The organism is Massilia sp. CFBP 13721, assembly GCF_014842025.1.
Lineage (GTDB): Bacteria > Pseudomonadota > Gammaproteobacteria > Burkholderiales > Burkholderiaceae_D > Telluria.
In genome coordinates, this window is record NZ_JACYUY010000008.1 from 107,144 (window position 1) to 163,581 (window position 56,438).

Annotated in this window: 53 protein-coding genes (2 of these 53 running past the window's edge); 35 read left to right on the forward strand and 18 right to left on the reverse strand. The window is 68.0% G+C overall.

Going from position 1 to position 56,438, the window contains the following annotated elements; genetic code table 11:
* From IFT60_RS10195 to IFT60_RS10225, 7 genes are all read left to right on the forward strand, one after another.
* Window positions 1–52, forward strand: the final stretch of a protein-coding gene (locus tag IFT60_RS10195) for a YfdP family phage-associated protein (protein ID WP_192051861.1). Its footprint begins 299 nt before the window's first position; only the last 52 of its 351 coding nucleotides appear in the window; the start codon falls outside the window, past its left edge; the stop codon is at window positions 50–52.
* Window positions 49–873 carry a DUF2303 family protein gene (locus tag IFT60_RS10200; protein ID WP_192051862.1) on the forward strand — a complete coding sequence of 275 codons (825 nt, stop codon included), beginning with the start codon at window positions 49–51 and terminating at the stop codon, window positions 871–873. The genes IFT60_RS10195 and IFT60_RS10200 overlap by 4 nt, the downstream gene beginning before the upstream one ends.
* Before the next feature lie 14 nt (window positions 874–887).
* A complete protein-coding gene (locus tag IFT60_RS10205) occupies window positions 888–1,271 on the forward strand; it encodes a hypothetical protein (protein ID WP_192051863.1) in 384 nt (127 codons plus the stop codon).
* A 13-nt stretch (window positions 1,272–1,284) separates the two neighbouring features.
* Window positions 1,285–1,596 carry a hypothetical protein gene (locus tag IFT60_RS10210; protein WP_192051864.1) on the forward strand — a complete coding sequence of 104 codons (312 nt, stop codon included), beginning with the start codon at window positions 1,285–1,287 and terminating at the stop codon, window positions 1,594–1,596.
* Window positions 1,596–3,485: a DNA cytosine methyltransferase gene (locus tag IFT60_RS10215; RefSeq protein WP_192051865.1), complete on the forward strand. Its 1,890-nt coding sequence runs from the start codon at window positions 1,596–1,598 to the stop codon at window positions 3,483–3,485. Before IFT60_RS10210 ends, IFT60_RS10215 begins: the two co-directional genes overlap by 1 nt.
* A gap of 18 nt (window positions 3,486–3,503) precedes the next feature.
* Window positions 3,504–3,908 carry a hypothetical protein gene (locus IFT60_RS10220; RefSeq protein ID WP_192051866.1) on the forward strand — a complete coding sequence of 135 codons (405 nt, stop codon included), beginning with the start codon at window positions 3,504–3,506 and terminating at the stop codon, window positions 3,906–3,908.
* A 261-nt stretch (window positions 3,909–4,169) separates the two neighbouring features.
* Window positions 4,170–4,445, forward strand: a complete 276-nt coding sequence (locus IFT60_RS10225) for a hypothetical protein (protein WP_192051867.1) — start codon at window positions 4,170–4,172, stop codon at window positions 4,443–4,445.
* Between the two features lie 345 nt (window positions 4,446–4,790).
* Here the strand turns inward: IFT60_RS10225 and IFT60_RS10230 are convergent, their stop codons facing one another.
* The gene (locus IFT60_RS10230) at window positions 4,791–7,103 is read right to left on the reverse strand and encodes a hybrid sensor histidine kinase/response regulator (RefSeq protein WP_192051868.1); all 2,313 of its coding nucleotides are present in this window, start codon (window positions 7,101–7,103) and stop codon (window positions 4,791–4,793) included.
* A 223-nt stretch (window positions 7,104–7,326) separates the two neighbouring features.
* On the opposite strand from IFT60_RS10230, the gene IFT60_RS10235 reads away from it, so the two are divergent.
* From IFT60_RS10235 to IFT60_RS10280, 10 genes are all read left to right on the forward strand, one after another.
* Window positions 7,327–9,294, forward strand: a complete 1,968-nt coding sequence (locus tag IFT60_RS10235; protein WP_192051869.1) for a peptidase U32 family protein — start codon at window positions 7,327–7,329, stop codon at window positions 9,292–9,294.
* Window positions 9,291–10,601, forward strand: a complete 1,311-nt coding sequence (locus IFT60_RS10240) for a DUF1593 domain-containing protein (RefSeq protein WP_192051870.1) — start codon at window positions 9,291–9,293, stop codon at window positions 10,599–10,601. The genes IFT60_RS10235 and IFT60_RS10240 overlap by 4 nt, the downstream gene beginning before the upstream one ends.
* Window positions 10,602–10,795: 194 nt before the next feature.
* Complete coding sequence (locus IFT60_RS10245) at window positions 10,796–11,653, forward strand: urease accessory protein UreD (RefSeq protein WP_192051871.1); 858 nt, start codon at window positions 10,796–10,798, stop codon at window positions 11,651–11,653.
* Between the two features lie 16 nt (window positions 11,654–11,669).
* Window positions 11,670–11,972, forward strand: coding sequence for an urease subunit gamma (locus IFT60_RS10250; protein WP_192051872.1), 303 nt, complete (start codon window positions 11,670–11,672; stop codon window positions 11,970–11,972).
* A gap of 8 nt (window positions 11,973–11,980) precedes the next feature.
* Window positions 11,981–12,304 carry an urease subunit beta gene (locus tag IFT60_RS10255; protein ID WP_192051873.1) on the forward strand — a complete coding sequence of 108 codons (324 nt, stop codon included), beginning with the start codon at window positions 11,981–11,983 and terminating at the stop codon, window positions 12,302–12,304.
* A complete protein-coding gene (gene ureC, locus IFT60_RS10260) occupies window positions 12,305–14,020 on the forward strand; it encodes an urease subunit alpha (protein ID WP_192051874.1) in 1,716 nt (571 codons plus the stop codon). It begins immediately after the preceding gene.
* Window positions 14,021–14,033: 13 nt separating this feature from the next.
* A complete protein-coding gene (ureE, locus tag IFT60_RS10265; RefSeq protein ID WP_192051875.1) occupies window positions 14,034–14,552 on the forward strand; it encodes an urease accessory protein UreE in 519 nt (172 codons plus the stop codon).
* Complete coding sequence (locus IFT60_RS10270; RefSeq protein WP_192051876.1) at window positions 14,549–15,211, forward strand: urease accessory protein UreF; 663 nt, start codon at window positions 14,549–14,551, stop codon at window positions 15,209–15,211. The genes ureE and IFT60_RS10270 overlap by 4 nt, the downstream gene beginning before the upstream one ends.
* A 25-nt stretch (window positions 15,212–15,236) precedes the next feature.
* Complete coding sequence (ureG, locus tag IFT60_RS10275) at window positions 15,237–15,869, forward strand: urease accessory protein UreG (RefSeq protein WP_192051877.1); 633 nt, start codon at window positions 15,237–15,239, stop codon at window positions 15,867–15,869.
* Window positions 15,866–16,390, forward strand: coding sequence for a HupE/UreJ family protein (locus tag IFT60_RS10280; protein ID WP_192051878.1), 525 nt, complete (start codon window positions 15,866–15,868; stop codon window positions 16,388–16,390). The genes ureG and IFT60_RS10280 overlap by 4 nt, the downstream gene beginning before the upstream one ends.
* A gap of 40 nt (window positions 16,391–16,430) precedes the next feature.
* On the opposite strand, the gene IFT60_RS10285 is transcribed toward IFT60_RS10280, so the two are convergent.
* The 3 genes from IFT60_RS10285 to IFT60_RS10295 all read right to left on the reverse strand — a co-directional run bounded on the left by IFT60_RS10285 (window position 16,431) and on the right by IFT60_RS10295 (window position 20,356).
* The gene (locus tag IFT60_RS10285; protein WP_374001121.1) at window positions 16,431–17,780 is read right to left on the reverse strand and encodes an MFS transporter; all 1,350 of its coding nucleotides are present in this window, start codon (window positions 17,778–17,780) and stop codon (window positions 16,431–16,433) included.
* Window positions 17,781–17,817: 37 nt separating this feature from the next.
* Window positions 17,818–18,894, reverse strand: coding sequence for a porin (locus IFT60_RS10290; protein WP_192051879.1), 1,077 nt, complete (start codon window positions 18,892–18,894; stop codon window positions 17,818–17,820).
* A gap of 91 nt (window positions 18,895–18,985) precedes the next feature.
* A complete protein-coding gene (locus IFT60_RS10295) occupies window positions 18,986–20,356 on the reverse strand; it encodes an enolase C-terminal domain-like protein (protein WP_192051880.1) in 1,371 nt (456 codons plus the stop codon).
* A 201-nt stretch (window positions 20,357–20,557) separates the two neighbouring features.
* Here IFT60_RS10295 and IFT60_RS10300 point away from each other — a divergent pair, with 201 nt between their 5' ends.
* Together IFT60_RS10300 and IFT60_RS10305 are read left to right on the forward strand one after the other, a co-directional pair.
* Complete coding sequence (locus IFT60_RS10300; protein ID WP_192051881.1) at window positions 20,558–21,286, forward strand: GntR family transcriptional regulator; 729 nt, start codon at window positions 20,558–20,560, stop codon at window positions 21,284–21,286.
* Between the two features lie 133 nt (window positions 21,287–21,419).
* Window positions 21,420–23,282 carry a phospholipase effector Tle1 domain-containing protein gene (locus IFT60_RS10305; protein ID WP_192051882.1) on the forward strand — a complete coding sequence of 621 codons (1,863 nt, stop codon included), beginning with the start codon at window positions 21,420–21,422 and terminating at the stop codon, window positions 23,280–23,282.
* Window positions 23,283–23,295: 13 nt separating this feature from the next.
* Here IFT60_RS10305 and IFT60_RS10310 read toward each other — a convergent pair whose 3' ends face one another.
* Window positions 23,296–23,493: a hypothetical protein gene (locus IFT60_RS10310; protein ID WP_192051883.1), complete on the reverse strand. Its 198-nt coding sequence runs from the start codon at window positions 23,491–23,493 to the stop codon at window positions 23,296–23,298.
* Between the two features lie 22 nt (window positions 23,494–23,515).
* Complete coding sequence (locus IFT60_RS10315; RefSeq protein ID WP_192051884.1) at window positions 23,516–23,920, reverse strand: hypothetical protein; 405 nt, start codon at window positions 23,918–23,920, stop codon at window positions 23,516–23,518.
* Between the two features lie 110 nt (window positions 23,921–24,030).
* Between IFT60_RS10315 and IFT60_RS10320 the strand changes: the two genes are divergently transcribed.
* Window positions 24,031–24,702, forward strand: coding sequence for an SOS response-associated peptidase (locus IFT60_RS10320; RefSeq protein ID WP_192051885.1), 672 nt, complete (start codon window positions 24,031–24,033; stop codon window positions 24,700–24,702).
* Window positions 24,703–24,736: 34 nt separating this feature from the next.
* On the opposite strand, the gene IFT60_RS10325 is transcribed toward IFT60_RS10320, so the two are convergent.
* Together IFT60_RS10325 and IFT60_RS10330 are read right to left on the reverse strand one after the other, a co-directional pair.
* Window positions 24,737–24,904 carry a hypothetical protein gene (locus IFT60_RS10325; protein ID WP_192051886.1) on the reverse strand — a complete coding sequence of 56 codons (168 nt, stop codon included), beginning with the start codon at window positions 24,902–24,904 and terminating at the stop codon, window positions 24,737–24,739.
* 517 nt (window positions 24,905–25,421) lie between these two features.
* Window positions 25,422–26,636 (reverse strand): right-handed parallel beta-helix repeat-containing protein, encoded by a 1,215-nt coding sequence (locus IFT60_RS10330; protein WP_192051887.1) that lies wholly within the window; start codon window positions 26,634–26,636, stop codon window positions 25,422–25,424.
* 239 nt (window positions 26,637–26,875) lie between these two features.
* Here IFT60_RS10330 and IFT60_RS10335 point away from each other — a divergent pair, with 239 nt between their 5' ends.
* Entirely contained in the window at window positions 26,876–27,235 is a 360-nt protein-coding gene (locus IFT60_RS10335; protein ID WP_229510779.1) for an Lcl C-terminal domain-containing protein, read from the forward strand.
* Between the two features lie 446 nt (window positions 27,236–27,681).
* Here IFT60_RS10335 and IFT60_RS10340 read toward each other — a convergent pair whose 3' ends face one another.
* Window positions 27,682–29,121, reverse strand: a complete 1,440-nt coding sequence (locus tag IFT60_RS10340) for a M20/M25/M40 family metallo-hydrolase (protein ID WP_192051889.1) — start codon at window positions 29,119–29,121, stop codon at window positions 27,682–27,684.
* Window positions 29,122–29,195: 74 nt separating this feature from the next.
* Window positions 29,196–30,332: a metallophosphoesterase gene (locus tag IFT60_RS10345; RefSeq protein WP_192051890.1), complete on the reverse strand. Its 1,137-nt coding sequence runs from the start codon at window positions 30,330–30,332 to the stop codon at window positions 29,196–29,198.
* Window positions 30,333–30,539: 207 nt separating this feature from the next.
* On the opposite strand from IFT60_RS10345, the gene IFT60_RS10350 reads away from it, so the two are divergent.
* The 5 genes from IFT60_RS10350 (at window position 30,540) to IFT60_RS10370 (ending at window position 36,799) form a co-directional block, all read left to right on the forward strand.
* Complete coding sequence (locus tag IFT60_RS10350; RefSeq protein ID WP_192051891.1) at window positions 30,540–31,019, forward strand: PXPV repeat protein; 480 nt, start codon at window positions 30,540–30,542, stop codon at window positions 31,017–31,019.
* A gap of 446 nt (window positions 31,020–31,465) precedes the next feature.
* Window positions 31,466–32,431 (forward strand): protein kinase domain-containing protein, encoded by a 966-nt coding sequence (locus IFT60_RS10355; protein ID WP_192051892.1) that lies wholly within the window; start codon window positions 31,466–31,468, stop codon window positions 32,429–32,431.
* Window positions 32,428–34,809: an FtsW/RodA/SpoVE family cell cycle protein gene (locus IFT60_RS10360; protein WP_192051893.1), complete on the forward strand. Its 2,382-nt coding sequence runs from the start codon at window positions 32,428–32,430 to the stop codon at window positions 34,807–34,809. The genes IFT60_RS10355 and IFT60_RS10360 overlap by 4 nt, the downstream gene beginning before the upstream one ends.
* Window positions 34,779–36,338 carry a hypothetical protein gene (locus tag IFT60_RS10365; RefSeq protein ID WP_192051894.1) on the forward strand — a complete coding sequence of 520 codons (1,560 nt, stop codon included), beginning with the start codon at window positions 34,779–34,781 and terminating at the stop codon, window positions 36,336–36,338. The genes IFT60_RS10360 and IFT60_RS10365 overlap by 31 nt, the downstream gene beginning before the upstream one ends.
* Window positions 36,339–36,340: 2 nt before the next feature.
* Window positions 36,341–36,799, forward strand: a complete 459-nt coding sequence (locus IFT60_RS10370; protein WP_192051895.1) for an SH3 domain-containing protein — start codon at window positions 36,341–36,343, stop codon at window positions 36,797–36,799.
* Window positions 36,800–36,803: 4 nt separating this feature from the next.
* On the opposite strand, the gene IFT60_RS10375 is transcribed toward IFT60_RS10370, so the two are convergent.
* Window positions 36,804–37,262 (reverse strand): GNAT family N-acetyltransferase, encoded by a 459-nt coding sequence (locus IFT60_RS10375; protein WP_192051896.1) that lies wholly within the window; start codon window positions 37,260–37,262, stop codon window positions 36,804–36,806.
* Between the two features lie 81 nt (window positions 37,263–37,343).
* Between IFT60_RS10375 and IFT60_RS10380 the strand changes: the two genes are divergently transcribed.
* From IFT60_RS10380 to IFT60_RS10400, 5 genes are all read left to right on the forward strand, one after another.
* Window positions 37,344–38,318: a PP2C family protein-serine/threonine phosphatase gene (locus IFT60_RS10380; protein ID WP_229510780.1), complete on the forward strand. Its 975-nt coding sequence runs from the start codon at window positions 37,344–37,346 to the stop codon at window positions 38,316–38,318.
* A gap of 116 nt (window positions 38,319–38,434) precedes the next feature.
* Window positions 38,435–39,409: an IS1595 family transposase gene (locus tag IFT60_RS10385; RefSeq protein ID WP_192051897.1), complete on the forward strand. Its 975-nt coding sequence runs from the start codon at window positions 38,435–38,437 to the stop codon at window positions 39,407–39,409.
* Between the two features lie 115 nt (window positions 39,410–39,524).
* Complete coding sequence (locus IFT60_RS10390) at window positions 39,525–40,973, forward strand: FHA domain-containing protein (RefSeq protein ID WP_229510781.1); 1,449 nt, start codon at window positions 39,525–39,527, stop codon at window positions 40,971–40,973.
* A 42-nt stretch (window positions 40,974–41,015) separates the two neighbouring features.
* Window positions 41,016–41,228, forward strand: coding sequence for a BrnT family toxin (locus IFT60_RS10395; RefSeq protein WP_192051898.1), 213 nt, complete (start codon window positions 41,016–41,018; stop codon window positions 41,226–41,228).
* Window positions 41,229–41,464: 236 nt separating this feature from the next.
* Window positions 41,465–41,758 (forward strand): BrnA antitoxin family protein, encoded by a 294-nt coding sequence (locus IFT60_RS10400; protein WP_192051899.1) that lies wholly within the window; start codon window positions 41,465–41,467, stop codon window positions 41,756–41,758.
* 221 nt (window positions 41,759–41,979) lie between these two features.
* On the opposite strand, the gene IFT60_RS10405 is transcribed toward IFT60_RS10400, so the two are convergent.
* From IFT60_RS10405 to IFT60_RS10435, 7 genes are all read right to left on the reverse strand, one after another.
* Entirely contained in the window at window positions 41,980–44,202 is a 2,223-nt protein-coding gene (locus IFT60_RS10405; RefSeq protein ID WP_192051900.1) for an SUMF1/EgtB/PvdO family nonheme iron enzyme, read from the reverse strand.
* 10 nt (window positions 44,203–44,212) lie between these two features.
* A complete protein-coding gene (locus IFT60_RS10410) occupies window positions 44,213–46,423 on the reverse strand; it encodes a hypothetical protein (RefSeq protein ID WP_192051901.1) in 2,211 nt (736 codons plus the stop codon).
* Window positions 46,424–46,481: 58 nt separating this feature from the next.
* Window positions 46,482–47,504 carry a hypothetical protein gene (locus tag IFT60_RS10415; protein ID WP_192051902.1) on the reverse strand — a complete coding sequence of 341 codons (1,023 nt, stop codon included), beginning with the start codon at window positions 47,502–47,504 and terminating at the stop codon, window positions 46,482–46,484.
* Complete coding sequence (locus tag IFT60_RS10420; protein WP_192051903.1) at window positions 47,501–48,559, reverse strand: hypothetical protein; 1,059 nt, start codon at window positions 48,557–48,559, stop codon at window positions 47,501–47,503. Before IFT60_RS10420 ends, IFT60_RS10415 begins: the two co-directional genes overlap by 4 nt.
* A gap of 7 nt (window positions 48,560–48,566) precedes the next feature.
* Window positions 48,567–49,154: a hypothetical protein gene (locus IFT60_RS10425; RefSeq protein ID WP_192051904.1), complete on the reverse strand. Its 588-nt coding sequence runs from the start codon at window positions 49,152–49,154 to the stop codon at window positions 48,567–48,569.
* 19 nt (window positions 49,155–49,173) lie between these two features.
* Entirely contained in the window at window positions 49,174–50,448 is a 1,275-nt protein-coding gene (locus IFT60_RS10430; protein WP_192051905.1) for a hypothetical protein, read from the reverse strand.
* A gap of 269 nt (window positions 50,449–50,717) precedes the next feature.
* Window positions 50,718–53,897, reverse strand: coding sequence for a penicillin-binding transpeptidase domain-containing protein (locus IFT60_RS10435; protein ID WP_192051906.1), 3,180 nt, complete (start codon window positions 53,895–53,897; stop codon window positions 50,718–50,720).
* Window positions 53,898–54,129: 232 nt separating this feature from the next.
* On the opposite strand from IFT60_RS10435, the gene IFT60_RS10440 reads away from it, so the two are divergent.
* The 4 genes from IFT60_RS10440 to IFT60_RS10455 all read left to right on the forward strand — a co-directional run.
* Complete coding sequence (locus tag IFT60_RS10440; protein ID WP_192051907.1) at window positions 54,130–54,369, forward strand: hypothetical protein; 240 nt, start codon at window positions 54,130–54,132, stop codon at window positions 54,367–54,369.
* Window positions 54,370–54,588: 219 nt separating this feature from the next.
* Window positions 54,589–55,149, forward strand: coding sequence for a YXWGXW repeat-containing protein (locus IFT60_RS10445; protein WP_192051908.1), 561 nt, complete (start codon window positions 54,589–54,591; stop codon window positions 55,147–55,149).
* Window positions 55,150–55,480: 331 nt separating this feature from the next.
* Window positions 55,481–56,161 (forward strand): ribonuclease HI family protein, encoded by a 681-nt coding sequence (locus IFT60_RS10450; protein ID WP_192051909.1) that lies wholly within the window; start codon window positions 55,481–55,483, stop codon window positions 56,159–56,161.
* A protein-coding gene (locus IFT60_RS10455; protein ID WP_192051910.1) for an HD domain-containing protein crosses the window boundary here: on the forward strand, window positions 56,142–56,438 show its beginning. The gene runs 381 nt beyond the window's last position; 297 of the gene's 678 nt are visible here — the first part of the coding sequence; its start codon is at window positions 56,142–56,144; the stop codon falls past the right edge of the window. The genes IFT60_RS10450 and IFT60_RS10455 overlap by 20 nt, the downstream gene beginning before the upstream one ends.

Consider the following 56,438-nt stretch of genomic DNA (forward strand, 5'->3'; position numbering starts at 1 on the left):
GCGCGACGCCACCCCATCCCAACCCATCACCTTTAAGGAAGCAACGAAGTGAACGACAACAATAACGGCCTGGCCAAGGCCATCCAAGAGATCGGCGCCCTGGCGAATGCAGCCGCGGCATTCCAGGAAGTCGAAGGCACTACGCACCTGGTGGTCCCCGAAGGCTATAAGCACATCGACCTCACCGGCGCGATCGAGAAGATCGGCGACGGCCCACGCCGCAAGACCGGCACCGTCCACCTGAGCGAGATCGCCAGCTTCAACGTGTTCTGCGCCGACCAGGGCGAGACCGGACAGGTCTACATCTACGCCGACCCGGAAGCGCGCACGCTGACTGCGGTGCTGAACGATCACGTGCACGGCGACGAGGCGGCCGGCTGGCGTGACTACCGCGCCATCTTCAAGGCCGAGCTGAGCCGCGAGTTCGAGACCTGGATGCGCCACAACAAGAAGGTGATGGAACAGGAAGAGTTCGCCATCTTCCTCGAAGACAACATTGCCGACGTGGTCGAGCCGTCTGGCGAAACGCTGCTGCAGGTCGCGCTGACGCTGCAGGCTAAGACCGAGGTCAACTTCAGCAGCCAACGCCGCCTCGACAACGGCCAGGTGCAGTTCACCTACAGCGAAACGATCGACGCGCGCGCCACCGGCGGCTCGATCGAGATCCCGCGCGAGTTTGCGATCGGCGCCCGCCTCTTCAAGAACGGCGACGGCTACAAGGTGCGTGCGCGCCTGAAGTACCGCCTCGGCGCCGGCAAGGTCAAGTTCTGGTACGAGCTGGACCGCGCCGAGAACGTCATCGAGGACGCCTTCCAGGCATACGTCAACCAGGCACGCGAGAACGGCTTCACCGTCCTCTTCGGCAAACCATAACGAAAGACCCTGCCATGCACAAACGAGCATTCCAGAAGGGCGCGCGCATCCCGATGACCGCCGAGACCTACAGCCGCCTGGCGCTCCAGCTGCGCATGGCAGGCGAAGCGCTGATCACCCACCCTACCCCTGACACCTACAACCAGCTGACGAAGATGCTGGCCACGCTGGTGCGCGCGAAGATGGACAGCCCGGCCATCGACGACGCGAACAAGGCCCTGTCGGACATTTGCGATCGCTTCGAAGAGGAAGGCCGCATCTACGTCACCGACGACGAAGCCGTGCGCATTCGCCAGGCGGTCGCGCGCCTGGACAGCCAACTGCCGAACGTGGCAGTCAACCACTTCCGCCAGGCCGTGGTCGAGGTCGAAGTCTTTTGCGCCAGCGTCGGCGCCTGAACGGGAGCAGCCCATGAATGCACGCATTCCAACCACCCAGCCGGCCGCCCAGGAGCGCGAGGGCGTCGTGTTTGTCCTGCTGCCGCTGGACGAGCAGACCCGCATCATCCTCGGCCGCCCGAACTTCGCCTGCGTCCAGACGGCGCAGCGCATGCGCGAGCTGGGGCACAAGATCGAACGGCGCTCTGCCGACGAGCAGGCGGCCGTGCTTCACCTGCACCTGACCATGTACCAGAAGCACGGCGCCGCATGGCTCGAGCACACGCTCAAGTACCTAGAACAGGGCCAGCCGGTGGCCGCTGCTACTGAAGAGGCCGCGGCGTAATGAAGCGCGACGCCTTCACCTTCGACCTCGGCTTCGGCCCCGAACGCATCGCCGACAACTTCGCTGGCGGCGGCGGCGCCAGCGAGGCAATCCGCCAGGCATTCGGTCGCGATCCGGACATCGCCATCAACCACGATGGCGAGGCCCTGGCCATGCACGCCGCGAACCACCCGACCACGCGCCACCTCACCGAGGACGTCTTCCTGGTGGATCCGCTGCGCGAGCTCGGCGACGGCCCGCTCGGCGCGGTCTGGTTTTCCCCGACGTGCACTCACTTCTCGAAGGCGAAAGGCTTCAATATCCTCGACCAGAAGACGCGCGGCCTGGCGTGGGTCACGTACAAATGGGGCGTGCTGTTGGCGCCGCGCCTGATGTTCCTTGAGAACGTGGAAGAATTCCAGGGCTGGGGACCGCTGGACGATCACGGCCGGCCGATCAAGGCTCTGAAGGGCCGCACGTTCGAGGCGTTCGTGCTGGGCCTGACCACGGGCCTGCCGAAGGACCACCCCGACCTGCCGGAGATCGTCAAGACGCTGGGCCCGGACTTCCCGGTCGAGCGCATCATCGCCGGGCTGGGTTACAAGGTCGAGTGGCGCGTTCTGCGTGCATGCGACTTTGGCGCCGGCACCATCCGCAAGCGACTGTTCATGGTCATGCGCCGAGACGGCATCGCGATCCGCTGGCCAGAGCCGACGCATGGCGACCCGAACTCGCTGGGCGTCAAGTCGGGCAAGCTGCTGCCGTTCGTGACCGCCGCCGACTGCATCGACTGGTCGATCCCTTGCCGCTCGATCTTCGATCGCAAGAAGCCGCTGGCGGAAGCGACGCTGCGCCGTGTCGGGCGCGGGTTCGAGCGCTACGTCAAGAACGCGGCGCGGCCATATATCGTGGGCGCCGGAGGGCCAGCATACGCCGGCAAGCCAGCGACCATCGACAAGCCAATCGGTACGCTGACGACGGAGAATCATCGGTCAGTTGTTGTCCCGCACGTCACCAAGTTTTATGGCGGCAGTACTGGCCACGCTTGCGACGAACCACTGGCGACGATCACGTCCGGTGCCGGAGCCGCCCGGCCAGCTGGGGCCGCTCACAGTCTCGGGCTGGTCACGGCCTCGCTGGTCCAGTACTACAAGAGCGGTAGCCAGAACGTGCCGGCGGACCGGCCGATGCCTACCATCGTGACGAAGGACCGCGTCGGCGTTACCTGCGCCTACCTGGCGAAGCACTACAAGGGCGTGATCGGCGCCAGTGTCGAGCAGCCTACTCCGACCGTGACAACATCGGACCACACCTCGCTCATCACCGCGCACTTGGTGGGCATCGACAACCAGAGCAACGGCGCCCGCGACACATGGGACGTCGCCCAGCCGCTGAACACGATCGTGACCGAGAATCGCCATGCGGTCGTGACCAGCAACCTGGTGAAGCTGCGCGGCACCAGCACCGCAGCTGCCGTCGATGCGCCGCTGGGCGCCATCACAGCCGGCGGCCAGCATCACGCCGAGATGCGCACCACGCTCGCCCACCCTGGCCATACCGCTGCGCGACGTGAGTTGATCCGCGCTTTCCTTCGTGCGTACTGCCCGAGCCTGAAGGATGCCGAGTTCCCTGAACTGGTGACGATCGATGGCGTGGTCTATGAGGTGGTCGACATCGGCCTGCGCATGCTGGTGCCGCGCGAGCTGGCCAACGCGCAGGGCTTCCCGCGCAGCTACATCCTGGACCCGTTCTTCACGAAGATCTGCAAGCGCGGCCGCACCGTCACCCGGCGCCTCTCCGGCAGCGCGCAGGTGCGCATGATCGGCAACAGCGTGGCGCCGCCGCCGGCCGTCGCCGTCATCCGGGCCAACATCGCATACGAAGCCGAGCTGACGCGCTTGGCTGCCTGATACCACGAAAGACTGGAGATGAACGACATGACCCAACCAGGCGCCGAGAGCGTCCCTTTAATCGACGTCGACGTCCGCGCGCTGCTGTCGGAGATGACCACGTTTGGCGGCACGCTCGTCAGCGGCGATTATCTAGCCACTCGTGCTGCTGCATTGCTCGGAGTCCGAGCTACGCACTATCCGGTGCCGCGGTTCGCCGACTTGGACGCGGACACGATCGACCAGGCGATGGACCAGCAGCAAAACTCCGGTGCGTTGGACATGGCAGCGACACTGCAGGAGCGTGAGCACTTCGAGGCACAAATGCGCACCGAAGGCGTCGAGAACTTCATGCGGCGTCCGAGCGGCCGCTACGACAACATGGTGCTCGAGTGGCACTGGCTGGGATGGCGCGGCCGTGCGCGCGCAGGAGAAGCACCGTGAGCAGCCGAATCAGCAGCTGGGACCAGCGGCGTCTGGCGGCAGCATGCCTCAATCCGGGCGCGACGATGGGCCGGCACGCCGGCATCCAGCGTGAAAGTCCGGTGGGCGCCTACTCGCCGATGCGCAACTGCCAAGGCCCATGCCGCCGGCGCCGCTCGCATACGCAGTTTACCGGCGCGAACACGATGTGTAACCAGTGCGTGCTGCGAACGCCCAAAGCGTCAGAACCAGAATATAAGCGTGTTAAAGATGAGGAACGAAATGATGCATAACGACAGCGAACTGATCACACGGCTGGCCGCCGCACTGGCGCCAATGCTGCGGCCGCCCATCCCTGTCGAGATCGACCTTTGGGACATCGCCACGATCGCAGCCTTCCTGAAGCGCAGCGAGGCGGTCGTGCGCGAGCGCATGGCCTGCCTGCCTGACTTCCCCAAGGCGATTCGGCTACCGTCGACGAAGGCCGCGCGCGGCCAGGCCCTCTACCGCGCACGCGAGGTCATCGCGTGGGCCGCCGGGTACCAGGACAGGAACTGAATCAAGGCCGCTGCGAAGCGGCCTTTTCATTTAATTTATACCGTTCCTGTACAATGGACGAGTACGCACAGCGATGCTGAGATAGCGAAAAATGACTACGCATAATTTACGCATCGAACCTACAACCTACTGATTATAAACATGTTCTGTTTCCGGCTCGGGGCACCAACAGATATGCGCAGCGCCCCATTGGGCTACATGCAAGCCTTCCTGGACGGCCAAACCTGCTCATCGGTGAAGATGATGTGCAGTTCGTTCATCCATCCCTTCCAGTCATTCCAACGTCCGCCCCGCCTGGTTGCGGACCTGCCCGATACGCCTGATCACAACCCGAGCAGTCCTGAACTACGCCGTCTTGAAGTCCGCCAGGATGCCCAGCAGCTGTTTGATATCCACGGGCTTGACGAGGTGATGGTCAAATCCCGCAGCCCTGGTTTGCTCGCGATCCTTGTCCTGGCCATAGCCAGTCACGGCAATCAGCAAGGCATCGGCCGTTTCAGGAGAAGCACGCAGCCGCTTTGCGAGTTCGATGCCGTCCATCTCCGGCAAACCGATATCGAGGATGCACACCGGTGGCGCCTCCTGCCTGGCCCGTTCGAGTGCCCTGCGGGAGGAATGTTCGACCGTCACCTGATGGCCCGATGCGTCGAGCAGCATGGCGATCATCGATGCCGCATCGACGTTGTCGTCGACAACCAGGATCCGCAAGGGAGCAGTCTCCTGTACCGCCGCGCGATCGGTATGCGGCCGGTCGGGTTCGTCCCTGCTTTGCGCCCGGCGCGGGAGATAAACCGAGAACGTGCTTCCCTTACCCAGGCCGGGGCTGCGACAGCTGGCTCGGCCGCCGTGCAGTTCGGTCAGGCTCTTCACAAGCGCCAGGCCCAGGCCCAGGCCGCCTGACGAACGGTCGGGCGTGCGTTCGGCCTGCGCAAACAGGTCGAATGCGCGCGACGCCAGTCCGGGCTCCATGCCGATGCCATTGTCCTCGACCTCGATCGCGACATGGGCGGGGTGCACATCGACCCTCAATACAATGCTGCCGCCCTCGGGGGTGTACTTCGCGGCGTTGTTGAGGATGTTCGCAACGACCTGGACCAGGCGTTTCTTGTCGCCGCTGACCGTTGTCGTATCCGGCGGCAGGTGCAAGGCAAGACGATGTCGCCTCGACTGGATCAAGGGGGTGAGCTGCTCGACCGCATCCGCGACGACATGGCGAATGTCCAATGGCGCCAGTTCCAGGTCGACCAGCCCGCGCGTGAGCCGCGACACGTCGAGCAGGTCATCGACCAGGGCGGTCATATGGCGTACTTGCCGGCCGATGACCTGGCTGGTTTGGCGCACGCGTTGTTCATCCAGCGTCATGATCTGCAGGAGTTCCGCTGCCGCACCGATGGGCGCCAGCGGGTTGCGCAGTTCATGGGCAAGCATTGCCAGGAATTCGTCCTTCGCACGCGCGGCGGCATTCAGTTCGACGTTCAGTCTTTCGACATGGCTGCGCGACTCCACCTCGGTCGTGATATCGACTGCGATGACCATCAGCCCGGATACCTCCCCTGCCAGGGTGCGCAGGGGCGACAGGTTATAGGTGAAGTAGCGATCGTCCAGCGCCCCGCCATTGCGGTGTATCTGCACGAGCGTCGGCTCGGAGACGAAGGGCTCGCCGCTTCGAAACACCTCCTTGAATTTTTCGTGCACGGGTGAGCCCAGCAGTTCAGGGTAAACCTCGACAAAGGGTTTGTTGACCATCTTCTCCGCAGGCCGCCCGCTGACCGCCGCATACATCGAATTGACCAGGCGATAAACGAGGTTTTCCCCAAGCATGACAGCCGCACCCACCGGCGCGTCGAGCAACAACCTGTCGCGTTCAGCTTCCGTCATGCGACGGCGTGCTTCGCTCTCGATGCGCTGTTGGGCGGTCGCTATCAGCAGGCAAAACTGTTCACTGAAGATGCGATAGCGATCGTCCAGGGCGACTTCGGGAGATGGAATGAAGTCGATTGCCAGCCCAACGTCGATCCCGACATCGCGCGCCTTGGCGCGCACGTGGTGTGGCATCGGCCCTGCGACTGCGGCGGCATCGCGCTTCATCAGCTTGACGTCATGCAGATCGATGCGATTGCGTACGGCTGCACGCGCGCAAGCCGCCGCCAGCTGGTCGAACGTGGTTGCTTCAGCCAGATCGTTGCGTAGCACATCAAGCGTTTGCTGGCGGCGCGCCAGGAGGACTTGCTCGGTGATCTCGTTTGACAGTACCAGCACGCCCTGGACGATGTTGGCGTCGTCGCGAATGGGCGTCAACGAGTAGGTCCAATACGCTTCCTCGAGTTTGCCCTCGCGTTCGATGCTGAACGCAAATTCATCATACGTCCTGGATGTGGCGGTATGGAGAACGTCGTCCACGAACGGTTCGATCTTCGCCCACCCATGCTTCCAGGTGTCGGCAGCGGGCCGGCCGAGCGCGCTGCTCCCGCGCTTGCCGCACACACGGGGCGCATACGCATCGTTGTAAATCTGGAGGCGGTCCGGGCCCCACCATACGACCATGGGCTCGGCCGAATCGAGCATCAGGTCGACAATCACGCGCAGCCTGACGGGCCACCCCGTGGCTGGTCCGAGCGGCGTGGCTTCCCAGTCGAATTCCAGGATCGATTCACGCATTGACTCGGCAGGCACACCTGCGCCTTCGGACGTTGACCGTGACTGTGGCATTGGGGAAGACGTTGGCATGGTCGGACTTTTCTCTGGCGCGGATGCAGCATTGTACCGATCAATGCGTCGATCCTTGCGCCACCAGGCCGCAGCAGAAATCAGAGCAGGCCTACCGAGACAAGCCAGGATAGCAAAGCTATAATTCCCCGTCTCCGTCGACGAGGAACGCGCCATGTCTCTGCTTGACCACCAGCTCGAATTGCTGTCGCCCGCCAAAACCGCCGAGATCGGCCGCGAGGCGATCCTGCATGGCGCCGACGCCGTGTACATCGGCGGCCCCGCCTTCGGCGCGCGCCACAATGCCAGCAATTCGCTGGAAGACATCGCCGCCCTGGCGCAGTTCGCGCACCGCTACCGCGCGCGCATCTTCGTGACGATGAACACGATCATGCACGACGCCGAACTCGACCTGGCGCGCCAGCAGGTCTGGCAGCTGTACGAGGCCGGCGTCGATGCGCTGATCGTGCAGGACATGGGACTGCTGGAACTCGACCTGCCGCCGATCCAGCTGCACGCCAGCACCCAGTGCGACATCCGCAGCGTCGAGAAAGCGAAGTTCCTCGGCGACGCCGGCTTTTCCCAGCTGGTGCTGGCGCGCGAGCTGACGGTCGAGCAGATCCGCGCCATCCGCGCGCAAGTCGATACGCCGCTCGAATACTTCATCCATGGCGCGCTGTGCGTGGCGTTTTCCGGTCAGTGCTACATCTCGCATGCGGACACGGGGCGCAGCGCCAACCGCGGCGACTGTTCGCAGGCTTGCCGCCTGCCGTACACGCTGACCGACGCCAAGGGCGGCGTCGTCGCCTACGACAAGCACCTGCTGTCGATGAAGGACAACGACCAGAGCCGCAACCTGGAAGCGCTGATCGATGCCGGCATCCGTTCGTTCAAGATCGAGGGCCGCTACAAGGACATGGGCTATGTGAAGAACATCACGGCCCACTACCGCCTGCTGCTCGACGAGATCCTGGAACGGCGTCCCGGCTTTGTACGCGCCGCCAGCGGGCACACGCAGATCTTCTTCACGCCCGACGTCGACAAGAACTTCAATCGCGGCCATACCGACTATTTCGCCCAGGGCCGCCAGGAAGACATCGGCGCCTTCGATTCGCCCAAGTACCTGGGCGTGGAAGTCGGCGCCATTACCAAGGTTGGCCTCGACCACGTCGACATCATGACCGATACGGCGCTGGCCAACGGCGACGGCTTGAACTACATGAACAAGCGCAGCAGCGTCGGCATCGGCGTCAACACCGTGCAGAAGCTGGGCGAGAGCGACGAGGGCCAGCGCTGGCGCGTGTTTCCAAACGAGCCGGTCAGCGCCCTGCCCGGCCTGAAGCCCGGCACCCGCGTCCACCGCAACCGCGACCACGGCTGGGAAGCGGCGCTGGCCAAGCGCTCGGCCGAGCGCAAGGTGGCGCTACACCTGAGCCTGGCGGAGACCGACGGCGGCCTGGCGCTGACCCTGCGCGACGAGGACGGCATCGAGACGGTGACGACCGCGCGGCTGGCCCTGCAGGGCGCGCACAACGCCGAGCAGGCCGACGCGGCGCTGCGCACCAGCCTGACCAAACTGGGCAACACGATGTTCGAGGCCGATGGCATCGCCGTGAACCTGTCGCAGCCGTGGTTCGTGCCGGCCGCCGCCATCAACGGCTTGCGCCGCGACGCCGTGGCGGCGCACGAGGCGGCGAGATTGGCCGCATGGGAGCGGCCAGAACGCAAGGCACCGCTTGAACCGCCCGCCGTCTATCCGGCCACCCAGCTGTCCTACCTGGCCAACGTCTACAACGACAAGGCGCGCGCCTTTTACCGCAAGCACGGCGTGGGCCTGATCGACGCGGCTTACGAAGCGCACCAGGAACCAGGCGAGGTGTCGCTGATGATCACCAAGCACTGCCTGCGCTTCTCGTTCAACCTGTGCCCGAAACAGGCCAAGGGCGTGCAGGGCGTGCAAGGCCAGGTGCGCGCCGAACCGATGACCTTGACCTCGGGCGAGGACACCTACACGCTGCGCTTCGACTGCAAGCCGTGCGAGATGCACGTGGTCGGGGCGATGAAGCCTGGCATCCTGCGCGCGCCGCCGCCGTCGGCCGTGCCCTACAGCCCGCTCACCTTTCACCGCCGGCGGCCGGCGTGAAGGGACTGAACAGACGCCGTCTCCTCGCCTCGTTCCTCGCTGCCGCGCTACTACCGGCATGCGCGCTGCTCCCTGCGGCCGCGGCGGGACCCGTCAAGCCGCGCGTCATCGTCTCGACCGACATCGGCGGCACCGACTTCGACGATTTCCAATCGCTGGTGCACCTGCTCGTGTATGCCGACGCGATCGACCTGGAAGGCTTGATCGCCTCGCCCTGGGGTGAAGGCCGCGACCGCAAACGCCATCTGCTGGCCATCATCGACGCCTACGAGAAGGATTACCCGAACCTCAAGACCTGGTCGCGCGACTATCCCACGCCCGCCACCCTGCGCAGCATCTCGAAGCAAGGTGGCCTCGACCTCGCACCGCCGCCCGGCTGGAGCCAGCCGACCGAAGGCTCGAACTGGATCATCGCCAATGCACGCCGCGACGATCCGCGTCCGCTGTGGGTCTTGCTGTGGGGCGGCTTCGAAGACCTGGCGCAGGCGCTGCACGACGCCCCCGACATCAAGCCGAAGCTGCGCGTCTACATGATCGGCGGCCCGAACAAGAAATGGTCGAACGCGGCCTACGATTACCTGGCGCGCGAGCACGCCGACCTCTGGATCATCGAAAACAATGCGACTTACCGCGGCTGGTTTGCCGGTGGCCAGCAGTCGGGCGACCTGGGGAATACGGCCTTTGTCGCGCGCCACGTCAAGGGTGTCGGGGCACTGGGCGACTACTTCGCCGGCATCGCGCCCCAGGTGAAAATGGGCGACACGCCTGCCCTCGCCTATGTGCTGGGTGCGAACCCGGAAGTCCCCGGGGCCACCGTGGGATGGGGCGGACAGTTTGTGCGGGCCTGGGACCGTCCGCATTCCGTGTTCACCGCGCCGCCTTCCCAGGACACCATCGTCGAGACCTTCGCCATCATGGAACTGGTCTACCGGCCGGTCGGCACGGCGCCGGCCGCGCCGCATGCCAGCCTCGTCATCGACAAGCAGCGCTTCCCCGGCTTCGCGCAGCCCGACGGTTCCTGGCGCTTCCTGTTCTCGCCCAAGGAAGACAAGGCCTGGACCTACCGGATCGCCAGCAACCACCCGGGACTCGACGGCCAGGCCGGCGCCTTCACCTCGCGCATGGCGCGCCCGGAGCTGGCGACACAACCGTCGAGCAGGTATCCGAACTGGTGGACCGACGATCCCGATCCGGCGCTGCGCGAAGGCCCGCACCAGGGCGCGAAGACGATCAGCCGCTGGCGCGAACAGTTCCTGCGCGACTTCGCGGCGCGCCTGCGCCGGACGCAAGCGCCTGCTCCTCGATGAGGGACGACGCCGGATAGTTTTGGGGGCGCCGACAACGGTGCACCCGGATCGCGCGCCGCACCAATATCGATCGCGGGCGACGCCATCGGCCAGGTTCGCCCAAACCCGGTGCGCGCATCCGCCCATCGCCGGTGCGCAGCCCCTGCAAGCCGCACATGCCCAGTCGTGGCACGGAACGTGCTGTGTACCTGGTCATGCGAGATGAAGCGACCGCCACTACACACTCCCCTGCCGGCTGGCTGGCCAGGCTGGAACTGGACGTCGTCTTCGAAGGCGGCGCCAGCATCGTCGGGCGCAACCGCCACCAGGGTCCGCTGCGCGTGCAAAAGCCGCTCTACCCGGAAGGCGCGCAGACCGTCCATGCGATCGTGGTGCACCCGCCGGGCGGCATCCGCGCCGGCGACCGGCTCGAGATCGCCGTCAGCGTCGGACCAGGGGCGCACGCATTCCTGACCTCGCCGGGCGCGACCAAATGGTATCGCAGCGATGACGAAGATAATGGCGACGGCGCCGCCTGCCAGTCGGTACAGTTGGCGGCCGGCGACGGCGCCGCGCTCGAGTGGATGCCGCAAGAGACCATCTACTTCAACGGCGCGCGCGCCGTGCAGCGCCATACCGTGCACCTCGGCGCCGCGGCGCGCTATATCGGCTGCGAGGTGATGTGCTTCGCGCGCCAGGCCAGCGGCGAGCGCTTCGAGCGTGGCCGCTTGCGTCTTCACTCCGAGATCTGGTGCGCCGGCCAGCTGCTGTGGTACGAACAGGCGTGCATCGATGCCGGCTCGGAGGCCCTCGATGGCCCGTTCGGACTCGATGGCGCGAGCGTGTGCGCCACCCTGACCGCCGTCGGGCCACCCCTTTCCGCCGCCCTGCAGGCGCAGGTGCGCGCGCTCGATCCGGCGCTCGGCGCCAGCCAGCTCAAGTCGGTCTTCATCGCGCGCCTGCTGTGCGGCGACAGCGAACATGCGCGCGCCGTGATGACGCGCGCGTGGCAACTGCTGCGCCCGCACCTGCTGGGCCGCCCCGCCATCCTGCCCCGCATCTGGGCCACCTGACCTTGCCCGCACCGCCATGGACCTGACACCACGAGAAAAAGACAAGCTGCTGATCTTCACCGCCGCACTGCTGGCCGAACGCCGCCGCGCGCGCGGGTTGAAGCTGAACTATCCAGAAGCGGTGGCGCTGATCTCGGCCGCCATCATGGAAGGCGCGCGCGACGGCCGCAGCGTCGCCGAGCTGATGTACGAAGGCACACAGGTGCTGGCGCGCGCCGACGTGATGGCGGGCGTGGCGGAGATGATCCCGGATATCCAGGTCGAAGCGACCTTCCCGGACGGCAGCAAGCTGGTCACCGTCCATCACCCGATCGTTTGAGGCCCTCCATGACTCCTGGCGAATACATCCTGCGCGAGGACGACATCGTCCTGAATGCCGGCCGCCCGACGTGCACGCTGCGCGTGGCCAACGGCGGCGACCGCCCGGTGCAGGTCGGCTCGCACTTCCACTTCGCCGAGGTCAACGCGGCGCTGCGCTTCGACCGCGCCGCCGCCCTGGGCATGCGCCTGGACATCGCCGCCGGCACGGCGGTGCGCTTCGAACCCGGCCAGCACCGCACCGTGCAACTGGTGGCGCTGGCCGGCGCGCGCGCAGTATATGGCTTCAACGGCCAGGTGATGGGCGCCCTGCCGCCGCTGGAGGACAACTGAATGGCCACCATCAGCCGCCGCGCTTATGCCGAGATGTATGGCCCGACAACCGGCGACCGCATCCGCCTGGCCGACACCGAACTGTTCATCGAGATCGAACACGACCATGCCGCCGCCCACTACGGCGAAGAGGTGAAATTCGGCGGCGGCAAGGTGATCCGCGACGGCATGGGCCAGTCGCAGCGGCTGCACGCCGAGGTCATGGATACCGTCATCACGAATGCCGTCATCGTCGACCACTCGGGCATCGTCAAAGCCGACATCGGCCTCAAGGATGGGCGCATCGCCGCCATCGGCAAGGCCGGCAATCCCGACATCCAGCCCGGCGTGACGATGACGATCGGCGCGGCGACGGAAATCATCGCCGGCGAAGGCAATATCGTCACCGCGGGCGGCGTCGACACCCACATCCATTTCATCTGCCCGCAACAGATCGAGGAAGCGCTGACCAGCGGGGTCACCACCATGATCGGCGGCGGCACCGGACCGGCCGTGGGCACGGCGGCCACCACCTGCACGCCGGGGCCCTGGCATATCCATTCGATGCTGATGGCGGCCGAGGCCTTCCCGATGAACCTGGGCTTCCTCGGCAAGGGCAATGCGAGCCTGCCGGGTCCTCTCGAAGAACAGATCCGGGCCGGCGTGGTGGGCCTCAAATTGCACGAAGACTGGGGCAGCACGCCGCAGGCGATCGACAACTGCCTGGCGGTGGCCGAGCGCTTCGACGTGCAGGTGGCCCTGCACTCGGACACGCTCAACGAAGCCGGCTTTCTGCAAACCACGCTGGGCGCGTTCAAGGGCCGCACCATCCACACCTTCCATACCGAAGGCGCGGGCGGCGGCCATGCGCCCGACATCATCGCGGCGGTCGGCGAGAGCAATGTCCTGCCCTCGTCGACCAACCCGACCCGCCCCTACACCGTCAACACGCTCGACGAGCACCTCGACATGCTGATGGTCTGCCACCACCTCGACGCCGCCATCGCCGAGGACGTCGCATTCGCCGAATCGCGCATCCGCCGCGAGACCATCGCCGCCGAAGACATCCTGCACGACCTGGGCGCGATCTCGATGATGTCGTCGGATTCGCAGGCGATGGGCCGCGTCGGCGAAGTCATCATGCGCACCTGGCAGACGGCGCACAAGATGAAGGTGCAGCGCGGCCACCTGCTTGAGCCGAATAAGCCCGCCGCCAGCCACGACAACTTCCGCGTCAAACGCTACATCGCGAAATACACGATCAATCCGGCCATCACCCACGGCATCGCCCACGTGGTGGGCTCGATCGAAGTCGGCAAGCTGGCCGACCTGGTGGTCTGGAAGCCGGCCTTTTTCGGCGCCAAGCCGTCGATGATCCTCAAATCCGGCATGATCGCGATGGCGCAGATGGGCGACCCCAACGCCTCGATCCCGACGCCGCAGCCGGTACATTACCGGCCCATGTTCGGCGCCTTTGGCGGCGCCCTGAAAAAATCCGTCACCTTCGTCTCGCAGGCCGCCTTCGACGACGGCATCGCGGCGCGCCTGCAACTGGCCAAAACCGTGCTGCCGATCCGGGCCACACGCACGCTCTCGAAGACCGACATGATCCATAACGGCGCCACGCCGACGATGCAGGTCGACCCGGAAACCTACGAGGTGCGCGCCGACGGCCAGCTGCTGACCTGCGAACCGGCCACCGAGCTGCCGCTGGCGCAGCGCTACTTCCTGTTTTAGTGAGGACAAACCGATGATCACCCTGCACACCCGTGTCGATGCGGCCGACCATGTCACCGACGAGGTAGTACTGGCCTACGACCAGCGCGAACGCTGCCGGCTGCGGCTGACCCTCGCCTCGGGCGCGACGGCGGCATTGTTCCTGCCGCGCGGCTCGACCCTGCGCGACGGCGACCTGCTCACCGGTCCCGAAGGCGCGGTGGTGCGCGTGCGCGCGGCGCTGGAGGCGACCTACCGCATCGGCGCGCACGATCCGCAGGCGCTGGTGCGCTGCGCTTTCCACCTCGGCAACCGCCACGGCCAGGTGCAGATCGGCGCCGACCACCTGCGCATCCGCGCCGATCCGGTATTGCGCGACATGCTCACGGGCCTGGGCGCCACCGTGACCGAAGAACAGGCGCCGTTTCATCCGGAACCGGGGGCGTATGGTGGCGGCCATGGCCACAGCCACGGGGATGCGCCGCGTCACCTGCTCGCTCCCGTGCCGCTGCGCCAGAAGATCCACCGCCCCGGCGACGTGGAGCGTGCGTGAAGGCGACCGCCTTGCTGCACCTGCTGCAGCTGGCCAGCCCCGCGCTGCCGGTCGGCGCCTACAGCTATTCGCAGGGGCTGGAAACGGCGATCGAAGCGGGCCGCGTGCGCTGCCCCGCTACGGCCGAACGCTACCTGGTGCGCCAGCTGGGCGACGTGCAGGCGCCATGGGACGGCGCCGTGTTCTGGCGCCTGCTGGCCGCTTGCGCCGCTGGCGACAATGCGGCGTTCGCGCAGTGGAATGCGCGTTACCTGGCCTCGCGCGACAGCGCCGAGCTGCGTGCGGAAACGGTGCAGATGGGCTTTTCGCTGACCCGGCTGCTGCTTGAGCTGGACCTGGTTCCACCCGCCGCACCAAGCGACATCTGCTTCCCTGCCGCGCTGGCGCAGGCGGTGCACGCACTGCGGGTGCCGCACGAGGAAGCGCTGCTGGCGCTGCTGTTCTCGTGGGCCGAGAACCAGGTGCTGGTGTGCGTGAAGTCGATCCCGCTCGGCCAGGTGGCCGGACAGCGCCTGCTGCTGGCGCTGCGCCCCGCCATTGAAGCGGCGGCCGTGCAGGCGCGCGCGCTGCCTGATGACGAACTATCGAGCTGGGCGCCGGGATTGGCCCGGCTGTCCATGGCCCACGAAGTCCAGAGCGGCCGGCTGTACCGGTCGTGAATAAGGTGAAAAGAAAGGAACCAGCATGCAATCGAATCCCTTACGCGTCGGCATAGGCGGCCCGGTCGGGTCGGGCAAGACGGCGCTGTGCGAACAGCTGTGCCGGGCGATGCGCGACGACCACGACATGGCCGTCATCACCAACGACATCTATACGCGCGAAGACATGGAGATCCTGCTGCGCGCCGGCGCGCTGGCGCCCGAGCGCCTGATGGGGGTCGAGACCGGCGGCTGTCCGCACACGGCGATCCGCGAAGACGCTTCGATCAACCTCGAAGCCATCGCCCGCCTGCAAGCCGACTTTCCCGCGCTCGAACTGATCCTGGTCGAGTCGGGCGGCGACAACCTGGCGGCGACCTTCAGCCCGGAACTGTCCGATCTCACCCTGTACGTGATCGACGTGGCGGGCGGCGAAAAGATTCCGCGCAAGGGCGGTCCCGGCATCACGCGCTCGGACCTCCTGATCATCAATAAGACCGACCTGGCGCCGCACGTGGGCGCCAACCTCGACGTCATGGCCGCCGACGCGCGCCGCCAGCGCGGCGAGCGGCCCTTCGTCTTTACCAATTTGCGCACCGGCGCCGGCGTGGACGAGGTGATCGCCTTTATCCGCGAACAGGGGCTGCTGGACGCCGCCAGAGAGGAGCACGCAGCATGAAGCACTGGACCACCCTGATACTGTTGATGTCCGCCGGCGGCGCCTGGGCGCATCCCGGCCACGCCGACGGCGGCTTTGCGAATGGCTTGCTGCACCCCTTGCTCGGGCTGGACCACTGGCTGGCGATGCTGGGGCTGGGCCTGTGGAGCCGCGCCGCCGCTGTCCCACGCCGGGCGCTGGCGACGGTCGGCATCGCACTGGCGGTGGGTGCTTTTGCGCCCTTGACGCTGCCCGCGGTGGAGCCGCTGCTGGCGGCCAGCGTGCTGGTTGCCGGCCTGATGGGTCTCGGCGCCGGGCGCCTGCCTGCGGCTGTGGGCCTGGCCCTGGCAGCCGCCTTCAGCCTGGTGCACGGCAATGCGCATGGTCACGAAATGGCCGGCGTTAGCGCTGCGGCCGGCGCGATCTGCATGAGCATGGGCCTGATGGGCCTGGGCTGGCTGGCGGGTCGCCAACCCGCCCTGCGGCGGGTGGCGCCGGCACTGGTCGCGCTGGCCGGCGCCGGCATGCTGGCGATCGGTTAAGAGGAAGCGGTGTGCCCCTGCGTGGCGCACACCGCGTGGTTCAGCTGGCAACCGGCGCCAGCGTCCCCGGCTTGTCCTTCTTCGGCCGCGTACGGGCGAACAGGACCAGCAGAGCACCCAGCAGCGAGGCGCTGGCCAGGCCGTACAGGCCGCCCTGGATCGAACCGGTACGCTGCTCCAGCATGCCGAAGGCGGTCGGGGCGACGAAACCGCCCAGGTTGCCCAGCGAGTTGATCAGCGCGATCACGCCGGCGGCGATGCGCGCGTCGAGGTAGGACTGCGGGATCGGCCAGAACAACGAGGACGCCGCCTTGAAGCCGATCGCGGCGAAGCAGACCGAGACGAAGCCATACACCGGGTTGCCGGTCGAGGCCGAGGCGAACATGCCGACGCCGGCGACGACGAAGGCGGACGCCGCCCAGGCCTGCTGGTGCTTGTAGCGCTGCGCCAGCGCGGCGAAGATGTACATGGCGACGATCGAGATAATCCACGGCACCGAATTGAACAGGCCGACCTGGAATTCGCTGAACTGCCCCATCTTCTTGATCATGGTCGGCAGCCAGAAGGTGGCGCCGTAGATGGTCAGCGAGATCATGAAGTAGATCAGGCAGAACAGCACGATCTGCGGGTCGCGCAGCAGGCGCATGCTGCCGCCCTTGGCGCCACTTGTCCCCAGCTCGGCTTCACGCTCCTTCTGCTCGGCGGCGATTTCATCCGTCAGCGCGTCGCGTTCCGCATGGGTCAGCCACTTGGCGTCGCGCGGATCGGAGTCGAGCAGGAACCAGACCACGCCGCACAGCAGCACCGAGAACATGCCCTCGATGATGAACATCCACTGCCAGCCGTGCAGGCCCATGCCGCTCAGCTGCAGCAGGCCGCCGGTGATCGGGCCGGACAGGATCGACGCCGCGGCCGAACCGCTGAGGAAGATCGCCATTGCACGGCCCCGCTCGGCGCGCGGCAGCCAGCGCGTGAAATAGTAGACCACGCCGGGGAAGAAGCCGGCTTCGGCCACGCCCAGCAGGAAGCGCAGCGCGTAGAACGAGTTTTCGCCCTGGACGAAGGCCATGGCGGTGGCCGCCAGGCCCCAGGTGAACATGATGCGGGTCAGCCAGGCCTTGGCGCCGAAGCGCTGCAGCATCAGGTTGGACGGCACCTCGAACAAGGCATAGCCGATGAAGAACAGGCCGGCGCCAAAGCCAAAGGCGGCCGGCCCGATACCGAGGTCGGCCTCCAGGTGCGGCCGCACAAAACCGATGTTCACCCGGTCGATGTAGTTCGCGATGAACATGATGACGAACAGCGGCAGGATGCGCCATTTGACCTTGCTGACCGCCTGCGCCAGCAAGGGATTGAGCGCGCGCTCGGGGGTTGCGTGTGTCTTCTGCACGATCTTCTCCTAACTCTCTATATTATTTACGCAGCCATTAAAACGTATGGCGCATGCACAGATTGACGGCGCGGTCGCCGCTGCCGCCGTCGCTGGCGTTGCCGAGCGTGTAGCTCGCGCCATTCTCGTTGCGCATGCGCGCGTAGACCAGGTACACGTCCGTGCGGCGCGACAGATTGTAGCGATAGCCCAGAGCGACCTGATCGGCGTCCTGGTTGGCTTGCTCCTTGTCGTTCTTGTGGATCCACGAAGCCAGCAGCGTGTGCGCGCCCAGCGGAACGGTCACCCCAAGCAGGGCGTCGGTGCTGTCGCGCGTGACCGCGGCGGCCGTCGGCGCGACCGCATAGCCGTACGGATTGTTGGCATTGCGCAGCGTCGAGCTGAGCGGGCCCTTGTTGACGCCATACGCCAGCGAGAACTTGGCCATCTGCGCCGTGTACGTCGCGGCCAGCAGCGTGTTGCGTGCGCTCGCCAGCGTGGTGGTGGCGGTGTCGTTGCTCTTGTTATGGTAAGCGAGGCGCAGCGCCAGCGGACCGGCGCCGTAGGCCACGACCAGCCCGCGCGAACGTCCGGCCGACAGGTTGCCCGCCACTTCACCGGCGGCATAAGCCAGTTCGGTGCTGAAGCCGTTCCAGGCCGGGCTGGCGTACTTGACGCTGTTGTCCATGCGGCCGCCGTTCGAGACCGCGTTGATCAGGTTCTTCTCGTCGGCCGAGGTGCCGCTGCTGAACGGGTCGGCGAACACCGCCGCGAGGTAATGCGGCGCGTACTGGCGCCCGAAGGTGACAGTGCCGAGCGCGCGGCTGGACAGGCCCACAAAGGCCTGGCGCCCGAACAGCACGCCGCCCTGCCCCGAGTTACCGGTATCAAGCCCGATACCGCTCTCGAGCAGGAACAGGGCGCTGTTGCCGCCGCCCAAGTCTTCGGTGCCCTTGAAACCGAGGCGCGAACCGGAAGCGATGCCGCCGGTGACCTTGGTGGTCGCGCCGGCCTTGTTGCCGCCTTCGAAAGACAGGCCGGCGTCGGCCACGCCATACATCGTCACGCTCGATTGGGCCCAGGCGGATTGGGCGAACAGGGTCAGCGCAGCGGCTGCCAGGTGTTTCGTGTGCAAAGGTGTCTCCTTGATGTCGCAGTACGGGTGATGCAGTGCGAGGGTGCGGGCGGCATGCCCATCCCTCGTCTGATATAGGTGCTACGCTGGCTCAGCGGCCCATGGCCGGGCGCTTCGGATCGTAGGTCCAGCCGGGCACCAGGTAACGCATCGCCATGGCGTCGTCGCGGGCGCCGCCAGCGACGCGCTTGTACAGTTCGTTGGCCGCCATGATGCGGTCCATGTCCGGCTCGATGCCCAGGCCCGGACGGTCCGGCACCGCCACCTGGCCGCCGACGATCTGCAGCGGCTCTTTCGTCAGGCGCTCCTCGCCTTCCTGCCAGATCCAGTGGGTGTCGATGGCGGTGATGGCGCCCGGCGCCGCCGCCGCGCAATGGGTGAACATCGCCAGCGAGACGTCGAAGTGGTTGTTCGAATGCGAACCCCAGGTCAGGCCCCAGTCGTGGCACAGCTGCGCCAGGCGCACCGAACCCTGCATGGTCCAGAAGTGCGGGTCGGCCAGCGGGATGTCGACCGCGCCGAGCAGGTGCGAATGGGCCATCTGGCGCCAGTCGGTGGCGACCATGTTGGTGGCCGTGCGGATGCCGGTGGCGCGCTTGAACTCGGCCATGATCTCGCGGCCCGAGTAACCGTTCTCGGGACCGCACGGGTCTTCGGCATAAGCCAGGATGTCGCCCTTACCGCGGCAGGCGGCGATGGCTTCGTCCAGGGTCCAGGCGCCGTTCGGGTCGAGCGTCGCGCGCGCATCCGGGAAGCGCGCCTTGATCGCCGCCACCGCCGCCACCTCTTCTTCCGGACGCATCACGCCGCCCTTGAGCTTGAAGTCGCGGAAGCCGTACTTGTCGACGCTGGCCGCGGCCAGATCGGCGATCGCCTCGGGCGTCAGCGCCTCCTCGTGGCGCATGCCGTACCAGCCCGACTTGCCCGCGCCCGAGAGATACGGCAGGTCGGTGCGCGCACGATCGCCGATGTAGAACAGGTAGGCGAGCATCGGCACGTGGCTGCGCTGCTGGCCGGCGCCGAGCAGCTCGCACAGCGGCACGCCCAGGTGCTGGCCGAGCAGGTCGAGCAGCGCGGCTTCGACCGCGGTGACCACGTTTTCCAGGCGCAGGTTGATTTCGTGCGGCTGCTTGAGCACTGCTTCCTCGGCGGCATTGGTCACCTGGTGATTGGCCTTGCCGGCGATCGCCTCGCGCATCGCGTTCAGGGTGCGGTTGTAGCGCCCGATCTCGGTGCCGGTCACGAGCGGCACCGCGCGCTGCAGGGTGCTCAGGATGCCGGCCGAGCCGGGCACCTCGCCCATGCCGGTGTTGCCGGCGCTGTCCTTCAGCAACACCAGGATGCGGGTGAAGTACGGCGCATGGGCGCCGCACAGGTTGAGCAGCATGCTGTCGTGGCCCGCGACGGGGATGACCTGCATGTCGACGATGGTGGGAGTGTTTGATGGGCGCATAAAGGTCATGTAAAGTGACTGGGATCCTAGGTAACGGACCCGAGTGTAAATGAACTTTTGCAATTGCGCTATTGAATTTAGTTTGTTCAGAAACAGGGACGCACTTCTTCCCTGCCTCAGGTCGAACCTGCCGACGCGGCGCTTCACCTGTCTTCAGCGGCTGATCACCATGCTAGAATCGGCACCCACCTTTAGTGAGTTTTTCACAACATGAATCTCGACAGCCTGTCCGCCTCGTTCCGTCTCGACCGCTCGCGCAGTGCGGCTTCCCAGGTGTACGAGCACCTGCGCGAGTTGATCGTGACGCTGGCGCTGGCACCGGGCACGCCGCTGTCGCGCACGCAGGTGGCCGAAGCGCTCGACCTGTCGCCGATGCCTGTGCGCGACGCCCTGTCGCGGCTGGAGAAGGAGGGACTGGTGGAGATTTTCCCGCAACACCTGACCCGCGTGCGCGCCATCGACGTGGATGCGGCGCGCCAGATGCACGTGCTGCGCCTGTCGGTCGAGCTGGAAATCGTGAATGGCCTGGCCACGGCGGCCAATCCGGAGATCGTGAAATTGCTGCAGGCCGCGCTGACCAAGCAGCGCGCCTGCCTGGCGGCGGACGATCTCGGCGGCTTCATCCTGTTCGACCAGGAGTTCCACCGCACCATGTACAAGGCCGCCCAGCTGATGAGCGTCTGGCACATGATCCGCGGCGCCAGCGGCAACCTCGACCGTCTGCGGCGCCTGCACGTGCCGATGAACGGCAAGGCCCAGGCCGTGCTGGAAGAGCATGCCGGGATCGTGACGGCGATCGGCGCGGGCGACCCGGCCGCCGCCCAGGCCTGGGTACGGCGCCATTTATCCGGCACCCTGGCCGAGCTGGATAGCCTGCGCGCACGCTATCCGGATTACATGTTGCCGATGTCGGACTTTGGCGAGCGTGCTTTGGCTTGAGGGGCTGGCTTGAGGCACGGCCTGGGGACCTCGGCTCGCCTATTGAGAAAACAACACCGCCGACTGTGCCGCTTTAGTCTCCACCGATTCAGGCGTAGAGTGACCCAAGCCATACTCTCAGCGCGGGGGTCACATGAATACCAGCGACAGCGCGGCAGCCGGGTCCGACACGGCGCCGCCGCGCCAGATCGTCGTCTGCTGCGACGGCACCAACAACACGCTGACCGGCGGCGCCCATGACACCAACGTCCTGAAAGTCATCGGCCAGCTGGCGCCGGAGGCGCACAACCAGCTCGTCTATTACGACCCGGGCGTGGGCTCGCCCGACCAGTTGCCGCCGCTGGGCGCCTGGAACGAACTGGTGCGGCGCAAGGAACGCATCGCGGGCCTGGCGCAGGGCAAGGGCATCTACGAGAACATCGCCGAGGCGTATTCCTTCCTGGTCGAACACTACGAGCCGGGCGACCAGATCTACATTTTCGGCTTTTCGCGCGGCGCCTTCACGGCGCGCTGCGTGGCCGGCATGGTCAACCTGTTCGGCATCGTCAGGGCCGACAGCAAGCCGCTGATCCTGACGCTGATCCGCGTCTACTTCTCCACCCCAAGCGAAGGCGGCAAGGAACAGGGCCGCTCCTGGGGCGCCATCCGCGCCAGGCAGGCCGAGGAGAATCGCCTGGCGAACCAGGCGCTGGCGCGCGCGACCGGGATGGCGTCCGGGAACGTGAGCGACAGCGCGCTTGCCACCTATTTCGCGCGCAAGAAAAACCGCAAGAGCACGCAGCGCGAAGTCGCGCAGCAGGTCCGCGCGGACTTCACCTCGGAGCATGGCAGGACCGCGGCGATCCACTTCATCGGCGTCTGGGACACGGTCGAATCGGTCGGCATCCCACTGCTGTCGCGGCGCAAGATCACGCGCGACGGCACGACGCGCACGAAAAACGGCTTCCGCCACATCCGCCATGCGCTGTCGCTCGACGAACAGCGCTTCAGTTTCGAACCGCGCCTGTATTGGGATGAGGACTATACGATCGAGGCGGACGATCCGGCGCAGGCGCGTTCGCTGCGCCAGCGCTGGTTCCCGGGTGTGCACAGCGATGTCGGCGGCGGCTACGACATCCACGAATCGGGGCTGTCGGACGAGGCATTTCGCTGGATGATGAACGAGGCCGTTGCGCGCGGCCTGCGCGTCGACCCGGGGGCGCAGGCCGCGCCGTCGAAGCGATACATCGCCCACGATACCGGTTACGACACGCCCTGGTGGGGTCTTGCCGGCCTCAGGGTGCGCACCAACGTCACCCACGTCGAGGGCGGCAGGAAGCGCAGGACCCGGGTCATCCTCGACGAGGCGGCGCGCGACCCGCAGGCGCGGATCTACTCGGTCTGGAAAAGCGGCGCCGTACTGAAAAGCGCGCGCTTGCGCTGGGCCCTGGCCTGCGCCTGCCTGTTGTACCTGCTGTGCGGCTGGTTTGGCCACCGGGCGCTTGGAGGCGGCGACGGCGCCGGCCTGTTCGAGCGAATCCGCCAGGGAGCGGACGGCTTCGACGCCTGGCAACGCGGCTTTTTCCCGGCTTGCGCGGCCAGTTGGCCGCCGCGCTGTCCGCCGTCGCTGGCGTCACCCGAGTACGCGACCTGGGCCAGCATCGCCGATTTCGCTTTCATTGCCGCATACGGCTGGCTGCTCGGCCTGTGTGCGACCTGGGCGTTCAGGCAGATGGCGGCGTCCAGGCGCCCGCAGGACGAGGTAGCGCCGGTCTTCATGCTGGGCATGGCGCCGCTGGTGGCCGTCGCCGCCGACATCCTGGAAAACCTGCTCACCCTGCTGACGCTGTGGGCCATGTCATGGAACCCCGACTGGCCGGCAGCCGTATCGGGCGGGCTGCTGCTGGTCGCCAACCTGGTCAAATGGGCGGGCTTCACAGGTAGCCTGTTGCTCATCGCCTGCGGCATCTTTGCCAGCACCAGCATGCGTCCCGCGCCGGCGCCGTCGCGCACCTGAGCAAGCCCCCGTGCTAGCTGCCCTGGTAGATCAGCACCGCGACCGCTGCCGCACCGACGGCCAGCAAGCCGAACAGGAAATAGCGCATCGCCGTGGCAAGGCCGGTGACCGCCTTGTCGGCATCCTTGCTGAGCATGCCGCGCTTGCGGCCGGAATTCATCAGCATCGCAATGAAGATGAAGCTGAAGAACAGGAGGAGGACGAATTTCATGGCGCGGGCTGTCAGGTAAACATCAGGTGCGGGCCAGCACCAGGCTGAGGGCAACGATGGCCAGTACGCCGGCGCCGGCGGCGGTAAAGCCGACCAGGGTCAGGCGCTCGCGCGCGGCCTGCAGTTTCGCCACCAGTTGCGCGTTCTGGTCGGCCAGTTCCGCGATCAGCTTCGATGCTTCGCGTACCTGCCCCTGCAGCTGCGAAATCGCGATGTCCTGGCGCTCGACCTGGGTCGCGATTAGCGCAATGCCATCGTCGAGCGGCATGTGCGCCACCGTTTCGTCGAATTCCGTATCCGGCATCGTCACGCCCTTGCGCCCGACGGTATCCCACAGCCGGCGCGCGCTGTTCGCCACTTGCGGCGCCGCCGCGAGGACCTCGCTCCACGGCACGGACTTCAATACTCTCAACCAGGCTCCCGCCATATGCTCTCTCCTTTACTTGTCGTTTGTACAGCATAGCATTTCCGGCGCCCTGCCTTGACCAGCCAGTGGGACCCAATCGTGCGGCCTGCATTTTGCAGTACCATGGTTCCATGTGTGGACGATTTGACCAAAGCCAAACGGCACGATACTACGCGAGCGTCTTCGGCTGGGCCGACGCCGTGTACGACAGCGAATCGACGCCGGCCTATAACGTGCCGCCCGGGACGTATCGCCCCGTCATGCACATCCAGGACGGCGAGCGCCGCATTGACGACGTATTCTGGAGTTACCGCGCTAAATGGGCGGAAGGCAAACTGCCGATTTCCATCAACGCCCGCCTCGACAAGCTGACCAACCGCTACTGGAGCCGGCTATTGAAGAACGGCCGCGCCATCGTACCCGCTGACGGCTGGTACGAGTGGACCGGCGAAAAAGGGAAAAAGCAGCCCTGGCACATCCACCGCAAGGACCGTGCACCCCTGTACATGCTGGCGCTGGCGAATTTCGGCACCTTTACCGAGAACCGCGCCGAAGCCGGCTTCGTGCTCGTCACCGACGATGCCGCCGAAGGCATGCTCGACATCCACGACCGGCGCCCGGTCGTGCTCGAGGCCGCGGATGCCGCAGTCTGGCTCGACCCCGCCATCAATCCCGAGCAGGCGCTCGAACTGGCGCGCCAGGCGGCGCTGCCCCCGGACGCGTTCGAGTGGTTCAAGGTCACGCCGCAAGTGAACCGCGCGAATGCCGACAGCCCGGAGATGGCGCTGCCGATGCAGGAATAGCGCAGCGGGAATAGCTCAGAACAAGCACCTGCGCTTATTCGAGGATCGACAGCAGCGCCACCAGACCCAACGACATGGCGATCAGCACGCCGGCGCGGCTGCGCAGGCGCTGGCCGCGTTCGACGACGCGCTTGGCGATCTTGCGGCTCGGACGGACGCCGTTGTTGCCCACGTCGGGCTTCGACTCATGTTGCGTGTTCATCTCTACGATATCCATTTGGTAAATCCTGAAAGCTGGAAAATGCAGGACAGTGAAGCTGCACTGCGTGGCACTGGATCGGGAGGCTCGGGTACGACGCGCGGCGTCGGCCGAGCTCAGGCAAGCGGGGCGGGAAACCCTGGGCTTTCGCGACGCGCGCTTGGACGGGCAGAAAGAAATGCGGCGCAGGCAGGCGCCGTGCCATTGAAGGACGTGAAACCGGACGACTCGTGATGCGCGGTGCGTAACATTCCAGGGACCGTGTTCAACTGCTATCGAGAATGCTGGCTCCTGCCGGGCGTCTTGTGGACGCCGCTCCCGACTCGCAACATAAAAATTTATTCTACACCAAGCTTTCTACTGTTCAGTACGTATTTGCAATGAGTGTTTGCGTTAAATCAACGCAGCTAAGTTTGATCTAAGTTTTGCCGTGCGAATCGTTGCGCACATGACCCAAATGCAAAAAACCCCGCGCGCCTTGCGGCTGCGCGGGGTTGTTCAAGCCGGAGCCTGAAGGGTGTCAGTGCTGGTATGCACCGATATCGAAACCGGTCGATGCGTTACGCGCCTTGCCATCGATGTCGGTCGGGTGGGCATAGGTCGCGATACCGCGGCCGATTACCGGCGAGCTCGCGCTCGGCTTGAAGTTCGGCATTGCGGCGGTGCGCGAGTAGCCGGCCAGCAGCGGGTCCGAGCTGATGGTCGCAGTGTGCTTCAGGCCATTGCGCAGCTGCCAGTCGTAGGTCGTGTTCTTGAACACCAGGTTGTTCTTGTAGGTGTTGCCGGTGCCGGTCTTGCCCTGCTCGGAAATGCCGTACTTGTTGTCGTACACGATGTTGTTGTGCACGGCGACGTTGTTGGCGCCGGCGCTGGTGAAGTAGAAATCGCCGCCACCGACGATGATGCCGAACACCGACGAGCTCACCGTGTTGTTGGTGATTTTCACGTTGGTGGCGTCGTGCCAGAGGTGAATCGCCGCCGAACCGACGCGGTAGACCACGTTGTTCTTGATCGAGCCCGAGGTCGACACGTAGATGCCCTGGACGTAGGTGCAGCCGGCAGGGCCGATGTCGTGCACGGTGTTGCCGATGACGTCGGTCATGACGCCCTTATAGTAGCTGTCGACACCGATGGCCGAACCGCCGGCGCTGCTGCAGGCGATCGTGTTGGCGGTGTGGTGCACGTGGTTGCCTTCGATGACGTTGTACGAACCGCCGGTGTAGATGCCCAGCGTCCACTTGGTGCCCTTCTGGATCCTGGTGCCGTCGACTTCGAAACCGATGATGCTGACGTAGTTGCCGCGGTTGTCCCAGGCGGTCTTGTTGGCCGAGTTCGCAGGCGGGACGATCTTGGCGCCCCACTTGGTGGTCGAGACCCAATAGATGCGGCCGGCGGCGGTGCCATTGCCGGTCGTCTTGAAGCCACCTTCGTAGGTGCCGGGAGCGACGAACACAGTCGTGTTTGCCTTGACGGCAGCTTTTGCTGCGCGTGCCAGCGTCTTGAATGGTGCTGCTTTCGTGCCGGCGGCGGTGTCGGAACCGTTTGGCGCCACGTAGTAATTGTTGGCGGTTGTCGGCAGCGTGGCAGCGGACATGGTGCCCGGGGTAGCGCTCAGGCTGTCGTAACCCGACAGGGCAACCGAAGCAGACGTTTGTGCGCTGGCGCCGGCAGCGGCAAAGGAAGCGATCAAGAGGATGGCGGCGGTACGGACTGCGTTCGTGGCTTGCATTTTCATTGAGAAATTTCCTGAAATAAAAAGTGAATACGTAACCTTTGAGGGCAGGAAACTTCCTTAGTTCAACTTTTCCGCAAATAAATTTTTTTGGAGTATCAAACAGTTAAAACAGTTATTCCTCGCGAAATCGAACAGAACCATGATCCATGTCGTGTTTGGGGCGGCAACTAAAGCGACGAGGTGCCGGTCGAATCTGTATCAACAGATACCGACGCGCGAGGACACCGATGGGCATCTATATGCAACTACGAGACACGCTGAAGGAAGGCGAACACTACGCCGGCATCATCCTGGGCAAGGGCGGCGACCCCGACCACCACCTGATCCTGCTGCCGGGAGACGCGGCCGACGTCGGCTGGCCCGGCGCCCTCGAATGGACGGCCGCGCAAGGCGGCGAGCTACCGAACCGGCGCGAACTGTCGCTGCTGTTCGCGAACTTGCGCGAGCAGTTCGAGCGCGAGTGGTACTGGTCGTCCGAACCGCACGAAACGCGTTCACAACTGGTCTGGGGCGAAAACTTCGCCAGCGGCATCCAGACCGTGTACGGGCGGCCTTTCCGCGGGCACGCGCGGGCGGTCAGGCGTGTGTTGATCGAATAAGGGAGGCGCGGCGCAGGCCGTACTGCCTGAGCGCACGATGCGAGACGTGCCGGGGAACGGTCCGCCGTCGGACCGCGCCCGGCTGGGTTTGGCGGATGCGGTCCAGACCGCCAACGCCGACTGCGATCCTGATTGGGATCCTGATTGGGAACCTGTTGGCAGCCTGGCTGCGAACTTGGGTGCGAACCTGCTCATGCTCTGACTGTCCGGCTGCCGGGATGGCAACCGGCAGCGGACCGTGGCGCCGTCAGGACGCGCGTCGGGCACACTCACGCTGACGCGCAGGCGCTTCAGCGGGCAGCGTCCCGGTGAACCGCCGTTCCAACAGGCCGCTGCTCCAGCAGGCTGCTGCTCCAGCAGGCCGCCACCTCGACGGGCGGGCATCTCAGCGAACCGCTGCCCCAGCAGGTCGACCCTTCAACAGGCCGCCTTGGCAGGTCGACACTTCAGCGCGCAGGCACGACGGCGCGCCCGATCGGCTCGTCGACGTTCGCCAGGAACCAGGCCGTGGCCGCCATCAGCGCCACGTGGCGGCGCAGGTTGTCGGGATCGACCTTGTCGAGCGTGTCGGCTGCCGTGTGGTGGTAGTCGAAATAGGTCGAGGTGTCGATCAGCGGCGCAAAGCTGGGCACGCCGGCGCGCTCCAGGCCCGACAGGTCGCCGGTGGAAAGTGCATCCTGGCGCTGGAAGACGCCGGCGCCGATCGGCTGCAAGGCTGCCTGCAGCGGCGCGAACAGGCGCGACGAGGTCGCCGGCACGCTCGCGCGCAGGCCGAATGGACGCCCTGCCCCGTTGTCGCTTTCGATGGCGCCGACGTGCTTCGCCGCGTCCGCCGTGTTCGCTTCGAGGTAGGTACGCGCACCGCGGGTGCCGTTCTCTTCGTTCATCCAGGCGATCATGCGAATCGTGCGGCGCGGGCGGTAGTCGAGCTTCTTCAGGGTGTCGAACACGGCCATGGCGCTGGCCACGCCCGCGGCGTCGTCGTAGGCGCCGGTGGCCAGGTCCCAGGAATCGAGGTGGCCGGAGACGATCACGACTTCGTCCGCCTTGTCGGTACCCGGCAGGTCGGCGATCACGTTATGGCTGTCGGCGTCGGGTAGGATCTGCGGCGTGAGCAGCAGGCGCATGGTGAGTGGGCCGCGCTTCGCCAGGCGCGTCATCAGCATCGCATCCTCGACCGTGACGGCCGCGGCCGGGATGCGCGCGCCATCCTGGAAGTTGGTGTTGCCGGTATGCGGCAGGCGGTAGGCCGCGCCGCCCACCGAGCGCACCAGCGCCGCGGCGGCGCCAAGCTCGGCCGCCATGCGCGGGCCGTTGCTGCGGTAGTTCGAGCCATGACCATAGGCCGGCCCGGCCAGGCCGCGGTTCGCCATGTCCTGATCAAACGGCACGTCGAACAGCACGATGCGCCCCTTGACGTCGGCCGCGCGCGCTTTCAGTTCGTCGAAGCTGGCCACCACCACGACTTGCGCCGTGAGGCCGTCGGCGGGGGTCGCGCCCGAATTGCCCAGCGCGGTCAGTACCACGCGCTGGCTGATGCCGGCCGGACGGCCGCGGTACTCGACCAGCTCGCCGGTCTCCTGCCCGCGTACCCAATGCGGCACTTTCACCGGCTGCAGCGTCACCCTGGCGCCGAGCTTGCGCATGGCCTCGGCGACCTGGGTCACGGCCGCCGCCGCGCCGGGCGAACCCGACAGGCGCGGGCCGATCAGGTCGGTCATGTCCGCCATCCGTTCCCAGGCATAATCGCTACCCAGCGCGGTATCGCGGATCTTCGCCAGTGCTGCCGGATCGTTGCCGGGACTGGCGGCATAAACCGCTGTGGCGGACGCGGCGAACAGGGCTGCGGCAAGGAGGCCGAGGACGGGATGGCGGGGACGGTTCATGCGGTCGATCCTTCGATGGGAGAGGATCGGAACAATAGCGCATCCGGCAACTTTTTGCTGTCTTTACAAGTCCATCACGCCGGCACCAGCCGCACCAGCGTAATTTCCGAAGGTGCGCCGAAGCGCTTTGGCGGCCCCCAGTAACCGGTACCGCGGCTGGTATACACCCACAACCGGCGCACCCGGTGCAGGCCGGCGACGAAAGGCTGCTGCAGCGGTACGAACAGGTTCCACGGGAAGAACTGGCCGCCATGCGTGTGGCCCGACAGTTGCAGGTCGAAGCCGGCCTCGGCGGCGGCGGTCGCGCTGCGCGGCTGGTGCGCCAGCAGGATCTTCACCGCCAGGTCGCGCGGTGCGCCGGCGGCGGCCTGTTGCGGGTCGCTGCGGTGGGCCGGGTTGAAATGGTGGGCCGAATAATCGGCCACGCCAGCGATCATCAGCGCCGCGCCGCCGCGCTGGCGCACCACGTGCTGGTTCAGCAGCACGGTCAGGCCCAGGCGCCGCAACTCGACGATCCACTCCTCGGCGCCCGAGTAATATTCGTGATTGCCGGTCACGAAAAAAGCGCCATCCGGTGCCGATAGGCGCGCCAGCGGCTGGGTATGCAGCGCCAGGCGCCCCACGCTGCCGTCGACCAGGTCGCCGGTCACCGCGATCGCATCGGCGCCCAGCGCATTGACGCGGTTGACGATGGCGTTCAGGTAGGGACGCTTGATGGTCGGGCCGACGTGGATATCGGAAATCTGCGCGATCGAATAGCCGTGCAAGGCCTGCGGCAAGCCGTCGATCGGCACCTCCACCCGCACCACGCGCGCCACGCGGCGGGCGTTGACGAAACCGATGGCCGTCACGGCCAGGGCCAGCAGCGGCACCGCCAGCGCACTGTAGTAATGCAGTGCATCGGTGCCGAAGCCGCCGACCGTCGCCAGCAGCAGCACGAGATCGCGCAGGAAGGTGACAACCAGCAGCGAGGAGAACAGGCCCATCGCCAGCAGGCCGAGCCAGGCCAGCTGTTCCGACCAGCGCCGTCGCCGCAGCGAGGACGACAGCAGCCCGACCGGCACCAGTAGCGTCGACAGCGCCAGGGAGGCGCTCCCGGCCAGCATGCCGATCCAGCCGAGGCCGAGGTCGGGCATCAGGCGCAGGCCGATGTACAGGTGCAGGAGGACCAGCAGGGCGAGGATGACGAACAGGTTGCGGCGTGCGGACATGGTGGCTTGAAAAAATCGGGTAACCCGGGAAAGATGGGGCGGCCGGCGCCGTCTGCAAGGCTTGTCAAAAGAATGTTACGAGTGCCGACCAGATGTAAGAATCTGTATTAGGTGGTGAAGGCCGCGGCAAGCCGGTCTATAGTTCATTCCATGCCCCGGCGTCACAGCGATCATGTCGATCCTCGTTGCGGCAACAAAGGAAAAGCCATGTTGAACAAAAAATGCTTTGGTGCGGTGATCCTGGCCGCTGTCGCCGTCTCGCCCTCGGCATTCGCTGGCGACCGCGGCACCAATACCGCGGTCGGCGCGGTGCTCGGCGCAGCCATCGGCGCCAGTGCGGGTGGCGGTGGTGGCGCCATCGTCGGCGGTGTCCTCGGCGCCGCGGTCGGCAACTCGATCGGTGGCTATGACGGCCGCCGCCACTACGACAACCGCGGCTATGCCTCGGTCGGTTACTACCAGCCGGCCCCGGTCTACGTCCAGCCGCGTCCGGTGTACTATGAGCAGCCGCGTTACTACCGCGAACCGGCGGTCGTGTATGTCGCACCGCGCGGCGGCCGCCATCACGGCTATGACCGGGGTTACGACCGCGGCTATGACCGTGGTCACCGCGACCATGACCGTGGCTGGGACCGCGATGGCCGCGGCCATGACGGCTACCGCGACCGAGACGGCTACCGCCGCTGATCCGGCCCGGCTAAACACGAACCGCGTCCCCAGGGGCGCGGTTTTTTTTGTTGGCGCAGCGTCCCTTGGGGGATAGTGCCGTTCAGCCAACTCCAAGCCCGGTCACGCACGCTAAGTCGCGCGATACGTAGGGTGGACTCCTGAGTCCACGGCCCTTTTTATACATATCGAGATGCGCTACGTAGTCTGGGAGCGCACACGTACAGGTTTCCCCCAGTGTCGAGGTATGCAAGGGCACGTACCGCGTGGACTCGAGAGTCCACCCTACAATCATCGAAACTCAGCCAGTGTGGCCAGCTCAGCGCCTGAGGAGACGGTTCGAACAGGTTAACTGAACGTCGTTACCCCTGGAGGCGCGGCTTTTTCGCGTTTTACCCTCCCCCTTTTCCGCCTCCCCCCGCTAGCTGTGCACAGCGGCAGCATCGCCGCATTCATTCGGGGGAAGCATGCTGCACAGCGGCGACATCGTCACCTTGGGCCGGGGCCACTACCGCTTGCGCGAGCAGTTGGCCGGCTCCAGCTACGGCCTGGTCTGGCGTGCCGAACGCGACGGCTTCGGCCCGGTGGCGCTCAAACTCGTCAACCGCGCGCAGATGGCGCGCGCCGAACCGGCGCTGCGTGCGCGCTGGAGCGAATGCGCGGCACGCGAAATCGCTTTCCTGTCCAGCCTTGCCCCCTGGGATGCGCGCCACGTCGTGCGCCTGCTCGACCATGGCTTGCACGAGGGCTTGCCGGCGCTGGCGCTCGAACTGCACGACGGCGACCTCGCAGCGCACCTGGCGGCGCGAAATGCGGCCGGGCGCCGGATCGGCCTGGTGCAGGCGCTGGCCTGGACCGGCCAGGTGAATGCGGCGCTGGCCACGGTGCACCGGCACGGCTGGCGCTACCTCGATCTGAAACCCGCCAACCTGCTGGTGGATGGCGGCGGCAGCTTGCGGCTGGCCGACTTCGGCACCAACCGCAGCCTGCACGACAGCGGCGCGCACTCCTATGCGGGCACCGCCAGCTGGCAGGCGCCAGAGCAATTCTTCCCTACGTTGCCGGATACACCAGTCGGCTACGTCACCGACGCCCGCGCCGACTATTTTTCGCTGGGCGCCCTGCTGTACTACCTCGTCACCGACGGCGCGACACTGCGCTATTGCAGCGCCTGCGGCGATGCCTTCCGCGCTTATGGCAGCACCAATGGCTGCGCCGATGCCACTTTGCGCTTCACCCTGCCGCCAATCCTGGCGGACGACGAAGCGGCGCACTTTCTCGCCTGCGCCGACGGCGACACAGGGGTCGCGGCCGCCTTGACGCTGCTGCGCGCGCTGCTGGCGCGCCGCCCGCAAGACCGCCCGCCGCATGCGCTGGCGATCAGCCGCCTGCTCGCCGCCGCCCAGGGCGGTCCTGTGCGGTGCGCCGCATGATGCGCGCGTTCGGCATGAAAGCCCTGGCCGCAGCCGCGCTGGGGCTGCTGTGCGTGCTGCAGGTGCTGGCGCTGCTGCGCACGCCGCCGGCCTGGCTGCCGGCCAAGATCGAGGTCAGGCTGGCGCCCGGCGCCGAACTGGTGCTGGGCCGCGCCGAACTGGCCGCGCCCCAGGCCGGCAAGCGCCATCTGCGCCTGCGCCGCGATGCGAATGGCGCCTGGTTCGCGTCCAGCAGCGATGGCGTGCAGGCCATCGGTGTCGAACGGAGCACCGAGCGTACCCGGAGCGGCAGCCGCGTGGTGCGGGCCGGCCAGCACGTCCAGCTCGGCGCCGTGCACTACCGCTTCACGACAGCGAGCGCCGGCCTGCTCGCGTTCAGCGACGGCGCGCACAGCTGGGATTACGACGGCGCGCTGGTGCGGCGCGACGGCGAAGCGCTGGCGGCCTGTCCCGGCAGCGGACCGGGCGCGCGCCTGCTCGGCCTGTGGAACCGCTGGGCGCCGCGCGCGCTCACGGTGGCGCGGCCCTTGCGCTTCGGCGGCAACCTCTCCTGCGGTACCCAGGTCGGCAACGCCGGCGCCATGCCGGGCAGCGCCCAGCTCGGGTTCGAGGATGGCTTGCCGGTATTGACGGGCGCCAGCGGCGTCGAGCGGGCGCCGCTGCTGGCCTTTGATGACGGTCCGCCACATGACCTGGCCCTGGCCGAGCAGGCACTGGCCGGCGTGGACGCGCTCACGGTCGGGCGCACGCGCCTGCTGGCCGAAGTGGAGAGCGACACGCTGCGCCTGCAGCCGACCCGGCGCGTCGCCTTGTTCCAGGAGGCGCGCACCGAACTCCCACCCGGCGTGCGCTGGCACTGGCAGCGGCGCGACGCCTGGGCCTGGCCGCCTGCCGTCGCCTGGTGCCTGGCCGGCGGCGCGGCGTTCGGGCTGCTGGGCGCCGTGCTGGCAGGCCGCACGCGCTGGCGCAAGGACTTGGCGGGCGCCGCACACTTGGGTTCCAGCATTGCACTCGCCGTCGCCGGCCTCGGCCTGCTGCTAGCGCAGCGCGGCGGCAGTGCACCCGGCGTCGGCCCGTCGCTGCTGCTGTGCTGGGCCGCGCTGTGGTGCGCGCTGGCCGGACGGCGTACGGGTGCGGTGCTCACGCTCGGCGTCCTGCTGCTGGCGGCCGGCCTGTTGCTGCAACTGGAACTGGGCATCGGCGCGCCCGACACGTCCTGGCTGCGCCACTTCCAGAAGACGGCGGCCGCCACCAGCTTCGGCCTCGGGCTGGCCGGCGTCGCCACCGCCCTGCTGGCGCGTGCCCAGGCGCCGGGCCAGGCCCGGGTCGAGCTGCTCCTGCTGCTGCTGGCCGGCGCGGCGCTCGCCGCGCTGCTGCTGCAAGTCGGCTGGGGCAACGAGACCGGCGTGTTCGACCTGCAGCCGGTGGAATTCGCCAAGTTGGCGTTGACGATCCTCACCGCCCACTGCATCGCACTCGGCCTGGGCCGCGGTGCGGCAGGAAACGATGCACGCGGCGGGGCATTCGTGCGCTGGCTGCGCCTGGCCGCGCCCGCCCTGCTGTTCATGGTGCTGCTGGCGGTGGCGCTGGTGCAGGTCGACGATTACTCGCCGCTGATCCTGCTGCTGGTCTGGGGCGCGGCCATGCTGCTGGCCTGGTCGTGCGCGGCGCGCAAGGCCGGTCCGGCGCTGGCGGTGGCGGCAGGCGCCTGCCTCTGCCTGCTGGCGCTTGCCCTGCTGCGCGGCGCGGCGCCGGGCAATGTCGCCGCATGGAGTTTTTATGGCGAGCGCTTCGGCGTCTGGCTCGACCCGGGCGCGCACCCGCACACCGGCCAGCAACTGCTGCTGGGCGCGCAGGCGATCGCCGGCGGCGGCTGGTCCGGCGCCGACGGCGTGTTCGGCCTGGCCGCGCTCGGGCACGGTGCGCCCGACGCCCTTGCCATTCCAGCGGTGCAGGACGATTTCGCGCCTTCGTTCCTGCTGCAGCGCCATGGCCTGGCCGCCGGCCTGCTGCTCTGGACGCTGCAGGCGCTGTTCCTGGGCGCGCTGCTGCGGGCCGCCTGGCGTGCCTGGCAGGGCGGCGCCGCCGCGCGCGACTATCGCCATGCCTGGCTCGGACGCTTTCGCTGCTTTGCGCTGTGCGGCGGCGCCGCCTTCGTGTTCGGCCACTTCCTGCTGTCGTGGGGCACCAACCTCGCCTTCTTTCCGATCATGGGCCAGCCGATGAGTTTCCTGTCCGCCGGCGGCTCGCACCTGCTGTTTTTCATCTTCCCCCTGCTAGCGTTTGGAACTGCAGGCGCCCCTACAGGTGCACCTGCGGGCGCCCACATATTCGAGGAGAGTTCATCATGCCGGTCTACGTCCAACACGAAACCCTGAACCGCGTCGGCGACGTGTTCAATGCCGAAGCCCTGTGGCAGGCGCCGGGCCTGGCCCTGTTGAATCGCCGCCCCTACCTGCGCGACCTGCTGGAACGGGCGCCGCGCGAACAGCGCGGGCGCGCCGCCACGCGCTGCTTCGCGCACGTGACCCTGGTGCTGCCGCAGGACGAGGTCGACGACGACCGCCACCTGACCCGCGGCGCGCGCGTACGCGACCTGGCGCAGACGCTGCAAGCCCTGCACCAGAAGGATTTCGGCGACCTGCTCGGGCCTGAGGATGTGCGCTACCACGTGCTTGGATCAAGCGAGTTGGCGCCCGGCCAGGTCGAGGTGAAATTCGGCCACGCCGTCTACCTGCCCGCGCCCAACGAACAGGTGCTGTACACGGTGAGCGTGTCGCGCGACAGCGCCATCTGGCAACCGGTGTGCCCGATTTATCCGAACGGGCGCCTGACGGTGCTCGGGTTTGATGCCGCCCGCGCCACCCACGCGGTGCCGGGCTGGCCGTTCGCACAGGATGCCAGCATCCTCCTCATCAACGACGGGCCGGACGCGCCGATCGAGGTGCAGGTACGGCCGAAAGACGCCTTCGATTGCAGCTTCGATGCCGCCAGCGGCTACTACACGATCCGCGCGCGCGCCGCCGACGTGAGCGGCATGCCGCCGCGCCTGCTCTTGAAGGTGGCGCCGAGCCAGCCCAAGGCGGCCATGCCGGCGGTGCCGGTGAGTGCGCCGCCCTCGGTCCGCGCTCCCGCTGTCTGGAAGGCCCGCGCGCGCGCCCTCGACGATGCCGAGCTTACCGCGGTGCCGGTGCTGCACCGCGCCGCCGCTGCGCCCACCGCCCCCGTCAACCAGGATGCGACCTATGCGCCCGTGATGCGCCAGCGCGTCAGCCTGGCCGCGCTGGCCCTGCCGCGCCTGTCGCGCTACCGCGACACCGGCGCCGCCGCGATCGAGTTCGGCATCGGGCGCGACTTGATGGTCGGTCCGCTGCAAGCCGATTCGCTGCTCGGCTTCGCCCTCGACGCGCTCGACGCCGTCTATGCCGTCACGCCGGACGGCCGCCAGCGCGTCGCCGTGCCGAACCGCTTCGCCCCCAGCGACGGCGTCGACGTGCGCCTGCTGGCGCCGGCGCCGGAAATGGCCGAGCGCTACAGCGCCATCGTCTGCCTGCCGCAGGCGCAGGGCGTGCCGGTGGTGGGCGGCACGCGCCAGGTGTTCGGCCGTGCCGCGCCGGCGCTGGCCAAGCTGCGCGTGCTCGACTGCGCCGGCTGCCTGCGCGGCGCCGATGGAGCGCAGGCCGGCGGCGCCGACCGCCTCGGACTGTCGAGGAATGCCTTTGCTTTCGAAGCCGGTCCCGAGGGCTACCGCATCGTGCGCGAGTCGCCGACCCAGGCGCTGTACCACCTCGACGAGCGCCTGTCTTTCGTCGCCGCGATCGATAGCGCCACCGGCGAGGCGCCGTATGTGGTGCCGCTCGGACACCACATCGTGGCCGGCCACTACGTGCTGCGCGTCGAGGCATAACGATGACACCGCTCGCCCTTGCCCTCGCCTGCGGCGCCGTCGGGCTGCTGGCGACCCTGGTGCTGGCGGCGCGCTGCACGCCCGGTGCATGGTGGCAGCGCCCGAACGCCAGGGCGCTGGCGGTGCTGGTGCTCGGGACAGGCTTGATCGGCGGCGCGCTGTGGCAGTGGCTGGCGCCGCCAGCGCCGGTTCCGATCGCGGCCCTGGCCGTCGTGCACACAGCGCATGCGGACATCCCACGCGCCGGGCGCAGCTATGTCGTCGCCGACGCGCTCAACCTGCGCGCCGAGCGCGGGGTCGGCGCGCGCCGCATGCTGGTGCTGCCAGCCGGCGCGCAGGTGCGGGCGACAGGTTTACATGAGGGCGACTGGTGGCAGGTCAGCGCCGAGGCCGGCGGCCAACGCGTCGAAGGATGGGCCAGCAGCCTGTGGCTGCGCCGCGCCGACGAACGCCGACCGTAATGCTTCAGGCAGGCGTATAGCGCATCGGGTTGAAGTACAGGCCCTTGACGCACTGGGTCGGCGCGGTGCGTTCGAAACCGAAGGCTTCGTACACGGGCAGGGCGTAGTTCGACGCGTTCACCGTAAACGTGCCCGTCGCGCCGCGCTCGAGCGCGGCGGCGCGCGCCACGTCCCACAGCCGCCGCGCCAGTCCCTGGCCATGCCAGCGCTTGTCGATGAACAGGTGGAAGACGTGGCTGTTGTCGCGAATCGCGATGAAGCCGGCGAGCTCGCCTGCAGCATCCGCCACATGGTAGACGTAGCCCGCCGCGAGATATCCGCGGATGCCTTCCTCGTCGTTCTCGCGCAGGAAAGTGCAGGCGCCTTCGCGGCTCGATTCGTGGACGATGAATTCGCTGGCGCTGGCGCGCAGCAGGCGCGCACAGGCGGCCAGGTCGGAGGCTTCAAAGGGACGAATCAGCATGTCGTGCGCGGCTTTGGCAAAACCATAACTTACCATACGATATGCACCTGAAACCGGCGGCAGGTAACGATGAATGAGATAATGAATGCATGCGGGACCAACATGCTGGCAGCGGCGATGGACGCACCCCTGTTTGAGCTGGCGGCGGGCAGCAAGATCGGCGTCGGGCCGGCGCGGCGTGCGGAAAACCAGGACAACCTGCTGGTGATCGACGGCGCCGGCCGCGCCAGCTACCTGGCGGGCGGCCAGCCGGCGTGCAGCCAGGTCGCCGGCTGGCCGCCGGGGCACCTGCGCCTGGCCGTGATGGACGGCATGGGCGGCCATGGTCACGGGCGCGAAGCGGCCGAATCGGTGGCGGCCGGCCTGCTGGCGATTCCCGCCTGCGCCGACCTGGACAGCCTGTCGCGCCACCTGGACGGCCTGCACCGCAGGCTGCAATGCAGCTTCGACGGCCTGCACGAAGCCGGTCCCCGGCCCGGCACCACGCTCACCATGCTCGAGATCGCACCAAGCGGCGCGCCGCTGTTGTGGCATGCCGGCGACTCGCGCCTGTACGACATCACCGCGCAGGCGGTTGTACCCCTCACCGTCGACCACGTGCCGGCCACCGTGCTGGCCATGGCCGGCTTGCTGGGCGAGGAGTCCTGGTGGCGCCAGGTGCATGGCAGCCACACGCCGCAGATCGCCCAGGCCTTCATCCTCGGTAACACCCTGTTCGATCCGTCGCACCTCGACGACGGCCTGGTCGCGCTCGACGCCGCCACGCTGCCACCCTGGCTGCGCGCCCTGCCCGACCGCCGCGTCCTGCACTTGCGCCCGGGTGCAATTTACCTGCTTGCCACCGACGGCTTCTGGTCTTGCAGCGATCCGGCCGAGTTCGTGGCGCGCTGGCCGCGCCTCTTCGCGGGCAAGGACGCGCCCGCCTGCCTCGACGCCCTGTTCGGCGAGATCGCCGAACGGCCGCCGGTCGGGCTGCAGCCGGACAACCTGAGCGCGATCGTGCTGCGTGTTCGTGCGCCCGGCCACGACGAAACCGCCCTGCCGCAAGGCGCTTGATGCTGGGTGGACAGGCTGGCAAAACGTTAGGCGCTGTCACCGTTCGCTATGGATGAGGATGGAACTGCTGAGCTTTTTTACGGTCGAACCCGTATCGCCATCGATATGGATCTGCCATGAAAGCGCCAGGGTTCAAGAAGTGGTTGGCGGCATTACCGACACTGAATCAACCGCAGCGGATACGGGTGCTCGCGGCCTTGCGGCCGGCGGCCGGATTGCATCAGCTGCTTGCGCTGATCGAACAAGTGCGCGGCCCCGGGCGCCGCTGCCCGCATTGCTGCTGTTCCGGCTGGCACCGTCATGGCCACGCGAACGGCCTGCAGCGCTATCGCTGCCGCCAGTGCCGGCGCACTTACAACGACCTCACCGGCACGCCGCTGGCTCGGCTGAGGTTGCGCGCCAAATGGCTGGATTACCTCGATGCGCTGCGCGTGTCGTGCCCTGTACGCGCAGCGGCAGAGCAAATCAAGGTGCACCGGAATACCGCATTCAGATGGCGCCATCGCTTTCTCGACAGGGCCAAGGACAACCGGCCCGCGTGCCTGCACGGCATCGCCGAGGCCGACGAAATGTTTCTCCTCGAGTCGCAGAAGGGATCGCGCAAGCTCGATCGGGCGCCGCGCAAGCGTGGCGGCGTGGCGGCAAAGCGCGGCATCTCGCGCGAGCTCGACTGCATTCTGGTGGCGCGCGACCGCAGCGGCCAGACAATTGACGCCGTCACCGGGCGCGGCGCCTTGAACAAGGCGCAACTCGAGCGCCATTTGCTGCCCTGCCTCGACCGGCAAGTGCTGCTGGTTACCGACGCGCATGCGGCCTATCGCGCGTTCGCGCGTGCGCACGGCATTGCGCACCAGGCCGTCAACCTGCGCGCCGGCCAACGTACCCGCCGCGAGCCCACGGGCGCCATCCATGTGCAGAACGTGAATGCCTATCACCACCGCTTTCGCGAATGGCTGGCGCGGTTTCATGGGGTCGCGTCGCATTATCTTCCGAATTACCTGGGCTGGCGCCGGGCACTTGATGGCGGAAAGGTCACTTGTGCCGATCAATTGCTGCGCCTGGCGATCGGATCCATCAATAGCGAACGGTGACAGCGCCAAACGTTACAATAGGAAATAGTGCGTTAAATCAACTCCAGCCAGACCCTGCCGCGCGCCACGGCTGGGCGAATCCGCGTAAGCTTCCCCGCTCCACCAGGCCCCTCCCATGAACCGTTGCCGCCATCCCGATCATCCGCATTGCACCGTCTGGGTAATGCCTGGCGAGCATGCTTGCGCGCACGGTCATGCGCAGCCTGAAGAGTCGCTGTCGATGGCTGATCCGGAGGCGCCGGACGTGTCCGTCATCCTTCCCATGCCGATCGCTCCAGTTGCCGCCCTGCGTCCGCACCTGCACGTGAGCGGCTTCGATCCGCGCGCGGCCGGCGGGCGCCAGGTGCTGAAGCTGGCGCTGCGCGGCATGCCGTCCGACTGCGCCGCGCAGGTGACCCTGCTGGCCAGCTCGCGCCTGCGCCTGGAAAACGGCGAGCGCCACAGCTTCTGCCGCACCGTGCGCGGCGACTGGCTGCCGGTCTTCCTCGAGTTTTCCTCGCGCGGGCTGGAACACGGCCAGTACCGCATCGAACTCGAGCTGCACAGCCGCGCCGATGCACACGCCGCCGCCCACAGCTGGATCGCGACCCTGCTGATCCTGGCCCCGCGCGCCGACGCCAGCCTGCACGAGATCCACCAGACCTTCCTCGCCACCCACAAGAACGTGCGCGTGCATGCCGACGACGCCTCGATTGCGCGCGTGGGTGCGCGCGTGGATGGCGGCGGCCGCGTCGACATCGATGTCCATGCCAGCAATGCCGGTATCGCCCACCTCGACCTGGCTGCCGGGGTTGGCGGCGGCAAGGTCGACCTCGGTTTTTCCAGCATCGCCTGGGAGGAAGACCTGCTCGAAATCGATGTCCCCGCCGCCCCCCCCGTCCACCCTTGCCCGGCGACCGCGGCTTGCCTGGCAAGGGACGGGGCGGCCGACCCGCACGGTGCACGCTATTTGCGCCTGTTCGCCCTCGACGAATGCGTGCTCGGGCGCGGCGAAGCAGGCGTCGTCGATGCCGATATCCAGCTGATGCACCACGGCGTGGCGGGCCCGGAGCCGGAAGGCCTGACGCGGCGCATCTCCAGCCGCCACGCGCTCATCCGGCGCGCACGTGGCGGCTTCGAGATCGAGGACGTGTCGCGTTACGGTTTGCTGGTCGACGGCGCCTGGCCCGGCAAGCATGCCCCGGTCGCGCTGCGCCCCGGCATGCGCATTGAACTGACGGCCAGCATTCCCGGCGTGGCGGTGCTGGAAGTGGTGGCGGTGCTGCCGAACGGGATCCTGCTGCAACGGCTCGACGCCGGCATGCAGCACGAAGCCTTTTACCTGATGGAGCCGGAGCGCGGCCTGGGCGCCGCCGCCCGGCTGGCGGCGCTGGGCCTGCCGCTGCTGTTCCACCGCGACGGCGGCTTCTGGCACCTGGACCCGGCCAGCGGCGCGGAAACGCCGCTGACGCCGGACATGGCCCTACAGGCGCTGGCACACTGGCCACAGGGGGCGCGCTTCGCTGACCGGGCGTATCCGGAGCGGCGCGACGCGACGCCGGCTCACGAGCGCGACGCGGCCTGAAGCCTATCCCGGTAGAAGAATTAATGTAGATACGAAAATACATTGACAAAGCTGTTTTTCGTATCTACGATTATTCATATGGGAATCGCATTCGACACCTTCAAAGACGCTGCGAACCTGGAAAAGCATTGCATATCCCTGGCCGCAGCCGAAGCGATTGAATGGGAAGACGCTCTGACGTGGCAAGACGAACGACACAATGATGGGGAAGCGCGCATGTGCGCCATTGCCTACATCGGTGACCGCCTCTATTAAGAGCCTATCTCAATAGCCCGGAGTCGCTGCAAGCGCGCCTGACAAGCGGGTGCTGCGTTGCTCGTCGGTTGCATGGCCCGCCATGCGCCCTCCTCACGCCTTGCCCGCGCTTGCCATGCATCGCTCGCCGCTTCCCCCGGTCTACTGAAATAGGCTCTAAGTGGTGTATGTGGACCGTGATGACGTACGTCGCATCATCAGCCTGCGCAAAGCCAACTTGAGAGAGGTAAAACGATATGCCGAAACTTAAAGCGGGAACGATTCTCCCTACCGTTGAAGAAGATGTTGCAATCACCAAGGCCGCCATGCAAGACCTGGACGCGACTCCCTATTCCGACGAGGAGTGGGCCAAGGCCGCACCGACGCGTGGCCCTGGCAGGCCTGCAGGCAGTGGCACTAAAGTGGCGACAAACCTTCGTCTCGACCGCGACCTGGTAGACGCGTTCAAAGCGACTGGGAGTGGATGGCAAACCCGGCTCAACGACGCATTACGCGAATGGGCCAGGGATCACCACTTGGTTGCTGGCTGAATCCGGCCAGGTTTGTGGCTAGTGCCTGAACGACAGCAAGAAAAACACCAGCGCGCAGCCGGCCAGCAGGGCTCCCTGCAAGCCGAATACGATGGCCGGGATGCGCAGCTCTTCGGGAATTTTCATGGCACGCCTCCTGTGGGCGATAAAAAATCCGTGACTGCGATCAGCCTACGCCAGGCGCGCGCCGGCTTCCACACGCTACGACCGGGAAATCGACTTCAGGAAAGGTCAAGCTCGGCCGCATCTTCGGGCAGTTCACGCACCACGCGAAAGCCGACGATGTCGTTCGACATCACCGCCGAAAAGCCATTCCGCAGCGCCGCGCGCAGGTAGCGCGGGTTGTACAGCCAGGAGCCGCCGCGCAGGATGCGGCGTGCGCGCTCGCCGCCGCTCTCCCAGGCGCTGCCGTCGACGGGCGCGCCTTCGTAACTGTCGTGCATCACGTCCTGCACCCATTCCCAGACATTGCCGTGCATGTCGTGCAGCCCCCACGGGTTGGGCGCGAACTGGTCGACCGGCGTGGTGCCGCGCCGGTACTCGCCGCGCGGGCCGCCATTCCAGGTGAAATTGCCGTCGTAATTGGCGAGCGTGGTGTCGATCGCGTCGCCGAAGCTGAACGCCGTTCTGGTGCCGGCGCGGCAGGCGTATTCCCATTCGGCTTCGCTCGGCAGGCGGTAGCGCTGGCCGGTGCGCTCGCCCAGCCAGGCCAGGTAGGCCTGGGCATCGTGCCAGGAGACGCCGACCACCGGGTGCTTCTCCGTTTGCGCGAAGCCGGGCGCGGCCCAGTCGACGTCCCCTTGCGGCTGCCAACCGCTGGCTTCGGCAAAGGCGCGCCATTCGCCGACGGTGACCGGATAGCGGCCGATGGCGAACGGCCGCGCGATGCCGACCCAGTGCTGCGGCGTCTCGCGCGCCAGCCAGTTTTTCTGGGCGCCGGACGCCATCGCGATCTTGCGCTCATGGTCCGGGGAGCCCATCTGGAAGCGGCCGGCGCGCAGCACGACCAATTCGGGGCCGGCGCCTGCGCCGTCGATAAAACGGTCGCGCAGCAGCGTAGGCGGTTCCGCGGGCACGGGCGCTGCCGCCTGCACGGGGGCCGCTTGCTGCGCTTTCGCGCGCTCCTGCTCGGCCAGGTAGGCGGCGGCCGCCTTGAGCTGCAGCGCCTTGCGCTGGGCTTCTTCCTGGGCCTGGCGCGCCCTGGCCGCTTCTTCGTCGCGGCGCGCGGCCAGCTGCTCGCGCAGGGTTTCGCGCCGCGCGCGGCGTGCTACCTCGGCCTCGGCGCGCTCGCGTTTTTGCTGTTCGCGCAGCTGCTGGCGCGCGGCCAGGGCGGCGGCGGCACTGCGCGCTTGTGCGGCTTCCGCAGCTTGTTGTGCGGCCGGATCGGTCACGGCTGGTGCGGGATCAGGGGCTGGTGCGGCTGGCGGCAAGGCCACTTCCTCGGCCGCAGCCGGCGTTTCGACGGGCGCCTCGACCGTCGCACCGAGCCGGTCCAGCAGCTGCGACACGCTCTCCGGCCGCCCCGCCGGATCCTGCGCCATGCCCTCCCGCAGCGCCTGCCACTGGTCGTCGCGCAGCCCGTCGGGACGCGCCGGCGTGCCAACGGCGGGCGTGGCGCTGCCGGAGACCATTTGCTGCACCATCGTCGCCACCGCGTACACGTCGAGTGCGCGCGAAGGCACCAGGTCCGGCGCGCCTGCCTCCGGCGCGCGGTAGCCCGGCGTGCCCGACAGCGCCGGCGCATCGAGCGCGCTGCGCCCGCCCGCGCGCGCACGGGCGGCGATGCCGAAGTCGAGCAGCTTGACCTCGCCGCGCGCGGTGACGAACACATTGCCGGGCTTGATGTCGCGGTGCACCAGCCGGTGCCGCTCCCAGGCATAGTCGAGCGCCTCGGCGACCGGACGCAGCAGGTCAAGCGTGCGCGCCAGCGGCAGCGCCCCTTCACGCGCCAGCAGGCTTTCCAGGTCTTCGCCCTCGAGGCATTCCATGATCACGAAATAGCTGGCCGTCGCCGGGTCCTGCGCCCAGTCATACACGCGCACGATGTGTTCGTGCGCCAGGCGCCGCGCGCGCGTGGCTTCCTGCACCAGCAGCTTGGCGTGGCCGGCGCTTTCGGTCAGCTCGGGCGACAGGATCTTCAGCGCGACCTGGGCGCTGTGGCCCAGTTCGGCGTGGGTGGCCAGGTCGGTCGCCTGCCAGACCTGTCCCATGCCGCCGAGCGCGATCAGGCGTTCGAGGCGGTAACGCCGGTTGGCCGGGCCGACCTGCTGGCCTGCCATCAGTCCCAGCTCGGTGCCGCGCGCAGGCGCCGTCACAACGGGCGTCACTGGCGCGTGGGCGGCGTCGAGGATGGCGTTCTTGCGCCGGTCGAATTCCTCGCGGCTGAGCAGCCCGTCCTCGTGCAGCGCGCGCAGCTCGCGGATCTTGTCGATGGCGGTTTGCATGCGGGTGGCGTCAGCCCAGCGGCGCGCCACAGGCGCCGCAGAAGCGGTCGTCGCCGCGCACCGGATGGCCGTGCGGGCAAGCGCGCGGGACCGACACTGCGGCGGTGACGGCCGCACCGACGCTGCCCGCCACTTGCGCCTGGGCGCCGAGCGCCGCCTTGTTGACGTCGTTCTGCAGCGCCAGCAAATCGAGCTGGTGGCGCCGGTCCTTGTCGACTTCGACTTCGCGCCGCAACCGTTCGCGCTCCAGCGTTTCCTGGGCCAAGCGCGCGGCGTCGCTGGCGCTCATGGCGCCGCCGGCGGCCACCACCTGCGCCAGTGCGCTCAACTGGCCGGCGTCCATGGCCGCGTGCACGCGGGTCTTCAAATAATCGGCCAGCACCGCCGCATTCGGCGCGCCGGCCACGGCGAGTTTGGTGGTGTCGTCCAACCCATCGAGCGCTTCGGCGCGCGCGATCTCGAGGCGCGCCAGCGCCAGGCCGTGCTCGAACTGGGCGGCGCGTTCGGCGCGTTCGGCGCCCAGGCGCCGCAATTCCTGTTGCCAGCCCGCTTCCTGCTCGGCGCGGCGCTGCTGGTGGCGCCGTTCTTCGGCCAGCAGTTCGACTTCCTTCGCCGCGCGCGCCTGGCGGTGCTCGGCTTCGATCGTGCGCAGCAGCTTTTCGTGCTGGGCGATGGCCTCCTGCTGGCCGCCGTCGCGGCGCAACGCGGCGATCTTTTGCTGCACGGCTTCCGCTTCGAGGTCGGCGCCGAGCGCTTGCTGGCGCGCGCGCGCCTGGCCTTGCAGCTCGAGCCATTCTTCCTCGCGCTCGGCTGCACGGCGGCGCGCGGCATTCGCCAGCACGACGAGCGCGAACTGCGCCTCGTGTTCCTCGGCGTCGAGGTCTTGCGCACGGCGTGTGGCGGCTTCTTCGCCGGCGCGCAGGCGCGCCAGTTCGGCGCGCTGGCGCGAGGCGTCCTCGATTTCCCTGGCTTGCTCGACCTTGTTGCGGATCTGCTGGGTCAGCAGTTGCTGCGCGAAGCGTTGCCGCGCCAGCGTGCGCGCCTGCAGCGCTTCCTGCTGCGCGACTTCGAGCGCGGCGCGCATGCGGATCGCGGCAAGGGCTTGCAGGTGCGCCCACTCGGCCTGTTCGCCGGCACGCTGACCGCGCTTTTGGGCCAGGTCGTGTTCGAGTTCGGCCAGGATCTCGCCGGCGCCGCGTGCGATCGCTTCGCGCCGGCTCCGTGCTTCGGTTACGCGCGCATACAGGTCGATCTCGCGCGCGCGCACCGCTTGCGCACGCTCGCCATTGACCAGGCTCAGTTCGGCGCGATCGAGGGTTTCGTTCTGCTGCAGCTCGAGGCGGCGCAGGCGCTGGCGCGCGGCCCCCTCTTCGCGCGCGATACGGTGCCAGGCCTGTTCGTCATAGAGTTCTTCGAGCTGGCGCGCATGCGTCATCTGCACGCGGCGCTCGTCGGCCGCCAGCCACAGCGTGCCAATGCGCGCGCGGTTGGCGTCGAACTTGTCGTGGCGCAGGGCCAAGGTGTCCACCTGCACCACGCCCAGGCCGTAGTCGGCCAGCAGCAGGCGCAAGGCGCCCTGCAGGCGCTCGTCGAATTCGGCGCGCAGCGTGTTTTGCCCAGACGCTTGCGCCGCCATCTCACGCAGCGAACGCGCGCCGACGAATTCCGCGGCCAGCTGGCGCACGGCCGGCAGCAGCAGTTCGCGCAGCTGGGCGACGGTCACGGTGCCGGGCATGGTCATGAAGTGGCGCGCAAAGGGGGGCACGTTTTCGATGCGCAGGCTGACCGTAAAGGCGGCGCCGACCGCCAGGTGCTCGGCGGTCTCCAGGTCGTCGAAAGTGAATTCGACCGGCAGCGCATTCGTGCGCGTGACCAGGATCTCGGCGTGGCCGTCGCGCAGCAGGTGATTCAGGCGCGAGAAAAAGCCTTCGATCTCGTATTCGCCTTGCGGTACTTCGGTGGCCTGGTCGCCCTGGAGGATATAGGCGCGCGCCGCGGCGGGCACGCGCAGGGTCTTCACGAACAGGCCCGAGAGCGCGCGCACGCCAAAGAACACGGCCAGTTCGTCGGGGCCGGCGATCCAGCGGTTCTCGACCAGCACCGGAGCGTTATGCGGCGCGCCGAGCGTGATGCCGCAGGCCGCGCAATAGCCGGCGCCGCCCGCATTCCTGTGCTGACAACGCGGACACTTGCTGCCGCCATAACCGAACATCTGGACCATGATCCGACTCCCTTCTTTCTCAACTTTCAAAGGCGCGCCGATTCTAACAGGCGTAGCCCTAAATGATGCCGATCCGTTCGACGCACACCAGGCTGGCGCCGCGGGCGCGCAAGCCATCGCGCAGGCCGGGCGGCAGGTCCGGCTCCCAGGCGCGCGGCAGCAGTACGCGGTCGCCCGGCTGCGCCGCGCGTTCGATCAGGGCGCACTTCGGCGCCAGCCCCTCGACCGGCTCCACCAACCCGGCATGCCAGGCGTTCGAACGGCCGCTGGCGATGATGCGTCCACGCGGGACGAATTCGCGGCCGCGCGCCAGGCGGTCGGCCAGCACCAGCGCCAGTTCGTACGAGTCGCCGGAAAACGCTGCCTGCTCGAAGCGCACCGTGGTGCGCCAACGCGCCGCCCGCTCGCCGTCGAAATGGCGCGCGCCGGCCAGCACCTGGCGCAGCGCCTGCTGGCGCACGCCGTCGATGCCGGGGGCGGCGATGGCTTCCTCGTCATGCTCGCCCGCGGCCAGCGGATAGACGCTCACCTCAACCCAGCCGAGGGCGTCGTGAATGCCGCCGCTGTGCAGCGGGAACCAGGCGCGCGCGCTCGATACCGCAGCCGCCACGTCGGGCTGGCCACTCAATGCACCAAGATGGTGCAAAAAGCCGGGGCCGCCCAGCAGCGCCCCCGCGGGAGCGGTGCGCACGGCGTGGCTATCGATGCGGCCCAGTTGCCAGGAATCGGACCAGCCGTTGGCGATCGTGCCCTCGCCCAGGCTGAGCAGGCCACGCACGGCGCGGTCGGCCAGCACGACGGCGAATTCCCAATCGCGCTCGCCGTCGGCCGCTGCGCGGTCGATGCTGATCACGACCTGGTCGCGGCTGTCGTAACGCGCTTCGGTATGGCGCGCCAGGCGCGCCACCAGCGCCATGCGCGCGGCCAAGGAAGGATAACCCGGCAAACCCGGCGCGTTGCACTTGACCTCGGCGCGGCCGGCGCGCGGGCGGCGCGTGGCGGTAATGGTGGCGAAGCCGCCGCTAGAGAGCGCGCTGCGCACGGTGACGGTGTCGGGCCGCTTGGCGGCCAGCGCGTTCATGCCGCCTCCGCGTCGAAGGCGACTTGCTTGCGTGCGGCCAACGCCTCCTCGAGATTGGCGACGATGCGGTCGGCTTCGTCCAGCAGCGTGCCCAATCCTTCGTCCTCGGCGCGCTCGATGCGCGCCAGCAGTGCCCAGGCTTCGTCGAGCGCGGCGGCGGCGCGCAGGCTGTAGCTTGCGCGCTGCTGCTGTACGGCGGGCGCCAGCGGCTGTCCAGGCGCGGCCAGGCCCAGCGCGGGCATGGTCGACGCGGCCAGGCAGACCAGGTCGAGCCGCTGGATTAACGCCTGCTGCTGGCGGAACAGGTCCTGGCCCTGCGGCAGCGCCGCCTGGCGCACGCGGCACATCACGCAGGGCAGTTCCAGGAACAGGCGGCGCAATGCGTGCGCGTCATCGAGCGGCGTCGCGGCAGGCGGCAGTGCCACGGCTTGCAGCGGCGTCGGCGCTGGTGGTACGGCCGGCGCGTCCGCGACTGCGCGCGCCGCCAGCACGCCCGCAAAATCGCGCGTGCCGCTCAGGTCGACCGGCACGCAATCGTCGACGGTGACGCCGAAGCGTGTGTACAGCAACTGGTTGAAGCCGCCGCGGAAGGCATTCCACTCGTCCAGCGTCGTGCAGGGCGGCAGCTCGAGGTTGCCTTGCGCGAGTTCGCGCTGCAGGGCCGCCTCGATGCGCGCGGCCAGGTCGCCAAGGACCAGTTCGCCGACTGCTTCGCTGGCCAGGAACAGGTCGAAGCGTTGCTGGTGCATGCGCGGGTCGGGGCTGTCGACCGCGAAGTGCACGCGCAGGCCGATCTCGGGCGCGGCGGCGAAAGGCACCAGGTCGCAGCCGTAGGGACCGGGATGGAAACACCAGGCGGTCTCGTTGGCGGCCAGGGTCAGGCGGCCGCCGGCGCTGACGCGGCGCGTGTGGCCGCTCGCGCTCACCACCACACCGATGGTGCCGGGCGGCAGCGCGCAGTCCGCGGCGATCGGCCGCGCGATGGCGTCGGTGCCGAGCCCGGCGGCGTCGAAAGCGCTCGGGCGCGCCATCCATTTGAAGAGATCGAACATCATACGAACACTACTCCGTCAATATCGCCGGTTGCACGCTGAACGTGGCGCCGTGGCGCTGGAAGTGGGCGGCCGGCGCCTGCGCGAACGGCCAGGCCGCTTCGCATTCGCCATCAAGGTCGAGGCGCCCGGCCAGCAGCTGCGCGCCGGCGCCGTCCAGCACCCGCAGCGGCGCCGACTCGCGCAGCAGGCGCGCGGCGAAGGGGGCGTCCGGCATCAGCTGCAGGATCACGCGCGGTTCGCCGCCTTCGACGAAATGCAGGCGCCAGAAGCCGTCGTCGGTGGCCAGCTGCACCAGCGCCGCGCCGCTGTCGGCCGCGCGCAGCATGCCGCTGCTGCCGTGCCAGGCGTCGTTGGCGGCGGTGGCGCCGGTGGAAGCAGCATCGACGGCGCGGGCAGCCAGCGCCAGGGTGCGCAGGCGGCGCGTGGTCAGGGGGGAAGCGCGCAGGACCGCACGTTCTCCCGCCGTCAGGGGCCGGCTGCCGTCGAGCGCGGCGCGCAGCACGGCGTCGTCCAGCATCAGGCGGTCGCCTCCCGGGCGCGGCGCCAGCAGCAGGTGTTCGCGCAGCTTGCGCTCCAATTCGCTCGTCGTCTTCATTCGCTTCTCCCGTCGATAGTCATGCGGATTGGTTTGCGGCGCCCAGCCGGGCGATGGCCGCGTCGCGCCGTTTGCGCAGCGTCGGCAGCGACACCGCGTCGAGCGCGGCCAGTTGCGCCATCGTCGGCAGCGCGTTCGTGGCCGGGTCGCGCCATGCGTCCGGATAGCTGTCGTCCACGGGGCCAAGGATGTTCAGGTACACGGCGAGGCGCACCGCCAGCGACTCGCCGGCCAGCATGCGCGCGCTCCAGCTGCCCGGCTCCTGCGCCGCGTCCGCTTCAAGCACAAAGCGGGGGGGCAGTGAAACGGACTGTGCGCGCAGCACGGCCACTGGGTTCTCGTCGGCATCGTCCTTACTTGCGGCAGGCGGCGCGGGCATTGCTGCGGCGTCTAGTTCGTCTTCCAGCGCTTCCAGGATCAGGTCCGGCCCCGGTGTGGCGGCGGCCTCCGACTCGTCCAGCACGCGCCAGTAATCCTCGATCCAGGCGGCTGAGCTGTCAAGGTCCAGCAGCCAGTCGCGGTCGCGGTTGGCCGACAGCGCTTCGTAGTCGCCAATCTCGGCCAGCATCGCGCCGATCTTGTCCGCATTGTTCTTGAGGCTGTCGAAGCGCTTCGAGCGCGTATGCAGCGGGCCGGGCGAGCCGGTGAATCGTTCCAGGGTCTCGCTCCAGCGCAGGATCCATTCGGGGCGGCAGCCGGCGATTGAACTTAGCTGGCGCACCTCGATCGGCAGCGTCGTGTCGACTGGCCGGCCGAGGATGGCGCCGACCTGGGCGCGGTGCTCGCGCCAGCCCGCGAACAGCCGCGCGATCTCGCCGTAGGCCGTGTCGAGCATGCGGTAGGCGTAGATGCGGTTCGGGCTGCAGGGGCGGCCGCAGGCGGCCTGGTAATTGTCGGCGTCGACCTTGTCGCGCAGGAGCGCGAACATGTCGTTGACCTTCTTGCGCAGCAGTGCTTCGCCGCCGGGTTGATGCCAGAGTCCCGGCGCCACGGCGGTGCGGAAAGCGTCCCAGTCGTCCGGACGCGCGGCCAGCTCATACGCCAGCAGCAGCGCCAGCTCGAACACGCTGTCGCCATAGCTGTTGCCGGCCGCCTGCGCACGCGCGCTGAGGCGCGCCGCGTGCAGGCGTTCGGCCAGCAGGTCGATGTAGCCGGCCAGCGCCTCCGCGCCCTCCGCGGGCAGCAGCAGCGTGGCCAGGTCGCAGCGGGCAAAGGCTTCGAGCGAACACTGTCCGAGCAGCTTGCGCACCTGCTCCCAGCCCGGCTCCTGATACCGGGTTCCCGGCAAACGCATACCTTCCTCTTGTGTCGATGGTGTATCCGCCAGATAACGGATTTTGTAAATCATGCCATAGAAACACAGGTGCAAGGCGTTCTGGAGTGGGTCAGATCCGTTTCTGATCGGGGTTTTGAAACCTCGCGACGATCACGCGCTTGTTGAACGCGTGGGCGGCGCATGCACTACGAGCCGATAACTGAAGAGGTGGAGCCGCCCACCCTACGGGTCTGATCCTCCTTTCCTGGGAAATCCCGCTTCACTGGCTGGCATCGTACTGGAGCGGTTCAGTCTCGCTTTTGTTCGGCGTTGTGGACCAGCGTGCGCAGCAGGCTGGCGACCACCGGCGCCGCGTGCTCGCCGCCGGTGGCGTTCGACCTGCTGACGAACACCGCGAACGCCAGCCGACGCGTTTGCCCCGGGATGCTGCCCGGCTCGAGCCAGCCGGTGAACCAGACGCTGGCCAGGCCATCGTCGCCGACCGGCGCGGTGCCGGTCTTGCCGTACAGGCCAGCGCGCAAGTGGTCGAACGCGGGGTCGCGGAAGACACTGGCCGCCGTGCCATGCGTGACGACGCCGTGCAGGCCGGCGCGGATGCGGTCCAGGCGTACGCCGAGCGGCGCGCCCGCCTGCGTGCTGGCTGCGCGGCCATCGAGGGACAGCAGCAAACGCGGCGCGATCGCCCTGCCCTCGCCAACGGCGCCGGCGGCCAGCGCCATGTGCAGCGGCGTGGCCTGCATGCGCAGGCCGATCGCCATCTGGCGCAGTTCGTGGCGCGCACCGATCGGATCGAAGCCGGCCACGCTCGATTGCAGCGCGTCCCAGCCGCGCCAGTCGTAATCTGGCGGCAGCAGGCCGCCGTCGAGCATCAAGGGCCGCTCGAAGCCGAGGCGGCGCGCCATGTCGGCGATCGGACGCACGCCGGCCAGCGCGGTGTCGTCGAGCGCGCGCAGGCTGGGCGCCCCGCCCAGCGGCTTGCCGAGCAGGCTGGCGTCGGACAGTTCCGCGCCCCAGGCAAACCAGGTGTTCAGGCTGTAGGTCAGCGCTTGCGCCAGTCCCAGCTTGCCCTCGCTGGCGCGGCGATCCAGGTTACCGTCGCGGAAATTGGTGATGCGGGCACCGGTTCCGCTGTTTGGATAGCTGGCGGCGTCGGTGCGGAAGGCGAAGCCGCGCGCGGCCGCCAGCGCGTTGATCTGCGCCAGCGGCATCCCGCCCAGCAGCGCGTCGAGCTGAGGGTCGCGTTGCGCGGCCAGTTCCAGGCCCAGCGCGCTGACGATCTTGAAGGTCGAGCCGGGGCTGCGTTCGGCGCCGCCGTCGTGCTGCAGCGCCGCCTGGCGCAAGGGGCTGCGCGCCGGGTCGACGCGGTCGAAGTCGCGCAGCTCGTTCCACCCATGCGGCGCCGCACTGGCGCCACCGCTGGCGGCGGCGAGGATGTCGCCGCTGCCGCTATCGAGCAGCACCAGGCCGGCCCGGCGTCCCTCCGGTGCGGCCGCACCGCCCTGGCAGCGCTTGCCGTCCCATTCGCCGCGGCGCATGCCGACGCAGTCCAGCACCGCCGCGGCGAGGCGCTGCAAGTCGAGGTCGAGCGTGAGTTTGGCCGCGTGCGGGCGGCCGGCGGGCGACGGCAGGCGCGCCAGCATGCCGGCCACGCTGCTGCCGTGCTGTGGGTTCAGGCCCAGCAGCGTGGCCAGGCCGGCATCGCGCGCGCCCGCCGTCGCGCCGCCCGCTTCCCACAGCGGTGCGCCGTGGCGGTCGGCCAGGCTGACTGGAACCGAAATGGCGCCCGCTGCCGGTCCGCTGTGCGGCAGCGCCTGCCATGCAAGCCGGCCCTCTTTCACCTGCAAATGGCGATAGGCGGCGTCACCGTTTCCACTCATGGCGGCAAGGTCGAGCGGCGTAACGTCGATGGCGATCTCGCGCGCACCGCGCTGCGGCGCCAGCGCCAGCGTGCGCACGTCGTCGGGCTGGCGGCAGGCGCGGCCGCCGCAGGCCGGCACGGTGGCGACGGACGCAGCGCCGGCGACGTTGTCAACGCGCCCGGCCAGCATCAGTTCGACACGCTCGTCGCCGCTGGCCGGCTGCGCCAGCGTCAGCACCAGGCGCGCCGTGGCCGCGCCGCCGGGCCAGTCCGCTACGCGTTTCCACGGCGCCCAACCCTCGGGCAGGCGGTCGAACAGGCGTGCGGCGCCAAGCGGCATCACTTCACTCGTGGGAGCGGTCGCAGACGCTACCTGCGCGCGCCAGGCGCCGCCTCCGGCATCGGGTCGCACGCGCCAGGCCAGCAGGCGCCGTTCGCCATTGAAGACGCGGATCTGTTCGCGCACATAGGCGCCGTCGGCGCGGTGGTGCAGGCGCTCGAGCAGGCGCCGGCCGCCGGCGTCGAGCACGATATTGTCCCAGCCGTGCAGGTCGGCGCTGCGCTGGCCGGGTGCGGCTGCGCGCCACTGCGCCAGGTCGCGCGGCGCCACTTCCACCAGGCCACCGGGAGCCACGCGCACCAGGCCGCGCGCCAGGAGGTCCTGGAACAGGATGCCGTCTTCCAGGGCCGCCGGGGCCGCTGCCGGCACGCGGTAGTCGCCGGGCGCCACGCGCGCACTGTGCACAGCACCGTACACGGGAAAGGCGGCAACCAGGGCCGCGCCCGCGACGCCCGCCGCCGCGGTGTAGCGCGTCAGTACCAGTTCGCCGCCCTGGGGGCAGGCGCCGCCGGCGCGGCGCGCAATGCGCATTGCGTCATGCTCGCCCCAGACCAGCCAGCCCTCGCGCCCGAGCGGCGCCGCGCCGCGTTCGCCGCGGGCGATGATGCCGCCGCTGGCGTCGCCAATCCAGCGCGCCTGGCCGTGCCAGGCCAGCTGCAGCGGCGCAGCCAGGGAGCCGGTGATGTCGACCTGCGGCATGGCCGCGCCGCTCAGCACGACGTTACGCAAGGTGACGGGACTGGCCGCCGTCTCGTTGCGCGCGGCCCAGCGCGCCACCTCCGGGAAGCGGTAGCCGATGCGCAGCGGCGCCAGCCGTCCGCCGCTTCCTTCCAGCACTTGGCTGCACAGGTCGATCACGACCGGGCGACCGGCGCGCATGTTCGATGCGACCAGCAAGGCGCCGCCGGGCTGCGCCGACAGGCTGATGCCGGGCGTGGCGGAAACGTTGAAGGAGACGCCTGGCAGCGCCGGCTGGAACGCGGCCAGCGCACGCACCGGGCCGCCGGCTGCATCGAGGCGGCTGGCCGCGGCGGCGCCGAGCGAACGCGCATGGCCGGCGATCAGCATCGCGCCGCCGAGGACGAAACCGGCGGCCAGCAGAGCGAGCCAGAAGGCTGGGCCGGGGCGCCAGCCGATGCGCAAGGCCTTCGGCGAAATCCCGACGGCATGGCGCTGCGCAGGCGCGGCCCGTCCGCCGGCGCGCAGGTTGCGCGCGCGCCGCCAGGCCCGGCGATTCGAAGCCAACCCGGCAAATACCGTCGCAAACATCTCCCCCATCCTTCCTCCCCGCGGTCCAGGTGGCCGCCCTTGCAGCCTCTAGCGGGGGGAAGCGAAAAGCCGCCCGATACCGTCGCGATCGCCGACGTTGACGCCGGCGCGCCGGTCGCGGATTTGTGCAGGCCATCCCGCTTTTCATGCACCTTGTCGCAATCCGATGGAGTTCGGAAGGGGCTGTGAGTACATTGGACACATCGAAACCCCACCCGCAAGGAGAAACACCGTGAACATCGCCAAGCACATGGAAGCCGTTTTCGTCGTTGCCCTCGCCGCCGTCGGCTCGGCCAGCTTCTTCAGCGCCCCGCTGTCGGAAGCCCAGGCCCAGGCCCGCCCGGCCGTCATCCTGGATTCGAGCATCGCCACCGAAACCAAAATGGCTGTCGTGGTCGTGAAAGGCAAGCGCCCCGCCGCCGAACAGCTCACCGTGCTGGCCGATCGCCGCAGCGGCGGGAGCCGGATTTGAGCGCCGCTGCGCGCCGGGCTGCTCCTTGACGGGCGCCCGGCCAGCCTGCTGATCGTCCCTCCTTCCTGTCACTTCCGCCTTACCGTTTCACGCCTCCCGCTAGCCGTTGCAGCCCAGCTGCTTCATTTCTGTGTCATATGTAAGAACTTGCGTCAAATGCCCCATCTCACCCAAGCGATTGATATATTGAATCATCCGCTTTTGGAGATGGAGAACGACATGAAATCCAGCCTGACCCTTGCCACCCTGATCGCCCTCGGCGCCGCTTATGCACCGCTGCCGTCGATGGCGCAGAACGTCGAACTGTACATCGGCTCGGCCCCGCCGGCCCCGATGTACGAGCGTGCTCCGGCCGTGCGCCGCGGCTATGTCTGGTCGCCAGGGTACTGGGACTGGCGCGGCCACCGCCACTACTGGGTGCCGGGCACCTATATCGCCGAACGCCCCGGCTATCTCTACGCGCCGCCGACCTGGCAGCAACGCGGCGGCCGCTGGTACATGCAACAGGGCCACTGGTCGCCGCACAGCGGCTACGGCGTGCGCGACAGCTACGGCCGCCAGGGCTTCTACGATAACCGCAATGGCGGTTACCGCGGCGACCGCGACCGCTACGACCATCGTGGCGGTGGCCGCGGCGATACCGACCGCGACGGCGTCCCCAACCGTTACGACCGCGACCGCGACAACGACGGCGTGCCGAACCGCTACGACCGCGACCGCGATGGCGACGGCCGCCGCAACGAGCGCGACAGCCGGCCGGACAATCCGTACCGGCGCTGATGAGACGTAGGGTGATCGGCTCCACCGGGGTGGCTGTGAATCGGTAACGCATGCGCCGCCCACGCGTAACGCCCGCCCGCCGTCAGCCGTCCAGTAAACGTCCGTTGAACGCGTGGGCGGCGCTTACGCAGCCGCTGCTCATCTGCTCGGGTGGAGCCGACCACCCTACCGCCATCGTTAATATATGAGAAGGCGCGTAGGGTGGCCGGCTCCACCCCGGTGGCGGTGGTTCGGTAACGTGTGCGCCGCCCACGCGTAATGCCTGCATCCCGTCAGCCACGTCCATCATGGGGCCGACCACCACGCATCAAAAACCGGTTATGCTCACGCCATGACCGAACTCGACCGCCTGCAAGGCGCCGCCAACCGCACCGAACTGTCCGCCAGCCGCAAGCTGGCCCTGCGCAGCAGTCTCTCGCTCGAGGACGCGCTGCGTGCCACGCTCACGGCCAGCAGCAGTGGCATCGGCCTGGAAGCGCTGCTGCGCGAACGCGCGGTGCTGCGTTCGGCCGAGACGGCGCGGGTGTTGGCGCGGGAAGCGGCACGTGAGGCTGCGCGGGCCGAGCAGCGCACCCGCCACGACGGCCGGCCCACGGCCTGGCGCGCCTGGTTCGACGGCTCGGCCCGACCCAACCCGGGCCGCTGCGGCATCGGCGCGCGCCTGCTCGGCCCAGGCGGCGAACTGGTCGAATTGTCGCAGCCGGCCGGCTACGGCAACAGCAGCGAAGCCGAATACCTGGCCCTGATCGCCGTGCTGGAAGCGGCCGCCGCGCGCGGTGCGCGCGAACTCACGGTCTATGGCGACAGCCGCGTCGTGATCGACGACGTCGCCGCAACCGCCGGCGCGCCGTCCCTGCATCCCTACCGCGTCCGCGTGCACGCGCTGCTGGCGCGCCTGCCGGGGGCCAGCCTGCGCTGGGTGCCACGCCACAAGAACCTGGACGCCGACGCGCTCTCGCAGCGCGCCAGCCTGGCCGCCACCATCGAACACGATGCATCTCTCCTCCCCTGAACTCGCCAGCTGGCGCGTGCGCCTGGCCGCGCTGGCGGCCGCCGCCGGCAACGACAGCGACGGCGCCCACGACGCCAGCCACCTCGAGCGCGTCTGGCGCAGCGCCCAAGCGCTGCTTGCGCACCACCCCGAGGCCGACGCCCTGGTGGTGCTGGCCGCCTGCTACCTGCACGACCTGGTCAACCTGCCGAAAAACGATCCGGACCGCGCGCAAGCGTCGACCCGCTCGGCGCGGCTGGCCTGCGAACGGCTGACGCAACTCGGCTTTCCGCCCGAA

Coding starts and splice junctions, on each gene's coding strand:
- IFT60_RS10205 (WP_192051863.1), top strand. CDS start 888: ATGCACAAACGAGCATTCCAGAAGGGCGCGCGCATCCCGATGACCGCC.
- IFT60_RS10210 (WP_192051864.1), top strand. CDS start 1,285: ATGAATGCACGCATTCCAACCACCCAGCCGGCCGCCCAGGAGCGCGAG.
- IFT60_RS10215 (WP_192051865.1), top strand. CDS start 1,596: ATGAAGCGCGACGCCTTCACCTTCGACCTCGGCTTCGGCCCCGAACGC.
- IFT60_RS10220 (WP_192051866.1), top strand. CDS start 3,504: ATGAACGACATGACCCAACCAGGCGCCGAGAGCGTCCCTTTAATCGAC.
- IFT60_RS10225 (WP_192051867.1), top strand. CDS start 4,170: ATGATGCATAACGACAGCGAACTGATCACACGGCTGGCCGCCGCACTG.
- IFT60_RS10230 (WP_192051868.1), bottom strand. CDS start 7,103: ATGCGTGAATCGATCCTGGAATTCGACTGGGAAGCCACGCCGCTCGGA.
- IFT60_RS10235 (WP_192051869.1), top strand. CDS start 7,327: ATGTCTCTGCTTGACCACCAGCTCGAATTGCTGTCGCCCGCCAAAACC.
- IFT60_RS10245 (WP_192051871.1), top strand. CDS start 10,796: ATGCGAGATGAAGCGACCGCCACTACACACTCCCCTGCCGGCTGGCTG.
- IFT60_RS10250 (WP_192051872.1), top strand. CDS start 11,670: ATGGACCTGACACCACGAGAAAAAGACAAGCTGCTGATCTTCACCGCC.
- IFT60_RS10255 (WP_192051873.1), top strand. CDS start 11,981: ATGACTCCTGGCGAATACATCCTGCGCGAGGACGACATCGTCCTGAAT.
- ureC (WP_192051874.1), top strand. CDS start 12,305: ATGGCCACCATCAGCCGCCGCGCTTATGCCGAGATGTATGGCCCGACA.
- ureE (WP_192051875.1), top strand. CDS start 14,034: ATGATCACCCTGCACACCCGTGTCGATGCGGCCGACCATGTCACCGAC.
- ureG (WP_192051877.1), top strand. CDS start 15,237: ATGCAATCGAATCCCTTACGCGTCGGCATAGGCGGCCCGGTCGGGTCG.
- IFT60_RS10280 (WP_192051878.1), top strand. CDS start 15,866: ATGAAGCACTGGACCACCCTGATACTGTTGATGTCCGCCGGCGGCGCC.
- IFT60_RS10295 (WP_192051880.1), bottom strand. CDS start 20,356: ATGACCTTTATGCGCCCATCAAACACTCCCACCATCGTCGACATGCAG.
- IFT60_RS10300 (WP_192051881.1), top strand. CDS start 20,558: ATGAATCTCGACAGCCTGTCCGCCTCGTTCCGTCTCGACCGCTCGCGC.
- IFT60_RS10305 (WP_192051882.1), top strand. CDS start 21,420: ATGAATACCAGCGACAGCGCGGCAGCCGGGTCCGACACGGCGCCGCCG.
- IFT60_RS10310 (WP_192051883.1), bottom strand. CDS start 23,493: ATGAAATTCGTCCTCCTCCTGTTCTTCAGCTTCATCTTCATTGCGATG.
- IFT60_RS10315 (WP_192051884.1), bottom strand. CDS start 23,920: ATGGCGGGAGCCTGGTTGAGAGTATTGAAGTCCGTGCCGTGGAGCGAG.
- IFT60_RS10320 (WP_192051885.1), top strand. CDS start 24,031: ATGTGTGGACGATTTGACCAAAGCCAAACGGCACGATACTACGCGAGC.
- IFT60_RS10325 (WP_192051886.1), bottom strand. CDS start 24,904: ATGAACACGCAACATGAGTCGAAGCCCGACGTGGGCAACAACGGCGTC.
- IFT60_RS10330 (WP_192051887.1), bottom strand. CDS start 26,636: ATGAAAATGCAAGCCACGAACGCAGTCCGTACCGCCGCCATCCTCTTG.
- IFT60_RS10335 (WP_229510779.1), top strand. CDS start 26,876: ATGCAACTACGAGACACGCTGAAGGAAGGCGAACACTACGCCGGCATC.
- IFT60_RS10340 (WP_192051889.1), bottom strand. CDS start 29,121: ATGAACCGTCCCCGCCATCCCGTCCTCGGCCTCCTTGCCGCAGCCCTG.
- IFT60_RS10345 (WP_192051890.1), bottom strand. CDS start 30,332: ATGTCCGCACGCCGCAACCTGTTCGTCATCCTCGCCCTGCTGGTCCTC.
- IFT60_RS10350 (WP_192051891.1), top strand. CDS start 30,540: ATGTTGAACAAAAAATGCTTTGGTGCGGTGATCCTGGCCGCTGTCGCC.
- IFT60_RS10355 (WP_192051892.1), top strand. CDS start 31,466: ATGCTGCACAGCGGCGACATCGTCACCTTGGGCCGGGGCCACTACCGC.
- IFT60_RS10360 (WP_192051893.1), top strand. CDS start 32,428: ATGATGCGCGCGTTCGGCATGAAAGCCCTGGCCGCAGCCGCGCTGGGG.
- IFT60_RS10365 (WP_192051894.1), top strand. CDS start 34,779: ATGCCGGTCTACGTCCAACACGAAACCCTGAACCGCGTCGGCGACGTG.
- IFT60_RS10370 (WP_192051895.1), top strand. CDS start 36,341: ATGACACCGCTCGCCCTTGCCCTCGCCTGCGGCGCCGTCGGGCTGCTG.
- IFT60_RS10375 (WP_192051896.1), bottom strand. CDS start 37,262: ATGCTGATTCGTCCCTTTGAAGCCTCCGACCTGGCCGCCTGTGCGCGC.
- IFT60_RS10380 (WP_229510780.1), top strand. CDS start 37,344: ATGAATGCATGCGGGACCAACATGCTGGCAGCGGCGATGGACGCACCC.
- IFT60_RS10385 (WP_192051897.1), top strand. CDS start 38,435: ATGAAAGCGCCAGGGTTCAAGAAGTGGTTGGCGGCATTACCGACACTG.
- IFT60_RS10390 (WP_229510781.1), top strand. CDS start 39,525: ATGAACCGTTGCCGCCATCCCGATCATCCGCATTGCACCGTCTGGGTA.
- IFT60_RS10400 (WP_192051899.1), top strand. CDS start 41,465: ATGCCGAAACTTAAAGCGGGAACGATTCTCCCTACCGTTGAAGAAGAT.
- IFT60_RS10405 (WP_192051900.1), bottom strand. CDS start 44,202: ATGCAAACCGCCATCGACAAGATCCGCGAGCTGCGCGCGCTGCACGAG.
- IFT60_RS10410 (WP_192051901.1), bottom strand. CDS start 46,423: ATGGTCCAGATGTTCGGTTATGGCGGCAGCAAGTGTCCGCGTTGTCAG.
- IFT60_RS10415 (WP_192051902.1), bottom strand. CDS start 47,504: ATGAACGCGCTGGCCGCCAAGCGGCCCGACACCGTCACCGTGCGCAGC.
- IFT60_RS10420 (WP_192051903.1), bottom strand. CDS start 48,559: ATGATGTTCGATCTCTTCAAATGGATGGCGCGCCCGAGCGCTTTCGAC.
- IFT60_RS10425 (WP_192051904.1), bottom strand. CDS start 49,154: ATGAAGACGACGAGCGAATTGGAGCGCAAGCTGCGCGAACACCTGCTG.
- IFT60_RS10430 (WP_192051905.1), bottom strand. CDS start 50,448: ATGCGTTTGCCGGGAACCCGGTATCAGGAGCCGGGCTGGGAGCAGGTG.
- IFT60_RS10435 (WP_192051906.1), bottom strand. CDS start 53,897: ATGTTTGCGACGGTATTTGCCGGGTTGGCTTCGAATCGCCGGGCCTGG.
- IFT60_RS10445 (WP_192051908.1), top strand. CDS start 54,589: ATGAAATCCAGCCTGACCCTTGCCACCCTGATCGCCCTCGGCGCCGCT.
- IFT60_RS10450 (WP_192051909.1), top strand. CDS start 55,481: ATGACCGAACTCGACCGCCTGCAAGGCGCCGCCAACCGCACCGAACTG.